At 60.0% G+C, this 57,671-nt stretch carries 40 protein-coding genes and 3 pseudogenes (2 of these 43 only partly in view); 19 read left to right on the forward strand and 24 right to left on the reverse strand.

Annotated features, from left to right (window positions below; translation table 11 throughout):
• Positions 1-1,318: the 5' portion of an MBL fold metallo-hydrolase gene (locus tag LN139_RS13850; protein ID WP_236360411.1), read on the reverse strand. 74 nt of this gene lie to the left of the window's left edge; only the first 1,318 of its 1,392 coding nucleotides appear in the window; its start codon is at positions 1,316-1,318; its stop codon lies beyond the left edge, outside the window.
• Between the two features lie 182 nt (positions 1,319-1,500).
• On the opposite strand from LN139_RS13850, the gene LN139_RS13855 reads away from it, so the two are divergent.
• Positions 1,501-1,785, forward strand: a complete 285-nt coding sequence (locus LN139_RS13855) for a hypothetical protein (RefSeq protein WP_236354354.1) — start codon at positions 1,501-1,503, stop codon at positions 1,783-1,785.
• 4 nt (positions 1,786-1,789) lie between these two features.
• Here the strand turns inward: LN139_RS13855 and LN139_RS13860 are convergent, their stop codons facing one another.
• The gene (locus LN139_RS13860) at positions 1,790-2,062 is read right to left on the reverse strand and encodes a lipopolysaccharide assembly protein LapA domain-containing protein (RefSeq protein WP_236354356.1); all 273 of its coding nucleotides are present in this window, start codon (positions 2,060-2,062) and stop codon (positions 1,790-1,792) included.
• A 28-nt stretch (positions 2,063-2,090) separates the two neighbouring features.
• Positions 2,091-2,387 (reverse strand): integration host factor subunit beta, encoded by a 297-nt coding sequence (ihfB, locus tag LN139_RS13865; protein ID WP_236354358.1) that lies wholly within the window; start codon positions 2,385-2,387, stop codon positions 2,091-2,093.
• Positions 2,388-2,638: 251 nt separating this feature from the next.
• On the opposite strand from ihfB, the gene LN139_RS13870 reads away from it, so the two are divergent.
• The 10 genes from LN139_RS13870 (at position 2,639) to LN139_RS13915 (ending at position 12,366) form a co-directional block, all read left to right on the forward strand.
• Entirely contained in the window at positions 2,639-4,207 is a 1,569-nt protein-coding gene (locus LN139_RS13870; RefSeq protein WP_236354363.1) for a glycosyltransferase family 61 protein, read from the forward strand.
• 88 nt (positions 4,208-4,295) lie between these two features.
• Positions 4,296-5,273: a phytanoyl-CoA dioxygenase family protein gene (locus LN139_RS13875; RefSeq protein ID WP_236354364.1), complete on the forward strand. Its 978-nt coding sequence runs from the start codon at positions 4,296-4,298 to the stop codon at positions 5,271-5,273.
• On the forward strand, positions 5,270-5,668 hold the full coding sequence (locus LN139_RS13880; protein WP_236354365.1) for a sugar 3,4-ketoisomerase: 399 nt from the start codon (positions 5,270-5,272) through the stop codon (positions 5,666-5,668). The genes LN139_RS13875 and LN139_RS13880 overlap by 4 nt, the downstream gene beginning before the upstream one ends.
• Complete coding sequence (locus LN139_RS13885) at positions 5,669-6,790, forward strand: CDP-glycerol glycerophosphotransferase family protein (protein ID WP_236354367.1); 1,122 nt, start codon at positions 5,669-5,671, stop codon at positions 6,788-6,790.
• Between the two features lie 4 nt (positions 6,791-6,794).
• Positions 6,795-7,322, forward strand: a complete 528-nt coding sequence (locus tag LN139_RS13890) for an adenylyl-sulfate kinase (protein ID WP_236354368.1) — start codon at positions 6,795-6,797, stop codon at positions 7,320-7,322.
• Positions 7,313-7,876, forward strand: coding sequence for a hypothetical protein (locus LN139_RS13895; protein ID WP_236354370.1), 564 nt, complete (start codon positions 7,313-7,315; stop codon positions 7,874-7,876). The genes LN139_RS13890 and LN139_RS13895 overlap by 10 nt, the downstream gene beginning before the upstream one ends.
• Complete coding sequence (locus LN139_RS13900; RefSeq protein WP_236354372.1) at positions 7,873-8,607, forward strand: formyltransferase family protein; 735 nt, start codon at positions 7,873-7,875, stop codon at positions 8,605-8,607. The genes LN139_RS13895 and LN139_RS13900 overlap by 4 nt, the downstream gene beginning before the upstream one ends.
• Positions 8,604-10,973 carry a PEP/pyruvate-binding domain-containing protein gene (locus tag LN139_RS13905; protein WP_236354373.1) on the forward strand — a complete coding sequence of 790 codons (2,370 nt, stop codon included), beginning with the start codon at positions 8,604-8,606 and terminating at the stop codon, positions 10,971-10,973. The genes LN139_RS13900 and LN139_RS13905 overlap by 4 nt, the downstream gene beginning before the upstream one ends.
• Before the next feature lie 5 nt (positions 10,974-10,978).
• Positions 10,979-11,608: a gamma-glutamyl-gamma-aminobutyrate hydrolase family protein gene (locus LN139_RS13910; RefSeq protein WP_236354374.1), complete on the forward strand. Its 630-nt coding sequence runs from the start codon at positions 10,979-10,981 to the stop codon at positions 11,606-11,608.
• A gap of 5 nt (positions 11,609-11,613) precedes the next feature.
• Positions 11,614-12,366 carry a phosphocholine cytidylyltransferase family protein gene (locus LN139_RS13915; protein WP_236354376.1) on the forward strand — a complete coding sequence of 251 codons (753 nt, stop codon included), beginning with the start codon at positions 11,614-11,616 and terminating at the stop codon, positions 12,364-12,366.
• 86 nt (positions 12,367-12,452) lie between these two features.
• Here LN139_RS13915 and rpsA read toward each other — a convergent pair whose 3' ends face one another.
• The 9 genes and pseudogenes from rpsA to dnaX form a co-directional block, all read right to left on the reverse strand.
• A complete protein-coding gene (gene rpsA / locus LN139_RS13920; RefSeq protein ID WP_236354379.1) occupies positions 12,453-14,135 on the reverse strand; it encodes a 30S ribosomal protein S1 in 1,683 nt (560 codons plus the stop codon).
• 137 nt (positions 14,136-14,272) lie between these two features.
• Positions 14,273-14,959 (reverse strand): (d)CMP kinase, encoded by a 687-nt coding sequence (cmk, locus tag LN139_RS13925; RefSeq protein ID WP_236354384.1) that lies wholly within the window; start codon positions 14,957-14,959, stop codon positions 14,273-14,275.
• A gap of 2 nt (positions 14,960-14,961) precedes the next feature.
• Positions 14,962-17,166 (reverse strand): annotated as a pseudogene (locus LN139_RS13930) (bifunctional prephenate dehydrogenase/3-phosphoshikimate 1-carboxyvinyltransferase).
• Between the two features lie 28 nt (positions 17,167-17,194).
• Positions 17,195-18,290 (reverse strand): annotated as a pseudogene (pheA, locus tag LN139_RS13935) (prephenate dehydratase).
• Entirely contained in the window at positions 18,290-19,372 is a 1,083-nt protein-coding gene (serC, locus tag LN139_RS13940; protein WP_236354390.1) for a 3-phosphoserine/phosphohydroxythreonine transaminase, read from the reverse strand. The pseudogene pheA and the gene serC overlap by 1 nt, the downstream one beginning before the upstream one ends.
• An 81-nt stretch (positions 19,373-19,453) precedes the next feature.
• Positions 19,454-22,102, reverse strand: coding sequence for a DNA gyrase subunit A (gene gyrA / locus LN139_RS13945; RefSeq protein ID WP_236354391.1), 2,649 nt, complete (start codon positions 22,100-22,102; stop codon positions 19,454-19,456).
• A gap of 255 nt (positions 22,103-22,357) precedes the next feature.
• Positions 22,358-22,960 carry a recombination mediator RecR gene (gene recR, locus LN139_RS13950; RefSeq protein ID WP_236354394.1) on the reverse strand — a complete coding sequence of 201 codons (603 nt, stop codon included), beginning with the start codon at positions 22,958-22,960 and terminating at the stop codon, positions 22,358-22,360.
• 93 nt (positions 22,961-23,053) lie between these two features.
• Positions 23,054-23,379: pseudogene (locus LN139_RS13955) on the reverse strand (YbaB/EbfC family nucleoid-associated protein).
• 27 nt (positions 23,380-23,406) lie between these two features.
• Entirely contained in the window at positions 23,407-25,482 is a 2,076-nt protein-coding gene (dnaX, locus tag LN139_RS13960; RefSeq protein ID WP_236354397.1) for a DNA polymerase III subunit gamma/tau, read from the reverse strand.
• 145 nt (positions 25,483-25,627) lie between these two features.
• On the opposite strand from dnaX, the gene LN139_RS13965 reads away from it, so the two are divergent.
• On the forward strand, positions 25,628-26,110 hold the full coding sequence (locus LN139_RS13965; protein WP_236354400.1) for an N-acetylmuramoyl-L-alanine amidase: 483 nt from the start codon (positions 25,628-25,630) through the stop codon (positions 26,108-26,110).
• Between the two features lie 3 nt (positions 26,111-26,113).
• On the opposite strand, the gene LN139_RS13970 is transcribed toward LN139_RS13965, so the two are convergent.
• The 12 genes from LN139_RS13970 to LN139_RS14025 form a co-directional block, all read right to left on the reverse strand.
• Positions 26,114-26,377 (reverse strand): hypothetical protein, encoded by a 264-nt coding sequence (locus tag LN139_RS13970; protein WP_236354401.1) that lies wholly within the window; start codon positions 26,375-26,377, stop codon positions 26,114-26,116.
• Between the two features lie 78 nt (positions 26,378-26,455).
• Positions 26,456-26,887, reverse strand: coding sequence for a hypothetical protein (locus LN139_RS13975; protein ID WP_236354403.1), 432 nt, complete (start codon positions 26,885-26,887; stop codon positions 26,456-26,458).
• Positions 26,888-27,023: 136 nt separating this feature from the next.
• Positions 27,024-27,884 (reverse strand): hypothetical protein, encoded by an 861-nt coding sequence (locus LN139_RS13980; protein ID WP_236354405.1) that lies wholly within the window; start codon positions 27,882-27,884, stop codon positions 27,024-27,026.
• Between the two features lie 26 nt (positions 27,885-27,910).
• Complete coding sequence (locus tag LN139_RS13985; protein WP_236354407.1) at positions 27,911-28,513, reverse strand: hypothetical protein; 603 nt, start codon at positions 28,511-28,513, stop codon at positions 27,911-27,913.
• A 13-nt stretch (positions 28,514-28,526) separates the two neighbouring features.
• On the reverse strand, positions 28,527-30,626 hold the full coding sequence (locus LN139_RS13990; RefSeq protein WP_236354408.1) for an autotransporter outer membrane beta-barrel domain-containing protein: 2,100 nt from the start codon (positions 30,624-30,626) through the stop codon (positions 28,527-28,529).
• A 246-nt stretch (positions 30,627-30,872) separates the two neighbouring features.
• Positions 30,873-32,636: a hypothetical protein gene (locus LN139_RS13995; protein ID WP_236354410.1), complete on the reverse strand. Its 1,764-nt coding sequence runs from the start codon at positions 32,634-32,636 to the stop codon at positions 30,873-30,875.
• Positions 32,555-36,520, reverse strand: a complete 3,966-nt coding sequence (locus tag LN139_RS14000) for a hypothetical protein (RefSeq protein ID WP_236354411.1) — start codon at positions 36,518-36,520, stop codon at positions 32,555-32,557. Before LN139_RS14000 ends, LN139_RS13995 begins: the two co-directional genes overlap by 82 nt.
• Complete coding sequence (locus LN139_RS14005) at positions 36,468-38,951, reverse strand: hypothetical protein (protein WP_236354412.1); 2,484 nt, start codon at positions 38,949-38,951, stop codon at positions 36,468-36,470. The genes LN139_RS14000 and LN139_RS14005 overlap by 53 nt, the downstream gene beginning before the upstream one ends.
• Positions 38,948-39,748: a hypothetical protein gene (locus LN139_RS14010; RefSeq protein ID WP_236354413.1), complete on the reverse strand. Its 801-nt coding sequence runs from the start codon at positions 39,746-39,748 to the stop codon at positions 38,948-38,950. Before LN139_RS14010 ends, LN139_RS14005 begins: the two co-directional genes overlap by 4 nt.
• Before the next feature lie 52 nt (positions 39,749-39,800).
• Positions 39,801-42,437, reverse strand: a complete 2,637-nt coding sequence (locus LN139_RS14015) for a hypothetical protein (protein ID WP_236354416.1) — start codon at positions 42,435-42,437, stop codon at positions 39,801-39,803.
• Between the two features lie 19 nt (positions 42,438-42,456).
• On the reverse strand, positions 42,457-42,930 hold the full coding sequence (locus tag LN139_RS14020; RefSeq protein WP_236354418.1) for a hypothetical protein: 474 nt from the start codon (positions 42,928-42,930) through the stop codon (positions 42,457-42,459).
• 82 nt (positions 42,931-43,012) lie between these two features.
• Positions 43,013-44,284, reverse strand: a complete 1,272-nt coding sequence (locus LN139_RS14025; protein WP_236354420.1) for a hypothetical protein — start codon at positions 44,282-44,284, stop codon at positions 43,013-43,015.
• 208 nt (positions 44,285-44,492) lie between these two features.
• Here LN139_RS14025 and LN139_RS14030 point away from each other — a divergent pair, with 208 nt between their 5' ends.
• From LN139_RS14030 to LN139_RS14060, 7 genes are all read left to right on the forward strand, one after another.
• Complete coding sequence (locus LN139_RS14030) at positions 44,493-45,620, forward strand: hypothetical protein (protein WP_236354421.1); 1,128 nt, start codon at positions 44,493-44,495, stop codon at positions 45,618-45,620.
• A gap of 226 nt (positions 45,621-45,846) precedes the next feature.
• Positions 45,847-47,787: a hypothetical protein gene (locus LN139_RS14035; RefSeq protein ID WP_236354422.1), complete on the forward strand. Its 1,941-nt coding sequence runs from the start codon at positions 45,847-45,849 to the stop codon at positions 47,785-47,787.
• Positions 47,788-47,806: 19 nt separating this feature from the next.
• Complete coding sequence (locus LN139_RS14040) at positions 47,807-52,786, forward strand: RHS repeat domain-containing protein (protein ID WP_236354423.1); 4,980 nt, start codon at positions 47,807-47,809, stop codon at positions 52,784-52,786.
• Positions 52,787-53,121: 335 nt separating this feature from the next.
• Positions 53,122-53,658, forward strand: coding sequence for a fimbrial protein (locus LN139_RS14045; RefSeq protein ID WP_236354425.1), 537 nt, complete (start codon positions 53,122-53,124; stop codon positions 53,656-53,658).
• 125 nt (positions 53,659-53,783) lie between these two features.
• Positions 53,784-54,446, forward strand: coding sequence for a fimbrial biogenesis chaperone (locus LN139_RS14050; protein ID WP_236354427.1), 663 nt, complete (start codon positions 53,784-53,786; stop codon positions 54,444-54,446).
• 11 nt (positions 54,447-54,457) lie between these two features.
• Entirely contained in the window at positions 54,458-56,923 is a 2,466-nt protein-coding gene (locus tag LN139_RS14055; protein ID WP_236354430.1) for a fimbria/pilus outer membrane usher protein, read from the forward strand.
• A gap of 59 nt (positions 56,924-56,982) precedes the next feature.
• Positions 56,983-57,671: the 5' portion of a fimbrial protein gene (locus LN139_RS14060; protein WP_236354433.1), read on the forward strand. 385 nt of this gene lie beyond the right edge of the window; the window shows 689 of its 1,074 coding nt (coding positions 1-689); it begins with the start codon at positions 56,983-56,985; its stop codon lies off the right edge, out of view.

Raw genomic sequence — 57,671 nt, forward strand, 5'->3', positions numbered from 1 at the left:
CACCATGCACCAGCCTCACACGCCGTAACTCCGGCCCCACCGCCTGCGCAAATGCGACCAACCCTGCCTGATCAGCGTGAGCCGAATACCCGCTGATAGTCTGCACCCGCGCCCTGACTGTAAGGCGCTCACCGTCGAGATCAACGGCTATAAACCCCTCAGCCCCTTCTGCAGCCTGGAGCAGTGCGCCCGGCGTACCCTTGGCCTGATACCCGGTAAACAGCACGTTGTGCCGAGGGTCGGGCAGCATGCGCTTGAGGTAATTGACGATACGCCCCCCACTGCACATACCGTTGCCGGCAATGACGATAGCCGGCCGTACCGTGCTGGCGAGGTAGTTGACCACGTGTACATGCTGTTCGTGGTTGTCCAGAGTAATCATCTGCGGGAACTGCAGTGCCTGGCCCTCCTGTGACTGCTCAGGCCAATACGCTTGCAAGTCACGATAGGCCTGGGTGATACGGCTGGCCAGAGGAGAATCGAGTATGACCGGCAGTTGCGGCCAATTCAGCGGGTGTGCCCCACTACCCTGCGCAACCAGGCTTTTGCACTGCAGGATCTGGCTCAGCTCAAACAGCAGCTCTTGTGCTCGCCCCAGGCTGAATGATGGGATCAGTAAGGTGCCCTGATCGGCGAGCGCCTGCTCGATCGCAACCTCTAATGCTCGCTGGCGCTCAGCACGACAGGTGTGCAAACGGTCGCCGTAGGTGCTCTCCAATACCAGCGTATCGGCAGGCCCAGGCAAGGCCGGCGGCCGCACCAGTGGTGAATCCCCCGCGCCCAGATCACCCGAGAACAGCACGCGCTTGCCTTCTCCAGGCGCCCCCAGGCCTAATTCACACTCGACCCACGCCGAGCCCAACACATGCCCCGCACGCTCAAACCGAAGCCTTGCCAGCCACAGCCCACCCTCGCTCACCTCGTGATGCGCGCCAAAACGCAGCGGCACTACACGCTCTGCCAGTAGAGCCAGAAACCGCGCCAACCGCTGCGGATCGGCGCCGTAGGCCAGCTTCCAGGCATCCTCCAGCATCAGCGGCAAAAGCCTGGCCGAGGGCTCGCTGCACAGGATAGGCCCGCTGAACCCAGCTGCGAATAGCTGAGGAATGCGGCCAACATGGTCAAGGTGAACATGAGTGATAACCAGCGCCACAACCTGGCGGGCATCGAACGCGAACGCCTCTTCAAAAGACTGTTCCGCGCCCTGGTACGAACCACAGTCAATCAGCAGGCTGCGCCCATGAGCAAGGTGCAGTTGATGGCAGGAACCAGTCACGCCCAAGTGCGCACCATGGTGGGTGATATGAGGATCTTGCATAGCCGATACACTCCGATGCGGGAGGGCTATTGAGGCGCAAATACGTCGCCTTGCACCATCGGCAACACTCTGAAATTCTTCCCGTGCAGTCATCGTCATTTTTTTGTGGTCGTAGAGCCGTAACATCACAATGCTAGCAACACGCCTAAGGCTCTCATCGCAGGTCGACAAGAAGGTATTGAATGAAACATGTTTGGCTGATGTTGTGGATCTGCACTGCCGCCGGCTGCGCGGCTACTTCAGAAACGGCGGTACACCGCGGCCATAAAGGGGTGCACATCAGTTGCTCGGGGCTGAGTTCGTCTTGGGACCGCTGTTACACAAGTGCCGCAGTGGCCTGTGGCAGCGCAGGGTATCGAGTCATTGCACGTTCCAGCCAGCACGGTGAGGACGACGACAGCGGCTTTCTTGGGATAAACCCTGCAGGCCTGACCACGCGAACGATGGTGGTCATGTGCACACAGTGACGGGCTACGCAGAGGGTGACTGGACCGCGCGCTGAGCCAGGGCAGCACGCCGAACCCTGCGGCGGCCCCGTGCGGCGATAAACCAGCCGATTGCCGGGCCGATGACCATGCCGAGCAAGAATGCGAAGATGACGACAACTGAAACGGGCCATTGCGGTGTAGCCCAGCCCAGGAAAGACACCTCGATACCTTGTTGATTCTCGAGCACGAAAAGCAAGCACGCGGCTGCGGCGACAAGGCCGAAAGTAATGCCAAACAGGCGTTTGAAATGATTCACTCGAACCTCCTCTCTGAGTATGGCCGCTTCAGACAGGGCTCTCGCCTTCCTCATTGACGCGATCGCGTAATTCCTTGCCCGGCTTGAAGTGCGGCACGAATTTACCGTCCAGCGTGACGGATTGCCCGGTCTTGGGGTTTCGCCCGACGCGGGGCGATCGATAATGCAAAGAAAAACTGCCAAAGCCACGAATTTCGATACGGTCGCCGGTTGCTAGCGACTGGGACATCTGCTCGAGCATGGTCTTGATGGCCAGCTCCACATCCTTGGAAGACAGTAGACCCTGGTGGGTAACGATACGTTCGATCAGTTCCGACTTCGTCATGGTTTTCCCTTCTTTATCAAGAAGCTAGGCACCGCAGAGAAGGTTTTAGCATGGTGATAGGTTTTTGAACAGCCCGGGGATTGACTTTTTGACCTGAAGCGGGAAAGCCGTTGAATAACGCAAGCGCAAGCCTTATTTCACCTGAGCTGCAAACGACAAACCGGCGCTACCCGGGATTGACAGTTCTCAAAGCCTCAGCACACTACCATTCGAGCCGGCAGGGGGCCGGTGATCTAGAGATCAGGTGAAGCATGCTTGCAGGGTTTGCGAAAAAGGAGCGGATTCTAATTTTCGGCGCCGGCTCAGGCGGTTCCAACTTCTACAAGCGAAACCGAGGTCGCTATCTGGTTATGGGGTTCGTGGATAATAATCCTCTGCGCCACCGCGAAATAATTTTTGGAAAACCGATTCACGCGCCATCCGAACTGGGCGGGCTTACCTATGACAAAATCATCATTGCCAGCGATTACTTCCGCGAAATTCACCCGCAGTTGATATCGTTGGGTATACCCGAAAGAAATATCGAGATCTTCAACTATCAGGTGCAGCCTGTTTTCAACACTCGGCAGCGCTTGCTGAGTACCCTCTGGCATCATGTCCACGAGTATATATGTCGGCGCAGAGGGCTTTCGCAGGATGTTGTCTTCTGGTTTGCCTACAAGGGTTGGCAAAACGCAGTTCAGCCTATCGCTCGGCGTACACTGCAATGGCTCGACAAAACATCGGAGTTCCACGTCCATACATTCCGAAACGCGCTTGCCAGTAGCGTCCAGGGGCCGATCCTGATCGACCACCGCGTAGATCCCACGCCTGTCACACTGCCAGCTGTCGAGCTTCATCGCTTCAGCCGCGGGCGCATCGGAACCGTATCGCGCTCTGTGGAGCTGCCGGACGGCCGCTTGGTCATCGAACGCGTCACTACTGCCACGCCTGCCAATGCCGACTACAGTGTGGCTCACGTCATTCACCATGGTGATAACCTGGCGCTGGTGCGAGATGGCGACACACAGCAAATCGACAAAGGTCTTCTTGTCAATGGGTGCAGCGAGACAAACTATTACCACTGGGTGGTGGAAATCCTTTCCCAGTTGCAGTTTGTCGCCGAACTGCCCGCTCAATACGACGACTACCCGATACTGATTTCACAGTACTGTGAAAAAATACCCTCGATCAAAGCACTGTTCGAAACGTTTGATATCGAGCGACCAATCGTATTTCTGAACACCCTAATACGTTATGAGGTCCGGGATCTCCTGATGATCACTGCGCCCAATAACATGATCCCCAACTTCAAGAATAGCGTCAGCAATACGGCCGACAGCAACTTTGCTCGCAGCGAGTCCGTGAAGTACTTGCGCGAGCACGGTTTGTCCTTAATAGAGGCCGACAAGGCAGCAAGCAGCCCTAAACGCGTCTTTCTTGCACGTAAAGGGTTTCTGCGGCGCTACAATCAGGACGAAGTAATCGCAGTGCTGCATGAAGCCGGTTTCATGCCGGTTTATATGGAGGACCTCGACTTCCGCGAGCAGATCAACATCATCGCCAATGCCGAAATGATCGTTGGCCCAACAGGTGCCGCCTGGACCAACATCCTGTTTGCTGCGCCAGGCGCCAAAGCTCTCTGCTGGATGGCTGAAGAATACGGGCAGCTCTCCTGCTTCTCGAATCTGGCGGGCATCGTAGGGGTGGACATGGAATTCATTACCTTCCCCAGCGGCGCCCAAGATTCTCGAGAGCTGTACTACAAAGGCTACCAATTGGACATTGCGAGCATACGCACCTGGCTGCAACAGCACCGCGCGCTGGAGAAGAGAGAGTGAAGCAAAACCGGTTTTGCAGCTCATCCCTGCGAGGAAACGGCCGATATCCTTTGCAGGCAAACTTAGGCCACCTTTGGCAGGCAATCACATGCAGAGCTGTATCAACGACCTGATGGATCATGGCGCACACCTGTTTGGCGACATTCTGGACCCTGAGCGCACACAGGCTCTGTACCGCGCCATGGTCGGCGCGCGTACCTTCGACGGCAGCCTGTTCATGAGTGAAGCCGATTATCTGGCGCAAGCCAATCATTTCAACGCCAATCCCAACTCTGAGTTTAACTTTCTCAATACCTTCAAGGACGAGCTCCGCTTCATCGAAGAGGATCCACGCCTCCGAGCTCCCTTGGAAAAATTGCTGGGTGTTGACTACGACATCATCATCAGGAAGGCAGTCTGCGGTGTACCCGATGCCTGGCTGCCCGACTGGATCCGTGAACGCATTCGCGATGTCAATGTCGCCAATCTCGGCCCATACATCAAGAAGCCCTACCGCGACATCACGTACTTCCGGGGCATTGACTTCCATCAGGACATCATCGATTGGCCACAAGGCAGGATCGAACACGACCCCTCAACCTTTCTGACGCTTTACGTGTACCTGCATGACGTCAACGAATATGACTCGCCTCTGCACTTGATACCCGGCTCCCACAAATTTGGCGCTACGCTCTTTCCTCATCGCCTCGAAGCAACGGGAAACGGCAACTGGATATACAGTGATGATTCCGGCAACCAAATGGCATGCATGGATCAGAAACTGCTCGGCGGGCCGGGCTTTGTTGGCCTCTGGCATAACTGCACGTTGCACGGCACCCGCCCGGTTGCCCACGAGTCGGAACAGTTTCGCCTGTCGCTTCGCTACCTACTCGGTAAATCGAACGACCACTCAGGCCAAACCGCTATTGATGATGTCAATCGAACAATCAACGGTGAGCTCAAGCCCAAACGCACACGTCGAGACCTGGACGACAACGGTGTGGCCCGGATGCGCGGCAACATTATCAACGCAAGCACCGCCTCGCCCAAAGGCCCGGCCAGCAGCACAAGAGAGACCAGATCGTGAAAATTCAGCTGCTACCTCTCCAGGCTCACGGGGATGACCGTGGGTCGCTGATCGCGCTGGAAGAAGAAAAAAACATCCCTTTCACCATCAAACGGGTGTACTACCTGTTCGATACAGGCCAAGGCGTGCGCCGGGGCTTTCACGCCCATAAATCGCTCAAGCAGGTTGCCATCGCCGTCCGCGGCTCATGTCGCTTTCTGCTAGACGATGGCAGGGAAAAAATCGACCTGCGCCTGGACCATCCCCAGCAGGGGCTGCTGATCGAGTCTTTCGTCTGGCGAGAGATGTATGATTTTTCGCCGGACTGCGTGCTCATGGTCCTGGCCGACAGTCTTTATGATGAGTCCGACTACGTGCGCGATTACCCGACTTTTCTCCAGATGGTCGAAGCCTGAGTGGCCCGAACCTCCTGGGACCAAGCTATCAGACCTCGCCCAAAAGGCGTTACAAGGACGATGAGTAGACATTACCCCCCCATTGGCTTCTTCCTGCACGCCGCCGAGCTGTTCAACCACTACCAACCGGTATGGCGTCTGCTAGGCGCTGATGCGTTCGATATCATTCTGCACGGCACCGATCACGAACGCCTCGAAACCCTGACAATGGCCACAGATGTCGGCTACCGCTGCGTGGAGAGCGAAACGGTCATCGAGGCAGGCCACCGCTACGACATTGTGGTTTCCAACCTGAGCATGTACGAGCACCTTGAGCAACCTATCATCCACGTTCTGGGCCACCGCCGCGTACGCTTCATGTACGCACTGGGAAAGGCCAAGCATAACTTTGCCGACTGGAACCGCCACTACGACCTGATCCTGTGCTTCGGCCCATGGCAGGCCGAGCGCATGAAGCAGTGCTGCAATGCGGTGACTTTCCAGATGGGCTACCCGCGCTACGACGCCTATTTTCGACACCCGGAACTGATCGGCAGTTGCCCGCCCAGCCTGGAAGGCGTACTGGACCCCACGAAGAAGACTCTGTTGTGGCTCCCCACGTGGATGGAACTGTCGTCGGTAACGCGCTTCGCGGATGCAATGGCCGCCCTGTGCACGGGCTACAACGTAATCGTCAAGACCCACCCCCTGTCACATGAAGCCGAACCGCATGTGCTGGAGGTGCTTGGGCAGTACCCTTTCACGGCGGTAATCACTACCGTCTATGACAACCTTGCCCTCTTTCGCTGCGCCGATTTCGTGATTGGCGACTATGGCGGCACACCATTTGGCGTACTGTACCTAGACAAGCCCTTGCTGCTGCTGAACGTTCCCGCTGCTGCTGAGGACGCGCTGACCGGGGAGGGCTCACCCGACGTGTTGCTGCGCCAGGACATCGTCAACATTGATCAGGCCCAGCGCTGGGACCTGCCAGCGCTGCTTGCCGACGATGCCCTGTGGTTAGGCCAGGCCAGCGTGCGGCAACGGCTCAGGCAAAAGTATTTCGTCAATAGCTATGGGTTTTCAGCCGAAATGGCCGTCATGGCTCTTTGCAATATCGAAACCCTGCTCAAACAAGGATAACGGGATGGTGATCTGGTTGGTCGGCCTTTCCGGCGCCGGGAAAACCACGCTGGGCCGGGCGTTGTATGCCGGCCTCAAGGCCGAGCGCCCACAGACGGTGTTCGTCGATGGCGACGAGATCCGTGCGCTGTTTCGCCATGACCAGCGCGCCGATGCGTATACGCTGGCCGGCCGCCGCGTGAATGCCGAGCGAATCCAGGCACTGTGTGGCTGGCTCGACAGCCAGGGGATCGACGTGGTGTGCTGCATCCTGTCAGTCTTTGAGGACGTCAGCGAGCAGAATCGCGAGCGCTTTTCGGCCTATCGCGAGGTGTTCGTCGACGTTCCGCTGGCCACACTCATCGACCGTGACGACAAACAGCTCTACCAATCTGCCCTTCGTGGCGAAAGGGAGCACGTGGTCGGCGTGGACATCGATTACCGCCCACCGCAAGCCCCCGACCTGACACTGCACAACACTCAGCTCGCCGAGGACATCCCTGGCTACGTCGCACAGATGCGCGCGATGATCGGATACCCACCATGCCCGTGACTTACCGCTACACCGAGGGCGACCTGCTCGAAAGCCCCCAGACCTACCGCTACGCAGCCTATGAAGGCGAAGCGTTCGTCAACGCCTGGAAGGCTTCCCGCCAGCAGGCCAGTGGTGCCTTGCCAGCACCTGAGGCACTGCCATTGGCGCAGACGGCCCAGGCCGACGTTCGAGACTGCGAGGCACTGCTCGCTCAGCTCTGCCGTGGCCTGCGACAGGCGCCACCCCATCAGGTACCGCAGGCCAGCTACTGGCTGCCTCGGCTGGTGAAGAAGTTCGAAGTCAGCAAACGCCTGCACGCAGGCTACGCGCTGGAGGTGCCACACCCGGCGCTGCCTGGCAGCAGTTATCTGGCGCTGGCGCCTTACCTGCTGCTGGCCGAGGCGATGGTTCATGGCTGGCGCGCAGAAAAGGCCGCCTGGTACCTGAGCGCGCTGCTCAAGCTCAACGACACCCTGATCTCCCAGATCCCGCGCCTGGCCGCGCCTCAACGCATGCACCTGGCCTGGCTGCTGGAGAACGAAGGGCAACTGATCGAGCAGGTACGCCCATGACCCACCCGCGCCTGGTGCTGCTGTGCGCCCATACCGCCCGCTCGGTGGCCTATCTGCAGGCCTTGGCTTCTGCAGGGCTTACGCCTGATCATGTCATCGCTTACGGCCGCTCGGCACCAGCGCCCCACATAGTGCGGCGAACAGCCTTTCACGACGTCAACGGCCTGTTTCTGCCACAGCTCGACGAAGCGTTGACCGCCTGCCTGGAGCGCCTGGGCTGGAGCCATGAGCGCTGCGCCAGCGATGCGCTGGACAGCGCCGAGTTGATAAGCTGCCTCGAGCACAGCGGCGCTGACCTTATGGTCTACTCAGGGCAAGGCGGCCAACTGGTTCCCCCTGCCCTGCTGCAACGCTACCCGGTGTTGCACGTTCACTCAGGCTGGCTGCCCGATTATCGCGGCAGCACCACGATCTACTATCAGATCCTCGAACAGCGCCAATGCTCCGCCAGCGCACTGTTACTCAACGAAACCATCGATACAGGCCCGGTGGTAGCGCGCAAAGTGTATCCATTGCCTGCGGCAGGGTTGGACATCGACTACCTTTACGACAACGCCATCCGTGCAGACCTACTGGTCGAAGTGTTGACACGCTGGCGCAATGAACCTGAAACACTCACCCCCCTGGCCGACCCATCGCTGGCCGAAGAAAAGCCGCCGTACTACATCATCCACCCGCTGCTCAAGCACCTTGCCCTGCTTGCCGTCGACCAGCAGGAAACCTGCCCATGAGCGAGCCAACGATTGCTTTCGGCACAAAGGCCGAAACGCTCCAGCGGCTCCGCCCGCTGTTGCACCGCGCCCAGATCCTCCCGCAACTGGCCTTCACCACGGGCCAATGGCGCAGCTCACCGGCGCCTGTTCGGGCCGCTGCTGCAGCCTTGGCCGAGGGCGGCGATGTGATCGTGCGCAGCAGCGCCAAGGGTGAGGACGGTGCCAATCAATCGATGGCCGGTGCGTTCACCAGTTGCCTGAATGTATCTCTGGCCACCCTGGACACAGCCATCGAACGGGTCATTGCCTCCTTTTCCGAATACCCCGGCGAAGGCCATCAGGTGCTCATCCAGCCCATGCTCTCGGGCATCCAGATGAGCGGCGTGGTGATGACCCATGACCTTGAGCACGGCGCCCCTTACTACGTGCTGAACTACGATGACGAAAGCGGCAAGACCGACACCATCACCGGCGGCGTGGGCATCCACAAGACGGTACTGATCTATCGCGATGCCCCGGCCCATCATGTGCACTCGGCGCGGGTACGCGCGGTGCTCGATGCCTGCCGCGAGCTCGAACCGCTGTGTGGTGGCGTGCCCCTTGATATCGAGTTCGCAGTGGACCACCAGCAGCAGGTCTACATCCTGCAAGTGCGCCGTATCACCCTGAGCAACACCTGGCACCCGGTCACCGAGCGCCGCGTCGCTCGACAGCTGGAGCATGTGCGCGGTTTCCTGGCCGAGCGCCTCGCTCGCCAACCCGAGCTGCACGGCCATGCCACTGTGCTGGGCGTAATGCCTGACTGGAACCCGGCCGAGATCATCGGGACTACCCCGCGCCCCCTGGCCGCCTCGCTGTATCGGCTGCTGGTGACCGACAGCGTCTGGCGCGAGGCCCGCAGCTCGATGGGCTACCGTTCACCCGAGCGGCAGCGGTTGATGATTACCTTGGGGCATCACCCCTATATCGACGTGCGCTGCAGCTTCAATTCTTTCCTGCCGGCAGGATTGGCAGCCGGCACCGGCGAGGCGCTCGTCGACGCCTGGCTGGCGCGGCTTGAAGCGAACCCGGAATACCACGACAAGGTGGAGTTCGAAATCGTACCCACCTGCCTGGACTTCACCTTCGACTGCGACTTTCAGGCGCGCTACCCGCAATTGCTCAGTGCCGAGCAACTGGCAGGCTACCGCGCGGCGCTCGACGGCTTGACGCAGCGCGCGGTAGCGGCGCAGGACGGCCCTGGTTCATTGCCGGGCGCACTGGCGCAAGTGCGTGAGCGAGAGCGTCAACAAGCCACCGGCGGCGGCTCAACCCGCCTGAGCGACATCGAACGCCTGCTGGATGCCTGCAAAGCGCAAGGTACGTATCCGTTTGCCGTGCTTGCACGCCACGCGTTCATCGCCGAAGCCCTGATGCGCTCAGCGTGCCGCCGTGGCGCACTGACACTTGAGAGGCTGCATGCGTGGAAGCAGTCCATTGAAACAGTGACGACCGAGCTGACCCGGCAATACGCCGACGTGTGCGCCGGGCAAGCGCCTCTCGGCCAATTCCTGCAGCGCTTCGGCCACCTGCGTCCCGGGACCTATGAAATCACCTCGCTGCGGTACGATGAACGCCATGACCTGTTCGCGGCACAACCGGTGCAGGCTTTCGAGCCGGCACAGGCTGCGCCAGCGTTCATCCTGAGCGCCGAAGAAACCCACGCGTTGCAATCGCTACTGGCAGAGCAAGGCTGGGCGCTGGACCCTGACGGCTTGCTGGCCTATGCCAGCCAGGCCATCCAGGCACGCGAGTACGCCAAGCTGATCTTCACTCGCGACCTGTCCGATGCACTTCAGGCGCTGGTGAATTGGGGCGGCGAGGTCGGGCTGGCGCGCGAGGACCTCTCTTTCCTGAATATCAACGAACTGCTCGACACCCTGAGCGTTCCACTGATGGACGACATCGACAGGGTGCTGCTGAACCACGCGATCCAGGCACGTACCAGTTACGAGCAAGGCCTGGTACTCAAGCTCGGGCACCTGATCAGCAGCCTTGATGACCTGGTGGTCGTTCCGCTGCATCGCAGCCTGCCCAACTACATTACCCAGCGGCAGGTCGAGGCCAGGGCCGTGCAGTTGCAACAGAATTCATCGGCCGCCCTGCCCTTGCAAGGCGCGATCGTGTGCATAGAAAACGCCGACCCCGGTTACGATTGGGTGTTCACCCGTGGGATCGCAGGGCTGGTCACACAGTACGGCGGCGCCAACTCCCACATGGCCATCCGCTGCGCCGAGTTCGGCATCCCGGCAGCCATCGGTTGCGGCGAGCAGTTGTTCAACCGCCTGGTGCGCAGCGGGCGTATCGCGCTGGACTGCCAGAACCGCACGCTGCGGCCGGTGTGACGCCCATGAAAAAAGTCGGCATCACCCTGCGCCATTGCCCCGCGAGCGGCTACGTCGAACCGCGGGATGGCCTGGCGCGGGACTGGTATCGGTTTTTCGAATCTCTTGGCCTGGAGCACAACTGGGTGCTGCTGCCGAACCTGGGCGACGATACCCCAGCCTATGCTCAGGCGCAGGGCGTGGAAGCGCTGATTCTCAGCGGCGGTGATGATATTGGCCGCGACTCTCTTCGCGACACCAGCGAGCATGCCCTGCTTGCCCATGCCATCAGCACTGCCTGGCCTGTGCTGGGGGTCTGCCGTGGCTTGCAACTGATCCAGCTGCACTTTGGCGGGGAACTGGAAGCGGCCCCGGCAGGTATTCACGCTGGCCAACGCCATTTCATCAGCCTGCTCAGTGCACAAGATGCCCTGCCCTGGCCCTGCGAACGCCAGCAGCGAAGCGTCAACTCTTATCACAGCAACCGGCTGCCAGCGCCCGCCCAGCCCTTGCAACCCTGGGCCTTCGACGAACAAGGCCATTGCGAAGCCGTTGTGCATGCCGATCTGAAAATTGCCGGTGTCATGTGGCATCCGGAGCGTGAACCTGCCACCAGCGTGCATGACTTGCAATTGTGCCGCTGGCTCTTCGAGTAAAACTCATGCAAGCGATCATCCTGGCCGCTGGCCGCGGCTCCCGGCTGGGCAGCCTCACTGCCGAGCAACCCAAACCCTTGACCGTACTGGCCGGCAAGCCACTGCTCGAATGGCAACTGGCTGCGTTGGCCAAGGCCGGGATCGGCCCGGTGCATCTGGTAAGTGGTTATTGCGCCGACGCGCTTGAGCCCTATGGCGACAGCCGTTTGCATAACCCGCAATGGGCCAACAGCAACATGGTGCGCAGCCTGCTTCAGGCTGATGCGCAGCTGGCGTCTGCGCCCACACTGATTTGTTACGGAGATATCGTCTACAGGGCGGGCATCATCCAAAGCCTTTCAACATGCCCGGCACCGATTGCGATCACCTACGACGAGCGGTGGCTCACATTGTGGGCAGAGCGCTTCGAAGACCCGCTCAGTGATGCGGAGACGTTCAGCCAGGCGAATGGCCAATTGATGAGCATCGGCGAAAAAACCACGGATCCGGCGCAGGTGCAGGGGCAGTACATGGGGCTGCTCAAATTCACTCCCCAAGGGTGGGCACAGGTTCAAACGGTTCTGAGCGAACTGAACAGTGAGCAAATCGATAAGCTGGACATGACCAGCCTACTACGCGCATTGCTTGAGCGAGGTGTGCCAGTGGAGGCCGTAGCGATTTCCGGAGGTTGGGTCGAAGTGGATAACCCGTCGGACATCGAGCTTTACGAGCGTTTGGCAAAACAGGGCGACTGGGCGCATGACTGGCGGCATGGCTAGGCCAACGACGCCTTGGGTACTTTGGAACACGCACAAAAAAGGGGCAGCCCAAGCTGCCCCTTCTTCTTGCTCAGTAAAACCCGAACTTAGTTCTGGTTTTCCATCTGAGCGCGGATCAGATCACCGATGGTGGTCGGGCCAGCGCTTTCGCTGTCGGCCTTGTTACGCAGGGTCTGAATCGCTTCTTTCTCGTCTTCGACGTCTTTCGACTTGATCGACAGGCTGATCACGCGCGACTTGCGGTCGACGCTGATGATCTTGGCCTCGACTTCGTCACCTTCCTTCAGAACGTTACGAGCGTCTTCAACGCGGTCACGGCTGATTTCGGAGGCTTTCAGAGTCGCTTCGATGTCGTCGGCCAGGGTGATGACAGCGCCCTTGGCATCGACTTCCTTCACGGTGCCACGAACGATGGCGCCTTTGTCGTTCAGCGCGACGAAGTTGGAGAACGGATCGTCTTCCAGCTGCTTCACGCCCAGCGAGATGCGCTCGCGCTCTGGGTCAACCGACAGGATGACGGTTTCCAGCTCGTCGCCCTTCTTGAAGCGGCGTACGGCTTCTTCGCCGGACTCGTTCCAGGAAATGTCGGACAGGTGAACCAGACCGTCGATGCCGCCGTCCAGGCCGATGAAGATACCGAAATCGGTGATCGACTTGATGGTGCCGGAGATCTTGTCGCCCTTGTTGAACTGGCCAGAGAAGTCTTCCCATGGGTTCGACTTGCACTGTTTGATGCCCAGGGAGATACGACGACGCTCTTCGTCGATGTCCAGAACCATGACTTCCACTTCGTCGCCAACCTGAACGACTTTCGACGGGTGGATGTTCTTGTTGGTCCAGTCCATTTCGGAAACGTGCACCAGGCCCTCGACGCCTTCTTCCAGCTCTGCGAAGCAGCCGTAGTCGGTGAGGTTGGTAACGCGCGCGTGAACACGGGTGCCTTCCGGGTAGCGAGCCTTGATAGCAACCCATGGGTCTTCGCCCAGTTGCTTCAGGCCCAGCGAAACGCGGTTGCGCTCGCGGTCGTACTTCAGGACCTTGACATCGATCTCGTCACCAACGTTGACGATTTCCGACGGATGCTTGATGCGTTTCCAAGCCATGTCGGTGATGTGCAGCAGGCCATCCACACCGCCCAGGTCGACGAATGCGCCGTAGTCGGTGAGGTTCTTGACGATACCTTTGACCTGTTGGCCTTCCTGCAGCGATTCCAGCAGCGCTTCGCGCTCTGCGCTGTTCTCGGCTTCCAGCACGGAGCGGCGGGAAACGACAACGTTGTTGCGCTTCTGGTCGAGCTTGATGACCTTGAACTCGAGCTCTTTGCCTTCCAGGTGGGTGGTGTCGCGCACTGGGCGCACGTCGACCAGCGAACCCGGCAGGAACGCACGGATACCGTTGACGTCGACGGTGAAACCACCTTTGACCTTGCCGTTGATGACGCCCTTGACCACTTCCTCGGCAGCGAAAGCTGCTTCCAGGACGATCCAGCACTCGGCGCGCTTGGCTTTTTCGCGGGACAGCTTGGTTTCGCCAAAGCCATCTTCGACAGCATCCAGCGCAACGTGAACTTCGTCACCGACCTTGATGGTCAGTTCGCCAGCTTCGTTGAAGAATTGCTCGAGCGGGATCACGCCCTCGGATTTCAGGCCGGCATGCACGGTCACCCAGTCGCCGTCGATGTCGACGACAGTACCGGAAATGATGGCGCCAGGCTGAAGGTTGAGGCTCTTCAGGCTTTCTTCAAACAGTTCTGCAAAGCTTTCGCTCATTTTTAATCCTGTAGTTGGGCCCAGTCACTGCCCATTCGCCACACTCCAGCCAGCGTGGGTTTCGTTCAGATAAAAGAAAGCCTGCGAGGGGTAGCGGCCCTAGGCCGCAACGACTGGCCCCCGCGGGCTGTCTTGCGTCATGCGAGGCCGCGGAGTTCGGCCTCGCTCATGATTCGTTCAAGCACCTGCTCGATGGACAGCTCGGTGGAGTCGAGCTGAATGGCGTCGGCAGCCGGTTTGAGCGGGGCCACCGAACGTTGCGTGTCGCGCTCATCGCGCGCGCGGATCTCATCGAGAAGACTCGCGAGATTAACATCATCGCCCTTGGCCTTCAACTGCAAGTAACGCCGGCGGGCACGCTCCTCGGCACTGGCGGTGAGGTAGATCTTCAGCGGCGCGTCGGTAAATACCACCGTGCCCATGTCGCGCCCGTCGGCCACCAGGCCCGGTGGCTCCTGAAAGGCGCGCTGGCGTTTGAGCAAGGCATCGCGCACAGCAGGCAGCGCCGCGACGATCGAAGCACCGGCACCTACCTTTTCATTGCGAATCAGCCGTGCCACATCCTCACCCTCGAGCACGATGCGCTCGGGCTGGCCGGCGCTGGCGGCGATGAACTGCACATCCAGATGTTCGGCCAGCAATACCAGCGAAGCTTCGTTGGTGAGGTCTACGCCGTGATTGCCCGCATTGAAGGCCAGCAAACGGTACAAGGCGCCGGAGTCGAGCAGCCTGAACCCAAGCTTTTCGGCCAGTTTGCCGGCCACGGTGCCTTTGCCTGAGCCGCTGGGCCCGTCGATGGTGATGACCGGTGCATGAAAGTTCACAGCTATCCCTCTTGTGCCACGTACAGGCCAGCCTGTTCGCACAGGCCGGTGAAATTCGGAAAATAGGTTTCGACGGTTTCGCAGCCGTGAATCCTGACCGGGCCACTGGCGCGCGACGCTGCGATGCAGAAGGCCATGGCGACCCGGTGATCGCCGCCGGCATCGACTTCGCCTGCCGCAAGCGCGCCGCCTTCGAGCATAAGCGTACCTGGCCCTGCCTCGCAGCGGATGCCCAATGCCGACAGGCCGGCCGCCATGGTACCCAAGCGGTCTGTGTCGCGCGCTTGCGCGGCATGGGCCCCGCTCAGGGAGGTTCGCCCTTCGGCACAGGCGGCAGCCACCAACAGGGCAGGAATCTCGTCGATGGCTCTGGTTACCAGATGCTCGGGAATCTCTATCCCACGCAACGGCGCGGCGCGCACACGCAGGTCGGCCACGGGCTCATTGCCGAACCAACGTTCGTTCAAACACTGAATATCGGCGCCCATCAAGCGCAGAATCTCGATCACACCCGTACGCGTAGGGTTTATCCCGACCGCCGGCAACGACAGTTCCGACCCTGGGGTAATACTCGCCGCGACCAGAAGGAAGGCCGCCGAGGACAGATCGCCTGGGACCTGCACCTGCGCCGCGTGCAGTTCATGCCCCGGCTCGAGTGTGCAAACACCGGGCTCCTGGCGCAGCGGATAACCGAAGGTGCGCAACATGCGTTCGGTGTGGTCACGGGTCGGCACAGCTTCGCAAACCCGGGTCGGGCCTTCGGCATAAAGCCCTGCAAGCAGCACCGCCGATTTGACCTGCGCGCTGGGCGCGGCCATGTCGAAGTCGATGCCCTGCAACGTACAGGCACCACGCAGTCGCAGTGGCGGGCGTTGCTGGTCAGCCAGCAGTACGCCGGCACCCATGCGCTGTAGCGGCTCGGCCACTCGCGCCATCGAACGGCGGCTCAAGGCCAGGTTACCGGTCAACTCGCTTGCAAAACCTTGCCCGGCCAGCAACCCGGCCAGCAAACGCATGGAAGTGCCCGAACTGCCGAGGTACAAAGCCCCGGGCGCAGCGCACAGCCCGCGCAGGCCAACGCCATGGATCAGTACACGGCCCTTTTCCGGCCCCTCGATAACCACACCCATGTCACGCAGCGCCTGCAAGGTAGCAAGCGTGTCCTCACCTTCGAACAGCCCCTCGACCACCGTAGACCCTTGGGCGATCGAGCCGAGCAGGATGGCCCGGTGGGAAATCGACTTGTCGCCTGGGAGCTTCAGCTCACCGCGAAGCATCGCGCCGGGCCGAACCACATAATCGAGCGCACGCGCTCCAGCCGGTGGCTCTACGTAGGCACGCCGCGCCAGGATCTTGCCAAAGTGCTCGCGCGCAGCACGCGCCCGTGTGAACACCCCAGCAAGTGCCGGCCATCGCCCTCGGCAACGGCATGGCGCAGGTGTTCGAGGTCATCGCGGAACACGTCCAGCTGGCGCAGCACCGCATCGCGGTTGGCCAGGAAGATGTCATGCCACATCCGCGGGTCGCTGCCGGCTATGCGGGTGAAGTCTCGAAAACCGCCAGCGGCGTAACGGAAGATCTCAAGGTTTTCGTTGCGGCGCGCCAGCGAATCCACCAGGTTGAACGCCAACAGGTGCGGCAAGTGACTGGTGGCCGCAAGGACCTCGTCGTGGCGCTCGATCGACATGTGCTCGACATCGGCACCCAGCGCGCGCCAGAGACGGTCTACAACAGCGACAGCCTCGACCTCTGTTTCAGGCAAGGGGGTCAGGATCACCTTGTGCCGATTGAACAACGCCGCATTGGCCGCCTCGACGCCGCTCCTTTCGGAACCGGCGATCGGGTGGCCCGGCACGAAGCGTGACAGCCGCTTGCGCCCAAAGACCTCGCAGGCAGCACGCGCCACATTACCCTTGGCGCTGCCGACATCGGTGATGATGGCGTCGCCCAGGTCGAGCCGGGCAAGCATCGCCAGCACCTTCTCCATGCCGATGATCGGCACCGCGAGCTGAATGACATCGGCACCCTCACAGGCTGCGGCAAGCACCGCTTCGCAACGGTCGACCACGCCCAGCTCCACCGCTTTCGCGCGAAGGTGCGTGCAGGTCTACACCGACGACTTCACGGAACAAGCCGCTCTCACGCACACCCTTGGCGAACGAGCCACCGATCAGCCCGAGACCGACTACGACCAGCCGGCCCAGCACAGGTGTTGGCACACTGCTCATGGCGCGATCAGAGCACAGCCTTGGGATCAGGACCCCAAGACCTTGACCGCGACCGCGTCGTCGCTGATCTCCTCCAGCACGCCCTTGATCAAGGGGTCATGCATATGGCCGACGAAATCGATGAAGAATACATACGTCCATTTGCCGCTGCGTGACGGCCGGGTCTCGATGCGGGTCAGGTCAACGCCATTGCGGTGAAACGGCATCAGCAAGTCATGCAGAGCGCCAGGCTTGTTGCGCATCGAGACAATGATGGAGGTTTTGTCGTCGCCGGTCGGCGGCACGGCCTGGCTGCCGATGATCAGAAACCGGGTGGAGTTGTCAGGGCGGTCTTCGATCTTCTCGGCCAGGCGTTGCAGCCCGTAAAGGCTGGCGGCCATGTCGCCGGCGATCGCAGCGCTGTTCCATTCACCCTTGACCCGGCGCGCCGCATCGGCATTGCTCGACACCGCGATGCGCTCGACGTTGGGGTAATGCGCGTCCAGCCATTTGCGACATTGCGCCAGGCTCTGAGCGTGCGAGTAGATGCGGGTGATGGCATCGGTCTTGGTGTTTTCACCCACCAGCAGGTGGTGGTGAATGCGCAGTTCCACTTCCCCGCAAATGACGATGTCATGCTCCAGGAAGCTGTCGAGGGTGTGGTTGACGGCGCCCTCGGTGGAGTTTTCAACCGGTACCACACCGAAGTTCACAGCACCCGCCACCACTTCACGCACCACCTCGTCGATTGCGGCCATGGGCTTGCTGATCACGGCGTGCCCGAAGTGTTTCATGGTCGCGGCCTGGGTGAACGTGCCTTCGGGGCCCAGGTAGGCCACCTTCAGCGGGTTTTCCAGGGCGAGGCACGAAGACATGATCTCGCGGAACAAACGGGCCATTTCCTCATTGGGCAATGGGCCTCGGTTGCGTTCCATCACTCGCTTGAGCACTTGGGCCTCGCGCTCCGGGCGGTAGAACACCGGCTGCTCACCCTCGGCGAGCGAAGCGGTCTTCACACGCGCCACTTCCTCGGCGCAGCGCGCGCGGTCGCTGATCAGTTCGATGATCTTCTCGTCGAGGCTGTCGATGCGCAGCCGCAGTGCCTGGAGCTCCTGTTCAGCCATCAACCATGCTCCTTCTCGAATTCAGCCATGTAGGTGACCAGTGCTTCGATGGCCTCCATGCCCAGGGCGTTGTAGATCGACGCGCGCATGCCGCCGACGCTGCGGTGGCCCTTGAGGTTGAGCAGGCGGCGCTCGTCGGCACCGGCGAGGAAGGCCTTGTCGAGGCGCTCGTCGGCCAGGCGGAACGGCACGTTCATCCACGAGCGGTCGGCCACAGCGATAGGGTTGGTGTAGAAACTGCTGGCGTCGATGAAGCCGTACAAGCGGTCTTTCTTGGCGCGGTTGCGCTGCTCCATCGCGACCACCCCGCCCTGCTCCTTGAGCCACTCGAACACAAGGCCCGAGAGGTACCAGGAATAGCTGGCCGGGGTGTTGTACATCGAGCCGTTCTCGGCCGCCACGGCGTAGTTGAGCATGGTTGGGCACAACGGGTGCGCCTTGCCCAGCAGGTCGTCACGAATGATTACCACCACCAGGCCACTGGGGCCGATGTTCTTCTGCGCACCGGCATAGATCATGCCGAACTTCGACACATCCAGCGGGCGAGAGAGAATGTCCGAGGACATGTCCACCACCAGCGGGGCGTCGGTTTCGGGGACCCACTGGAACTCCAGGCCGCCAATGGTCTCGTTACTTGCGTAGTGCACATAGGCTGCGCCAGGGCTGAGGTTCCATTCGCCCTGCTTGGGGATAGCCTTGAAATCGCTCGCCTTGCCACTGGCAGCCACGTTGACGGTGCCATAGCGCCGCGCCTCGTCGATGGCTTTTTTCGACCAGATACCGGTTTCGATGTAATCGGCGGTGGCGCCAGCCGGCAAGAGATTCAGCGGGATCTGAGCGAACTGCTGGCTCGCACCACCCTGGAGGAACAGCACTTTGTAACCTGCCGGCACAGACAGCAGATCACGCAGGTCCTGCTCGGCTTTCTCGGCGATCGCCACGTACTCGTCGCTACGGTGGCTCATCTCCATCACCGAAAGGCCATTGCCACGCCAGTCGAGCATCTCTGCCTGGGCGCGCTGAAGTACGGCTTCGGGAAGCGCGGCAGGGCCTGCGCAGAAGTTGAAGGCTCGGTTGCTCACATCCACTCTCGCTCTGAAAAAACGCGAATACACATGCCAAATGCCGGCAGCCCCGAATCAACGAGGCCGCCGGCCGATGATTTACTCGGGCAGGTCGCCCTCAGCTTCAGCAGCAGGTTCGTCACCGGCCACGTCCGCTTCGGAAACGAAGCCGTCTTCGCCTTCGAATGCCTCGCCCTCGATCGCCGCGAGTTCCTCCTCGGAAGGCTCCTGCACACGCTCCAGGCCCACCAGCTTCTCGTCGCTGGCCAGCTTGATCAGGGTGACGCCCTGGGTGTTGCGGCCCAGGCTCGAGACTTCGCCCACGCGGGTGCGCACCAGAGTGCCCTGGTCGGAGATCAGCATGATCTCCTCACCTTCAAGCACCTGCACGGCGCCGACCAGGCGGCCGTTACGGTCGTTGCTGACCATGGCGATCACGCCCTGGCCGCCACGGTTGTACTGCGGGAACTCGGTGATGGCGGTGCGTTTGCCATAGCCGCGCTCGGAAGCGGTGAGGATCTGGCTGCCTTCTTCCGGAATGATCATGGAGATCAGCTTCTGGCCCTCGGCCAGGCGCATCCCGCGCACACCGCGCGCGGTACGGCCCATCGGGCGCACGTCGGTTTCGTTGAAGCGAGTGACCTTGCCACCGTCGGAGAAGAGCATCACTTCACGCGAACCATCGGTGATCAAGGCGCTGATCAACACGTCGCCTTCATCCAGTTCCAGTGCGATCAAACCAACGCTGCGCTGGCGGCTGAACTGCTCGAGCGGCGTCTTCTTCACGGTACCGCCGGCGGTAGCCATGAAGATGAAGTGGCCTTCGGCGTAGCCGTCTACCGGGAGCATGGTAGTGATGTACTCACCCTCGCTCAGCGGCAGCAGGTTCACCAGCGGCCGCCCGCGGGCAGCACGGGAAGCTTCGGGGATTTCGTAGGTCTTGAGCCAGTACACCTTGCCCTTGCTGGAGAACAGCATCAGCGTGGTATGGCTGTTGGCGACCAGCAGATGCGAAATGTAGTCCTCGTCCTTCACCCCGGTTGCCGACTTGCCCTTGCCGCCGCGGCGCTGCGCCTGGTAGGTGGCCAGGGGTTGGGTCTTGGCATAGCCGCCGTGGGAGATGGTCACCACACGATCTTCTTCGGGGATCATGTCGCCGAGGGTGAGGTCGAGGCGCGCATCGATGATCTCGGTGCGGCGCACATCGCCATACTCGGCGCGGATAGCCTCCAGCTCTTCGCGGATCACTTCCATCAGGCGCTGTTCGCTGCTGAGGATGCGGATCAACTCGCCGATCTGGTTGAGAATCTCCTGGTATTCGGCCAGCAGCTTCTCGTGCTCGAGGCCGGTCAGGCGGTGCAGGCGCAGGTCGAGAATCGCCTGGGCCTGTTCCGGCGACAGGTAATACTTGCCATCACGCAGGCCGTATTGCGGGTCGAGGTTCTCTGGGCGGCACGAATCGGCGCCGGCCCGTTCGACCATCACTTCCACCGCGCTGGATTCCCAAGGGGTGCTGATCAGCGCTTCCTTGGCCTCGGACGGGGTTGGCGATGCCTTGATCAGGGCGATGACCGGATCGATGTTCGATAGCGCGACCGCCTGGCCTTCGAGGATGTGCCCGCGCTCACGCGCCTTGCGCAGCTCGAATACAGTACGGCGGGTGACCACTTCGCGGCGATGGCGCACGAAGGCTTCGAGCAGGTCCTTGAGGTTCAGCAGGCGTGGGCGGCCGTCGATCAGCGCCACGATGTTGATACCGAACACGCTCTGCAGCTGGGTTTGGGCGTAGAGGTTGTTGAGCACGACCTCCGGCACTTCGCCGCGGCGCAGCTCGATGACCACGCGCATGCCGTCCTTGTCGGACTCATCGCGCAGCTCGGTGATGCCTTCGATCTTTTTCTCTTTGACCAGCTCGGCGATCTTCTCGATCAGCCGCGCCTTGTTGAGCTGATACGGCAGCTCGGTGATCACCAGTTGCTGGCGGCCGCCTTTGTCGATGTCCTCGACGGTGGAGCGAGCACGCATGTAAATGCGCCCGCGGCCGGTGCGATACGCCTCGATGATGCCCTGGCGGCCGTTGATCAGGCCGGCGGTGGGGAAATCCGGGCCAGGGATGTACTGCATCAGATCGTCGATCGACACTTCAGGGTTATCGATCAGTGCCAGGCAGCCATCGATGACCTCGCCCAGGTTGTGCGGCGGGATGTTGGTAGCCATGCCCACCGCGATACCGCTGGAGCCGTTGACCAGCAGGTTGGGCACCTTGGTCGGCAGCACGCTCGGGATCAGCTCGGTGCCGTCGTAGTTGGGCACCCAGTCGACCGTTTCCTTGTGCAGATCGGCCAGCAGCTCGTGGGCCAGCTTGGTCATGCGCACTTCGGTGTAACGCATGGCGGCGGCGTTGTCGCCGTCGACCGAGCCGAAGTTACCCTGGCCGTCGACCAGCAGGTAACGCAGCGAGAACGGCTGAGCCATCCGCACGATGGTGTCGTACACGGCGGTGTCACCGTGGGGGTGGTATTTACCGATCACGTCACCGACCACGCGGGCCGATTTCTTGTAGGGTTTGTTCCAGTCGTTGCCCAGTTCGCTCATCGCGTAGAGCACGCGACGGTGTACCGGCTTCAAGCCATCACGTGCGTCGGGCAGTGCACGCCCGACGATCACGCTCATCGCATAGTCAAGATAGGACTGCCGCAGCTCGTCTTCGATATTGACCGGCAGGATTTCTTTGGCCAGTTCGCCCATGAGAAGCCTGATTCCTTTTTTCGGTGAAACCACGACGCAGTTTCGGATCAAGATCGCGCGCAAGGCCACTGGAACTGGCCCTACTGTAAATCGGCGGATGTTACCACAAAGCCCGCCAGCGACCTATCCCCTTCGCCCCCATGGCTTCCCATGGCAAGCGATGCTTCGTGGAGTGTGCGGCTTCTGGGAGGCTCAGGCGCCCTGCAGGCCTCGAAAACCGGGCAGGCTGGCGGCTGGCCGAAGGGGATGGGCGCGTCAGAGCGCCATGGGTTTGCGGCCGGCGAACGAATGCGCCAGCGTGCCGCCGTCAACGAGCTCGAGCTCGCCACCCAAAGGCACGCCATGGGCGATGCGCGAAACGGTGAGGCCTTTCTGAATCAGCAACTGGGCAATGTAGTGCGCCGTGGCCTCACCCTCGACAGTAGGGTTGGTCGCCAGAATCACCTCTTCGAAAGTGCCCTGCTCCTCGACCCTGGCCATCAGTTGCGGAATACCGATCGCCTCCGGCCCCAGGCCATCGAGCGGTGACAGGTGCCCCTTGAGCACGAAATAACGGCCGCGGTAGCCGGTCTGGTCCACGGCGAACACGTCCATAGGCCCCTGCACCACACACAGCAGGGTGTCGTCGCGGCGGGTGTCTGCGCACTGGGGGCAGAGCGTTTCCTCGGTCAACGTGCGGCAACGCTGGCAGTGCCCGACACCGTCCATGGCGGCGGCCAGGGCCTGGGCCAGGCGAGCGCCACCGGAGCGATCCCGCTCAAGCAAATGCATGGCCATGCGCTGGGCAGACTTCTGCCCAACGCCCGGCAATACCCGCAGAGCGTCGATCAATTGGCGAATCAGAGGGCTGAAGCTCATCGAAAAACCTGCTTGGGGTTGAAAGCTGCAAGCCTCGAGCTGCAAGTCACAACCGAACAGCTTGCAGCTTGAAGCTTTGCGCCAGGAGCTGCCTCAGAAGGGCATCTTGAACCCGGGTGGCAACTGCATGCCAGCGGTCATGCCGCCCATTTTTCCTGGCTGTGCTGCTCGATCTTGCGCACCGCATCATTCACGGCAGCGGCGATCAGGTCTTCGAGCACGTCCTTGTCTTCCTGCATCAGGCTGTCGTCCAGGCTGACGCGCTTGACGTCATGACGGCCAGTCATCACAACGCTGACCAAGCCCGCGCCGGATTGGCCGGTCACTTCGGCGTTGGCCAGTTCTTCCTGCGCCTTGGCCATTTTTTCCTGCATTTGCTGAGCCTGCTTCATCAGGCCGGCCATGCCACCTTTCATCATGGGAATCACCTCGGGTCGTTGGGCCGATCACTGCGCCGGAGTGGGCGCGGCATCGACAGGTTCAATGGTATCGGCGCGCACACTGGCACCGAACTTCTGGATCATCTGCTGGATCAACGGGTCTTCGTGGATCGAACGCTCGGCGTCGTGCTGGCGCTCGTGACGCCGGCGCGCAGCTGCCTGGGCAGGCGTTTCCTGCTCCGGGCGCTGCAACGTGATATCGATTGTGATCGCGCGGCCCAGGTGCTGGTTCAGCGCCTCGTTCAGACGGCGCTGCTGGGTAGCGTTGAACAGCGCGCCCTGGGCCGGGTCGAGATGCAACTCCCAATGATCGCCGTTCATGGCGACCAGGCTGCAGTTGGCGGCGATGCTGCCAGTAAGCCCGGAGACCGGAAGCTGCGGGAACAGCTCCAGCCATTGCAGGGCAAGCCCGGTGGCCGGCGCTACGGCCGCCAGCTCAGGCTCGGCGACAGGTGCAGGTTCTGCAGCGTGGCTGGCCAGCTCGTCCAGGTAGCCGTAGCTGACAGGCTCGGCATCGAACGCGCCGTCATAGTAATCATCGTCCGGCGGCGGAGCATCGTCGTGGCGCATGCCTGCCGGGCTGTAATCAACGTCCTGTTCGTCATCGCCGGCCTCGGCCGGCTGCTCGGGCGCAGGCGGTACCACACTGGCCGGGACCGGCGCCGGCATGGCAGGCAGCTCGGGAGGCTCGGCATGTACCTCCAGCAACGGCGATTCGCCCGGCTCAGGCAGCTCGATGGCGACTGCAGCAGGCGGGTCGTTCCACGGCAGATCGTGTTCGGCTATCGCAGGCGCGGGCGCAGGTTCTGGCTCGCTGGCCGGCATCTGCGCCGGGACCGGAACCGGAACCGGAACCGGAACCGGAACCGGAACCGAGACCGGAACCGCCTCCGCAGGTGCAGGCACTGCCACATTCGCCACCTTCGCCGGGGGCTCAGCCGTGGCCGGGCTGGCCCCCACTGCCTTTAGCATTCGAGGCGGCGGCGCGTCGGCCGTTCCGGCTGGGCGGAAGGCCAGCATGCGCAGCAGCACCATCTCGAAACCGCTGCGTGGCTCGGGCGCAAGGGGCAGGTCTCGCCGCCCCACCAGGCCCATCTGGTAGTAGAACTGCACGTCCTCCGCTGGCAGTGCGGCTGCCAGTTCCAGGACCCGCTCACGGTCGCCGTGGCCGTTGTCCACAGCCTCCGGCAGCGCCTGGGCGACCGCCACCCGATGCAACACGTTGAGTATTTCTGCAAGCACACCCGCCCAGTCCGGGCCTTGCTCGGCGAGGTGCGCAATGGCCTGCAGCAGCGCGCGGGCATCGCCTTCCAGCAACGCCTGCAACACATCGAAAACCTGGCCATGGTCGAGCGTGCCGAGCATCGCTCGCACGTCGGCGGCAAGCACTTTGCCCTCGCCGAACGCGATCGCCTGATCGGTCAGGCTCATCGCATCGCGCATCGAGCCTTCGGCAGCACGGCCCAGCAACCACAAGGCGTCGGCCTCGAAAGGTACTTGCTCCTCGGTCAGCACATGCTGCAGGTGTTCGACGACGCGCTCGGGCGGCATGTTCTTCAGCGAGAATTGCAGGCAACGCGACAGGATAGTTGCTGGAAGTTTTTGCGGGTCGGTGGTGGCGAGGATGAACTTGACGTAGGGCGGCGGCTCTTCGAGCGTCTTGAGCAGGGCGTTGAACGAGTGCGTGGAAAGCATGTGCACTTCGTCGATCAGATACACCTTGAACCGCCCGCGGCTGGGAGCGTACTGCACATTATCGAGCAGCTCGCGGGTGTCCTCTACCTTGGTGCGGCTGGCGGCATCGATCTCGATCAGGTCGACGAAGCGGCCTTCGTCGATTTCACGGCACACCGAGCACTGGCCACAGGGGGTTGAGGTGATGCCGGTTTCGCAGTTCAGGCACTTGGCGATGATGCGCGCGATGGTGGTCTTGCCCACGCCGCGAGTGCCGGTGAACAGGTAGGCATGGTGCAGGCGCTGGTTGTCCAGCGCATTGACCAATGCCTTGAGCACGTGCGCCTGGCCGACCATCTCACGGAAGGAGCGCGGGCGCCATTTGCGTGCGAGAACCTGATAACTCATCGAACCTGCCACACCGAAAACGAAGACCGCACATCCTAGCGCAGCGAGGGGTTAAAAGCATCCTGCGGGGAATGCTTCCCAGTGCCCTGGCGTGCCGCGCTGGCGTGGAATACGCCGCCTTCGCACATCGCTCCAGGAGATGCACATGGCAACTGTCACCCTCACCCGCCGCAAACACACCCGCCTGCTGGTGGTGCATTGTTCTGCCACGCATTCGGGCCAGGACATCGGCGTGCAGGAGATCACCCGCTGGCACCGCGCACGTGGCTGGTCGACCATCGGCTACCACTATGTCATTCGCCGCAACGGCACGCTCGAAACCGGCCGAGATGAAGCCAGCATCGGCGCCCACGTGGCCGGCCACAACTCGGATTCGATCGGCATCTGCCTGATAGGTGGGGTTGACACACAAAGCCAGGCACAGAACAACTTCACCAACGCGCAACTGGAGACCCTCCAGCACTTGCTCGGCCTGTTGCAAAAGCGCTACCCCGGCACGCGTATCGTCGGCCACCGCAACCTGTCACCCGACCGCAACGGCGACGGGCGGATCACACCCAACGAATGGTTCAAGGCGTGCCCGTCCTTCGACATCGACGCCTGGCTTGCACTCAACTCGCCCGGCTGAGCCTCAATCGGCCTTGCGCAGGCGCACGGTGTAGTGCGCCTGGATGCCCGCCATCTCAGGCTGGAAATGGGTGTTGGTGATGTCGTAGTGCTCTATCTCACCACCTGATGTGTGGTGTTCAAGCCGGTCGCCGGCACCTGCGTTGAGGGTCAAGACCCATATCAGGGCTTTGTTCGGCGCCAATTGGGTGCTGAACGGCCCGAAGCGGGTGCCGTCGATTCGAACGATGTAGACGGTATCCGGCGAAGGGCTGGGGGCGTGCTCCACGTGCGTTACTCCAGAACGGTTTCAGGCTTCTGCGGTAAAAGCCTGAAATATGAAGCAGTCCCGGCGTAAATGCCAGCTTCACTTGGCCAGATAGTACTGCTGGCAATCGTTCAGGTAACGCTCTTGCACGATCGAGGAGGATGACGTCGAACTGCTGCGGTAAATGTTGTCGGCAATGGCTTGAGTCATGCGCGGCATCCAGGCACGGCTGTAATGCAGCTGATCCAGTGAAACCAGAAATTCCCTGCGTGAAATGCCTGCCAGCATCTTTTCCTGAGCGAGCCCGGCGATGCCTTTGCCCCAGGCGCAACGTGCAGCAACGCTTTCATTCATCACGCCCGTCAGCGGGGACGCCTGCGACAGGGTGGTCTGCTGCGCATTGGCAGCCATGCACCACAGGCTGAACAAGCCCACTCCGATTTTATTCACCTTGGTTGATTTCCGCATGATCGCTGTCCTTAAGCTTGCCCAACTCAAAGACCAATCTATGACAAAAAAGTGCGGAATCAATTGGCCACCTTTCAGCCTCTGACAAGCGGCCGTTCCAGTTCGTTTTTCGTCATTTTCATGGCGTCACACGGGCGAGTGGATCCCTCTCGAGAGGCGCGTCATAACGGCTACCGCCGAATTTCCGCCGCGATGACGATCACGCCAGAAGTTGGAGTTCAAAGACTGGGAAGTTGGGCGAGCCCTGTGCCGGCCAGCTTTGGCCTCGGTCCCAACTCACATAGGCTCTCAACTTGATGAAACCATTTAGCGCAAACTGCTGAAGCACCGGTTTGGGGATTGTCTGACGCAATCCATTGAACACCTCGGCCTCGGTTACGGCATGCCAGTCGACCACCACATGTTCCTGTGCCTGGCCGCCGCTCTGGAAAGCACCGTAAATGGCCAGGCGCACACGCTGGTCGGTGCCGATCAGCGGCCAGCGCGAAAGCAGCAAGGTAGCGCCGCTGGCAGGCACGTTGCGCAATGACAACGAAGCGCGGCCCTGCGCCTGCGCTATCTCCGGGGCGGGCAGCCCGCCACTCAACCTGCTGACCGCCAACGAAAGCGGCACGGACGGTGTTTCACCGCCAGGCAAGACCCGGTAACTGACCGCCAGGGTCTTGCCCTGATGCGCACCTATCGATGTGCTGGGCACCTCGAAAGCCCAGGGTTTAGTGCTGGCCGGCAAGGCTGGCGATATCCAGCCGCCAGCCTCACCGGAATCCCCCCAGAGCAACTCGATGGACTCATCATCGTAGATCACAGCTTTCGCGGGCACCTGGACCTCAACCCCTGAAACCGCCTGCGCAGGGTTCAGTGTCTGGCGCGGTGAGGTTCCACTGGCAGCCGGCACGGACGGCGGAGGAAGATCTCGAGGTATTGGTGTTGCCTGCACCATCAATGCCGCCGGCCGAGAGAGCGCGCCGACATTCCCGGCGCGGTCGGTCACGTGATAATAGAGGTAGCGCTGGCCGTCGCCTCGTGCGCGGATGGCCTCCCCGCTGACGAGTTCGGTCACATTGGTGCCATTGAAATCATCAGCACTCAACACACGCTTGGCGACGAGATCCTCAGCGGGGGCAAAGCGCCGCTGGCGTGGCGCATAAGCTGGGCTGAAAGATAAGTGTACAGCGTGTCCCCCGGCAGCAATCCCGTAACCCCCCGCACTGCCGCCGGCAGTCGGTCGTCATTCGCTTCGAGATAACGCGCCGTCAGTGTTGCTGGTGAGCCCAGCTCAGGCGGTAACACCAGAGCATTGCCGTCCAAGGGTGCCTTTCGATCTATCCATAACGGCAGCATCCGTGATCTGCCGGTATCGCCGTTGTACTGCTCCAGCCGGTAGTACAACTGCTGATCTCCGTCGGGCCAGGTGCCCATATCAACCATCATGAACGCGTCGGCAACATCCACAGGGTTGGCAAACGTCTTGTGCCCCACTTCAATGTTGCTCTGGCGATACAGCCAGATCTGGTCGCTGTCGCCAGGAGGCCCCGGGGTACTCCACCAGCGCTTGAAACTCACCTTGACCGGCGCCTGAAGTGCAGCCACCGGCATCAAGCAGCGCTGGTCTCCCTCGATTGGCTCAAGCGCAGCATCTACCGTGGGTACTTCGTCAATGTCAAAGTCGTTACGGTGCTGCCGCGTCATGGCTTTCTCCTGATTACCAGTTGTAACGTGCGCCGAAGTTAGCGCCCCACGGCTGCTCGATGCGGTCACCATGGCTGTAATCGAAATCGGCGTGCAGTTGCCAGCGCTCGGCCATGCTCACCGCTACGCCCGCGCCTATTTCCCCGCGCGAGCCTGCCAGGTCGTTATCGAAACGGCTCTGGTTGACCGAAGCAGAATTGTTGCGCGCGAATTCGTGAGCCAGCGCCACACGGACATAAGGCTGCACACGCTGCCCGTGACCCAGCTCGAACGTGCGCCCCGCCGTCGTGCCGACCTTGCCCAGCAGCGAACGGGTGCGCTGGCTGCTGGCGGTCATGCCGTTATCCAGCTCGAAGTCACGCCCTCGCACTGCCAACGCCGCAAGCTGCGTGTAAGGCTCGATAAAATAGCCGCCAGCCAACGCCAGATGGCGGCCGAACTCCGCACTGGCGCCAAGGCCGACAGTGTCGTAATTACCTTTGGCCTGGGTGTTGTCGCTGAGCGTGACGTCGGCCTTGTTGCGGAACTGGTTGGCCTTGACCACGCCGTCGAAGTAATAGCCCGTCTCCTCGTCCAGCCAGGTTGTGTAGGCGCCCACATAAGCGCTGTCGACCCGCCCCGTAGTGCCCAGGCTCACATCGAGATCGGAACGGCTGTAACCGGCGAGCAGGCCGACCAACCATTGGCCGTCACCCCAGGGCGCTTTGCCATCGGCCCCCAGCGACAAGCCTTGCTGGCGCTGCGCATAGCCCATGCCACTGCCAGTGGCGACGTTGTATTTGCTGCCGTAACTGCGAAACCAACCTCCACTGGCTTCGCTGTTCAGGCGCAATTCACCCATGCGGCTGCGCAGGCTGGTGAGCTCGCCGTACCATACCGTCGGCGTGGCATTGAACAGCGCAAGCGCCGAGGCCGCGCCAGGCGTGACGGCGGTGGTCTGGCGCAGGTACCAGTCGTTGCCGTCCTGCACCAGCGTGTACTGGAATGCGCCGACGTCTACCCGCCCGTTGGCCAACGAAAAGCGCCCGCCGCCGTCGGCCGTTTCGACCAGGCGCAGGTCGTTGCCGGTGACTGCATTCTGGCCGCTGGCAGCGACTTGCAGCGTGTGGCTGCCAGTGGAGGTGCCCGTGAGGCGCAGCAGGTCGCTGGTGTCGGTGGCAAAGTCAGCATGCATATCGAAGGTGCCACTGCCTGACAGGTTACCCACCTGCAACGTATAGAAGTCACTGCCCTGCCCCAGCCGGACAGCACCTCCATTCATGCTCAGGCTGTCGAGGTTGCCGTCCTCGACCATGTTCCACTGGCCATTGCCGTTCAGGCCCAGGCTTTTCAGGTTGGTCAGCCGGCCGGTCCAGGTACCGCCGTTCTGTACCACCAAAGTGGCCTGGCTGTTGGCACCGGCCACGTAGTCACCGACGATCTGGCTGTTATCGACCGTTACATTCGCTTTGCTGTTTTCATTGACCTGAATCGCAATACCGTTACTGCCGGTCAAAGTAGTGCCATCTCGCAGAAGGATGTCGGCTCGGCCTGGAAAACTGGCGCTGAGCCCGATCTGCATGGCGGGCCCGGCCGTCCCTGTGATCGAACTGCCGATGAAGTTCAGCGTGCTGGGTACCGGAGAGGTAACGTCGTAGGCCTGCACGCCAATGGCGCCGGTGATACGGGTTTGCACAGCGTTCAGGGTGGTGCCGAACGACAGCAGGCCCACCTTGCTTGCATTGATGGAGCCTCCCTGGATAGTGACCTTGGTGCCCGTGGCAGCACGCACCCCGTCAGTGACGCTATTGACGGTGGTATTGGCCAGGTCAACCTTCCCGTACGCGTCAGTACTGACGTTATGCATAACCTCCACCGCGCTTCTGGCAGCGGCATCCTGGTTATCGATCAAACTGTCACTGATCGACGCCTCGCCTGTCACGCTAAGCGCGCTTGTGGCGTTATTGGTATCGCTGGCACTTCGGGTAATAACGCTACGGCTCAACGAAACAGTGCCGCCCGTCCCTACGTCGATCGACTGAGTTTTTGCGTCTGCACCGGTCAACGAGCCGGCACTGTAGACGTTGTAGAACGTGATGGGAGTCGAACCATTGATCACACGCGGCCCGGTCACATCTTCGGCCTGGCTTAAAGCAGGTAGCGCCGCAGCGAGTGCCAGGGATGAAAGCTGAAAATACTTTTTCTCGGATATTCTTTTTGAAATTTTAAAATGACATTTTTCAGTATTCATAACCCCTCGCAATATTTGCAATAACACTAGGATGGCGGCCAACAGCACTGGCTGCAATCCTCAGTGTGACAAATTGCGTCAAGCTATAAGATCAATCTGAAAATACAAGGCTCAGGCAAACACCTCAACTCAAGTCACAGGGCTGATCGCCCTGGTACGCCGCCACACTTTGCTCTGCCAGATCAGTCTCCCATTGTTCCCCCAGGCACTGAACTCGGCGTAAAACTTACCCACGCCGTAGTTGGTTCCTTCAGCAAAGCCAGCGGTATAAATACTGAGGACGTGCGGATCGTAGGGCAATTTCCAGATAAATCCTGTGACGGGGTGTTTATCGTCAAATGTAACCGTTGCAATAAAGGGAGCATGGGCTGGCTTATCGGTGTAACCGATAAACGGTTCCCAGTGCAGCTCCACTTCATCGCCTTTGGCTAAGTAGCGCGATAGATCCGGTGTCTGTATCTTCACATACCATTTACCAGCTGGTATCCCGTCTTCCCCTGCACTTTTAACCAGGCTGCTGCATGCCAACCATTTCCCCATGTCGCCGCCGGCGGGCGTTTTCATCACCAGCGGCGCAATGACGTTTGCCGCGACCACCGCCTTTACCGAAGGGCTTTTCCAGTAGTTTCCGGATGTTGTCGTGATCAGGTGATAGTACAAGTCGAAGATGCCATTGCCGCATGCCTCTATCTTCAACCACGGCACTTGCACGCTGATTTCCGTGCCTGGCTCGCCCGCCTTGACCGGATGCTCGACCAGCAAGAATTCTCCGAGGTAAAACTTGAGCGGCTGCCCCACTTCAATATCTTTGTGCAGCGTGACCTTCAACTGCGCCGGCTGGCCACGGTCCGCTTTTTCGATCCTGTTCGGCTTGCCGCTGGTAGAGCGTATATCTGCCGGAGTGAGTGCCTCATTGACCGGGTCTGGCCAGTCGGGGTCGGGGTCTACCGGCCCTTTGATGCTGAAGTCGACCTGAATCATGGTGCTCTGGCGCGTTCCCATCACGAAGCCACCCCGAGTGACTTCGTAAGCGACATCCGTGTCCAGTTTGCCCGTATGGTTGCCATAGTCACTGGCCAGCAATGTGTTCGGCACGGCCACTGCCAGCGGGGCATCCGGGAAGGGCCACCTTGATGGAATGAAGTCGTAGCCCGGCTGGGTCCCCCAGTACAGGCGGATTGCGTCACCCTGCTGCACATTGAGAAAGGCCGGGATGTGCACTTCAACGCCATGGTAGGCATCTTCCAGGCTCAAGAAATCATCTTGAGCGGCCTGGGCCAGCGGAACCGAAGGAGGCGCCATTCCCGTTGCCATGGCTCCCAATACAACGCCAAGGGAGTCTACATCCGACATCAAACTGATGTTCCCGGCCTTGTCGGCAAAATAAGCGGCGGCAAGATAAGTGCCGGACCCACGCTCAGTCGCAGCCTCCGTAGGAAGATCAACGGAGAACTCTGTGGCAGTCATCTCCAATGGATCCGTAATAGGCCCATACGAGATATTTCCGCTGGTCAGAAACGCCCAGAACACCTGCACCTTGTCGCCCGGCTGAAAATCAGGGTAAGGCGCTATCTTGACCTGAATCTTGTTGCCATCATCCAGGTACTCTTGCGTCACCAGCTCGGGCGACAGGATCGGCGCCGGCGGTAACTTTCTTCCGAAAGGAGGTGTGATATCAGTGATGAAGTTCAGAGCATCACTGAAAAACTCATCACCCGTAAACTGTTCTACATGCAAGCGCAGCGCTATCTTGCCCTCATGTTTCATCCAGCCAGCCGGCAAGTCGAAGTTCGGCACTGCGGTGTTTTCGTCTACAGGATAGGGCCCGCCCACAACGACCCACTTCTCATCGCCGCCTGTACCGTCGTCATAGTGGATCTGGATGGTGACCATATCCTTTCGCCTGGAGGATACGACGCGCTCCACCCGACGTGGCTCACCCTCAGCCCATCCTGCCATGCACGGGTGAGCAGCGTGCCGTCCGTGTCTGCATAGGCTTCGGCCGGGATGGTGGGTGGCGGGAGATTGGCTTTCACCGCTGCATGAGGCCATTTCCGAACAGGCCCATTGCCGTACTCGCTTTGATTGTCACGCTCGGCGATCAGGTGATCCCCTGCTCTCACAATGGCGACATGTTTGTCGCCCTCGACCAGCGTAGCCAGTTGCCCATCGCGGTAGAACCGATGCTCAGGCTCCACGCCGCCGCTGCGGCCACTGATGATGTCGGTGGGGTCGTAGTGATAAATGCTAGGCGTCTCATCGGCCAGCGCACTCACACTCACCAGGCGCCCGAGATGGTCGTACTCCAGTGAGCGCCCCGCGTCATCACTGATCAGGTTGCCGTCGGCGTCGTAGCGCAATTGAATAAGCGCAGGGTAGCCAGCCTCCACATTGTCGTTCTCGATACGGCTCAGCTGCGCGGGGTCCAGTTCGTTGTCGTAATGATAAGTGGCCAGGTTATAGCCCTCTGCGGTCACGCGAGTACGCAGTTGCTCGACCGTCACCTGCGCGTCGCGCAACTGCCGGTGAAAGTCCCGCAGCTGCTCCGTGGCCTCCAATGTCCAAGCCGTGGTGACGTAGGTGTGGTTATCCAGCGCATCGACCTCGAACAGTTGGGAGCTGATCGTTTTGCCGTAGGGGTCGATCGGGCATTCCGGCCCGGTACACTCATAGAAACTCAGGTGCCCGAAGCTGTCGTATTCGTACAGCTCCTCGCGCAGCAGCTCACCCTTTTCGGTCAGCCGGCGCTGGGTAATGCAGTCAGCGTCATCGTATTGCTGGCTCAATACGCTGGGCACCCCGTCGATATCGAAGCGCCTTTCGACCTCACGCCCCAGGCTGTCATAGGCCAGCTCCGTGCTCAGGTAAGGCTCATTCGCTTGCTGATGGTCCACGGTGTGCACCTTCAATGGCCTGCCGAGGCTGTCGTAAGTGAGGGTGCAGGTGAGTTCAGGGGTCAAGGTTTCTCGCAAGCTCCGTGGCCGCTTGCCCTCGAGCAGCTCCGGCAGCATATCCAGCACTTGCCCGACGGAGGTATCGGCCAGCCACTGGCTGGCGGATTGCCCCAAAGGTGGGCGGGTGAGCTTGCCGATCACGCTGCTGGTCAGCCGCCCGGCGCTGTCGTACAGATACTGCTGGGTGCTCTGTACCACGTCGGTGTACTGCAGCAAGCGTTTGCCGACGCTGTAGTGGTACTCCATCTGATAGTCGGCCCCATCCAGCGAGCGCTTCTCGGTCTTGAGCTGGCCGTTGGTGAAGTAGGTACGGCTCATGACCTCGACCGCTTCCTGATGACATGCCATCAACAAGGCAGTCTTGGGATCGTAGTCGTACTGTTCTTCGGCATCGCTGCCAGTGCGGCGGCGGATCGGCTCGTCCTGAAGCCGAGGCTGATATTCATACTCGATGGTGTGCAACTTGGGCGTCACCACCGAGCTTGGCCGGGTCAGGCTGTTCTCGTAGGTCATGGTGCGCTTGCGGCCGCCGGTTTCGCTGGCAACCATCCGGTCGAGCCCATCGAAGGTCTGGGTACCCAGCCTTACGCCATCCAGGTCGATGGTTTCAGGCAGGTCCTCCCCGGAATGAAACGCATACTGGCGCTCTACCCGAGCAACGCCCGCCAGTGTCCGGGCGCTGTCACGGTCGAACACATCGAACTCGAACAGCGTCGTACGGTTGCTCAAATGCCCCCAGGGCTTGGTTTCTCGTGTCTTGCGGCCAAGCCCGTCGTAGCCGTACGTGGTCTTGTCATCCACACCGTCGTCACCCTTGCGCACCACACTCACCGGCTGGCCAAACAGGTTGTTCACCGTCGTGATGACGGCAGTGGCAGGCTTATCGGCAACCACCTCCTGCCAACTACGCGTGCAAGGCAGGTGCGTGTCGCCAATCGGGTCGCTCTCGTTCACGTTGCGCACGCCGTCCGGAGTGACCTGTACCCGCTCGGCACCCCAGTCGTCGTACTCGAAATGCGCAGTCAGTGCCAACGCTTCCCACTGGCCCGGCTCCTTCGCGGTTTTGCAGTCATCGAACAGGGTTTCGCGGGCTTTCTGGCCCAGCACATCGTAATGCGCTTCGTACACCTGGGCCCCTCGCTCGGCTGGCAGCTTGCCGGGCTCGGCCCGGAAGGCGGCTCCGGGCTCTGCGCGCCATTGCTGAACGGCACGCGCGAGCCCATCGACACAGGTGGTCAGTTGTACGCCCTGGGCATCCTCCTGTACCTGCCAGGCCGGCTCACCGGCGGTGGCCAGCCCGTAGGTATAGAGCTGCGAAGTCTGATCCTCGGTCTCGGGCGCCAGCACCTGTTCTACCAGCCGCTGCAGTGCGTCATAGCGATAACGAACTTCCACATCGTTGTCGTCACGCTCCAGCAGCACTTGCCCGGTCAGCACTGAATGTTCCTGATTGACTTCACGCTGCGCTCGCTCGATGCCGCGTTGTTCATCCCCGAAACCGGTGGTCAGCGAGGTTGTCTTCAGCACGCTCCTGGGCAGCCAGGCGCTGTCTTCCAGCCGATAGCTGAAGGCCACCGTCACGGTGGGCGGTTCATCGGGGAACTCACGCGGTACGGTGTAGCTGATGCCAGTGCTGGTTGTCAGGTCGTAAGTGGTGGTGCTTTGTGCCTTGAGCCGGGCGAAGGCATCGGCTCCGTCGGCCTGCGGGTCGGCATACCAGCTTTGCGCAACCACCTGGTACGGCGTGGCTTCGTGGCCCAGCAACGCGCGCTCCTCACGTACCTGCGCCAACCAGCCAGGCTGGTTGCTCGATGGCAACACCGGGAACAACTCATGGAAAAAGTGCTGGACCCGTACCGGTGCCTCACCCTCGATCAGGACGCCCTGCGCAGGTATGACCGTGGTGCTTCTGAGCGTGCGCACAAAGCCATGGGGGTCTTTCGGGCAACGGCCTGCCTCGCCCTCGGCCGGGTAATAGGTATGCTCGGTTTTCACCCCGGCGGCATCGGTCTGCGCCAGCAGGTTGCCCCAGTCGTCGAAATCGGTCGTCACCCTCTCCAGGCGCGTGCCTGCCGGGCTGCGCCAGTGGTTCACGGAATCCTTGACCTGCTGGCAATTGCCCGGCTGGTCAGCGAAGGGTTTGTCCAGGTCAATGTTGTAGACCTTCTCCTCACGGTACATATGGCCGTTCTGTTCGGTAAGTTGCAACTCCATCAGGTGGAAGGCATTGAATACCTGCCGGATGACACGCACGGCTTTTTCGCCGTCCATCAGGTGCTGCTCCGAGCCGTATTGGTAGGTCCTGTCGGCCCTGAACACGTTATCCAGGCCATCATCGACCCAGCTCATGCCGTCCTGGCCGCCCCCGAGAAAGTTGTGGTCGACTTGCCGGCCACCGATTTCGACCTGATAGTCGTATCGAGTCACCATGGCTGGCTGGCCCTGCCCGGGCTCGACAGTGTGCTGGGTCACCCGCGGCAAGTTGGCTCGCCCCGCCTGGATCGGAAAGGCATGCCCACCATCGTCATAGCGCAGGTGCTCGACGGCGCCGGTTGGGGTAGTAGCTTGGGTAATGAATCGATAGCCGTTGCGCTGCCCGTACTCGAACGACCAGCGGGCCTGCTCGGGAACCGGCAAGATCAGGTCGCTCACCTGCTCGTTACCGTCAAGCTGCATGATGAACTCGGCCACCTCCGCCTCGCCTTGAGGGAAAAACCGCAATGTCACGGTCGACGTCGTGCGCTCGATGATCAGCAATTGCTGATCGTCCTCATCGGTCAGTGACTGCAATACCGGCCGCCCGCGAAAGGAGGTGTAGTGCAAATTCACACGCGTGCCCGGAGGGTGCTTCCTGCCGCACGGGCAATGCCATTCGGTTGGCGCCGTCGCCCATCGACTCGAGGTACTCGACCAGGCCGTTCAGGTGTATCACCCGCCACTCAGTATCGCTGTCCTGGTGAAACTTGAAATTGAGCAACTTGCGCTCGAGGATTTCAGGTGTTGCGCCAGAACCTGTCACCTTGAATCGCTCACCCGTATGCAAGTTCAGCATGTGGTTTCCGTCGGGCTCGAAACATGTCAAGTTCAGATCCCAGCCTGCACCGAACCCGGCATTCATATTGCTCATCGGGGAATAAGACAAACGCATGGGCAGCACTGGGCCGCGCAAGGCATTGGCTTTAAGGTCGGGTAACGCCAGAGAACAGGTGTACAGCCCGGTGCGTGGGTCTACTCCGCCTTGCAGGAAGCTCGAAAAGTTGAAGGCGTTCGAATGTATGCGCGTATCATCTTCGCGATGCAGATCATTGATTGACATGGGATCAACCTCGAGTTCGTTACGGCTGCCAGACTTCCAGGAAATGTTCAAACGGTGCCGGTTGCCCTGAACATCGGTCAGCACGGCCTTCAACGGATAAGGTGTGGACGTCCAGCCCCCCCCTTCCGGTTTGTTGACGAGGCCGAATCGGGCCGTGAATTTCTTGAACTGCTCGGGCGCCTCCACATCTTCTTCTTCGTCATCGAACCAGAATTTGAAAGGCCAGGTACGGTGCAGTGCGATCAATAAATGGCCCGCACTGTAGCCATCGCTGCCTGTCAGCTTTTCGGGAAGCTCAAAGTTTCGCGTACGTGCCAACCAGGCCAGCCAGGGGTCATACTTTATCTTCAGGCTTTCAGGGGTTTCATTGGCGCCGTCTGGCCAGAAGACGTAACCGGTATAACTGAAAAATATTTCCTCCATTGCCTCACTTTGCCAGCGCACCAGTGATTCTCGAGCGCAGCGTTGCAATTCGGTAGCGGCCCCATCGTTTTGTGCCTCGAAATAAAATTCCTTGAAGCGAACTTCACTGACGCTGGATACCGGCTGGTAAGACAGCACCCAATAATCAAGCGACTTCAAGCAGTGGCTGAACGGGTCTTCTCGATTGCCATCGAATATTTCACAACCTGCAGGTTCCGCCATCCCGGGCGGGCGTTGGCGTACGAGCTGGTACGAGTCCTTGACCATGGCCGGGGGCGCTATGCCAGTAATGGACACCAGCCCTTCCGCTGTCGGGTTGGAGGTGTAGGTAATGTTGGTATCACTTTTGAATCGGCCAAGAATGCGGGTGGTCGTCACACTGCCATCGCGGCCAGGCTTGACCATCAGGTAGAACTTCAACGACCGGCTTCCGTCGGCCGCCAGCTCGCTTTGAGCAACCCCGTGCCCTGCATTGCCCTTGAAATACGCGTAACCATTGCGAACCGAAGTGGTCGCCAACTCGCGCGTATCGCGCTCCTCCATCTCCGACTCGCCGGGGGCGAGCATGGGAATCTCCGCACCGTTCTCGATCACCAGCCTCAAAGACGCCATTTCACGATCGCTGAGCGGGTAGTACACCGTCTGGCCATTCTCGTTAACTGACTGGGTCGACACAGTGACGGTCACTTCAACCTGCTGCCGGCCATTGGCATAGAGTTGGTCAACGGAGGGGTCACCCGAATGCTGGTTGCACTTGAGTGTGAAAGTGGCGATGCCTTTCCAGGTAGATGCACGTTCTTGCGGCCGAGCCAGATCGATCACGCTGAAGCCTGAGCTTTTGAATCCGCTCCCCGCCACCACCGCCTGGGTTGCCGAGCGGTCGTCGGGCGCCTGGTACCTCAGCGTAAATTCATCGACCTCGCTCAGGTTGCCGACACCACCCAACACCTCAGCGCTGGATATCTCGCGGTAGCCCTCGAGCAACACCCTGCCTTGCCCGTCCAGTCGAGCCAAAGAAGGAGTAAAGCCAAGCGTATTGTTCGCCGGTACCAGCACCACCCAGGCGCTGGCAGTGCTGCCGTATTCATCGGTGGCAGTGATTTGCACTTGACGCGTCACAGCCGCCAGATCGTCGGGTATCGCATACACGGCGTTATTGCCGTCACCCTTGATCGTTCCTGGTGCGCCATCGGCTATACGCCAGGTCACGCCCTTCTGTAGCCCATAGGCTTGCAACGAAACAGAGCGCGTGGCCAACACGGCCAATGCCGGTGACGCATCTTTGGGGCTGTCGTAACCCAGCCGGCGCAGCGCCCACAGAGGGGAAATCAAAGGCTTGAGTGCAATCGGCTCAACGACCTTCGCCTCGCGGGGCTGGCCAAACACCACCCCATTGATCGACACCTCCAGCTCGAGGCAGTGGTCGATATCGACGCTTGGCTCTCCTGCGAACAACCCGAACAGCGGATCGAACCAGCGCGGCTCGTAAATCCTTGTGGATGAGGGTGCACTCACTGCAAGCAACGGCTTCGCGACAGCTGAGATATACAGCGCCGTTTTATACTGCCCGGCCCCATCTGGAGTACCGGGCAGCAGATAGGGGGCGACATCTGCATCGTGCCAGGGTTAGGTAATAACGCCGATGTCAGATAAACATTGACGCTATAGCGGCCGTCATTATCCCCCGACGCCGACAACCCAAGCCTGCCTTGGCGAGGAAGCAGGGGCGTCGGCTGCGCAGAAGGCAGTCGATGGGTAATGAGCTGCTCGGGCACCAACGACTGCATCTGCAACCATTCCAGCATCGCCTTACCGAGGGTTTCCCGCGCTTTGTCTGTACTGCCCAACGTGCTATACGCCGAGTAGCCTGCCGGCCATTGCCAGGTAATAGTTCCCTCATCGTCGACGCAAAGTTGCAGCGCGCCGACGGGTACACGCAACTCAAGAGCGTAACGGTGTGCCCTGGAAAATTCGATGCGCTCAACCAGATAACGAACACCGTTATCAGGAGCCACACGCTCATAGCGGCCGCCAACCATGTAAAAACTGAGAACGGCTTCCGACGTTTCGGCATCCATCCACAATTGAGGTTCGGAAAAATGCACGTCAGTGAATTCAACCTCTTCGCTGGCGCCCAATGCTATTTCCAATGAGTATCCCGTAACATACGAAGCCGCTACCGAGCGTTGTTGAAAGCTTTCTCTCAGCAACGCATTGAATGCCTGGAGGTCAAGTACCCACACCATGGCCCATTCCTGGCAGACATCTTCATTCTTCAGGCGCGCAATATGCTCTTTATAAGTAACAGACATGAGATGAACTCCCTATTAGGCGTCATAAGACCCAAACCGACGTGCTTGCACTTCACGGCTCGAGTTCAGGATCGGGAATATCGACCCACGGGAGTGGAATAATGCGTGCCCCATACCTGCATGTTCTGAGCGGCGGGGCGAACGTCTCATCTTCTGCCTCGCGTCTTGTTTCTATCATCTTCAGCGAAATGAAGACAAACATGGGCTTGACAGTGGGCGAATAGGTATAAGTTGCCGTAGCGCCATCAGGGCTTACAATCAACTCCCCCTCACCATGCACCGCTGTCCATACAAGATCACCGTATTCATCGGTGACCACTTCGCCGTCGTTGGTCCACACTGCCGAAAGCTGTATACGGTTCCTGTTCGAATCAATTTCCGAATGCGTGCAAATAATGGCAAATTCTTCAGGTTGAAATTGCACCCAAAAATAGGCATCGGCTGTGGTTGTCTGTTCCCTATCATGAAAGATGGCTCGCCGCAGTAGATATCCTGGTGCATGCCCGGGCGCATCAGGATCTTCTATACTCGCCTTGGCGGGCGCGGTATACGTCCATGGCCATTCAGGGTCTTCTCCGTTCGGCTCGATACTTTCCCCTACAACAGACCCAGGGGCTTCCATATATGCAGTGATGGTGTCATAGGGCTGCGAAGAGGTCACCGATAACCTTGCCAGTTTGTTGGAGTCGACACGCTGGATCAAAGGGCCGACATGAAGCCGCGTATCATATACACGTACCAGTTCCGAACTGATATATTCGCTGCTGTCACTTTTGAATTTTACCTTTGCCGACACTCGCACTGTAATGAAGCGCGTGTTTACGAGCCGTGCAGGCGGCAGGTAATAGGTTTCAATTTCTGCAGGATTGGAAAAGGAGCCCAGCTCACCTGTGTAGTCGGGCTCTGCAGATACGACACTCCAGGCCACTGTCTCAATTGCAACTTCGCCAAAGCGGCCGATCTTGAGATGCATTTTTTCGCCTATGGTAACGTGTTTGATCACGTCTCCCATGCCAGTGTCCGACTGAATGTACCTGGCAGCGCCTGACTTCCTGTAGCCGGGTTTACCCTCCCCATCCAGTTCCACAGCCTGCAACTCTACGGTTCGCGCTGGGCGCTCACCTGTGCCCCGAGCGCGCGTCAGAACCGCTGTGCTGGGGGGCGTTTCTATATAGAAGGCAGTTCGTGAAGGTGACACCTGGCCAAACATTACCGGGCTTTTAGCCAGCTCGAGCTTATCAAGGGGTACGGGGTCGTCGCTACGAAACAACAGTTGATTCAAATGCATGACATTCAAGTTTCCAACCGCCTTTTCGAGTGCGGCCAAGACTTCATCAAGGCAGATTTCCTTTATCTTTTTTTCGATAACTTCGATGATCTGGCGCTGGCCGGCCAACGCCTGCTGCGGCACAAGCAACATATCGGCGGCGGTTCTTTCATTGTCAATCTCCAACATCAACTGACTGTTCCGCAAGGTGAGGTTGTAAGTCCAGTTCATCATCCAGTTGTGTTCGACCGTGACAGATTGTCCATTGACAGTGTAGGTTCCAACAGCTTCCCGCTTGGCCCAGGTCAGGTCTATGGCTATACCGTTTCTCTTGACCAACTTGATGGTCATCCCTGATGCACCTGCCAATGGATCATCCTTCAGGGTACCTTCACCCAAGTTAAACTCAGGGGTATCGCCCGAAAGGTTCCAGTCGCTACCTTCTTCAGCCAGCCGGAACTTCTTCAATTTTCCGCTTTTGAATTTGAATGCCGCAACAGCATCGTCGTCGGACAGGGGGCTTAGCGCGTAGGCGCCCCCTTCAATCAGCGTAACGAATCCAGTCTCCAGTACCCTGCGAAGCAGATAGCCGCCGGACAATGCCAAGGTCGCGTTATGGGGGTCCGCAAGCAAGCTGCGCGCAGGTTCGGATTCCGGGTAACCGGCCCTGTCGTCTTCATGCGCTTTTATAAAAAGCATCACCGTTGAACCATCGGTGTCAGCGCTCTCCTCAGCGCTGGTCTTTTTCGTGACTCTGATTACAAATTCTTTAGGCTGAAAGAAGTGATTGGCATCCTCCCGTACTTCACCGAATACATACTCCGTTTTCACCTTTGGCAAGGTACGCAAGTAAGCATTCAACTTCTCTCCGGCTTCTTTTTCATATTTCTTGTTGGTCGTAACCGTAAAGCGTGCAGTCTGCGCCGCCTGGTTCGAGTACAGCGGCATGTAAGCTTTTGCTACGAGTTCATCACCCGTTTTCGATGCCAGGTTTACTGCATCTTCCTTGACGGGCCCGTTCATGGGGGAAATGTAACGCAGGCGGTGTACCACGTGCTGATGCTGATCAGGCTCGTTATCGTTCGTAACCTGCTTGGCGACACTCAACTGCATGCCCGAAGCCGTTCTGTGCACGAGCTTGACGATTGGAGAACTCCATTCATTGAGGTTGAATGTTATCAGCGGTGCATCGAATGTAATATTGACCAGGCGCGCGGGCAGATTATCCTCTTCTTTCACCCACTCGTTCCAAAGCGGAACGGTTTCGCCTGTGTTGAATTTTTCTATATATTCCTGTCGAAGTAACAAGTTGGTCGCTTCCCGACCGTAAATGGCTACCGCGCTGCTGCCCCATGTGTAGTCGTTCGTTCCCATCCACTCCAGAAGCTTTTCGACTTCGGTTTTTTCTTTGCTCTTTTTCATGTTCTTCTCCTTCGAGTTTTCATGCGACAAAGCGCAATGTCAACGGCGGAAAATCCAGCAATGGGCTTTGCCGATCAGAAGGTTTTTCAAAAGCCAGTTGTACGTCGAAACGCAGCTCGTGGTTCACCAGGGCTGGGCCGAAGTTGCTGTTGGCGACCTGCAGCTCCACATATCCACGTGCGATATCCACCGCAGAAACCAACTGACCCGCCTCTCCACCCTGCGTGGCCCAGAACTTCGCTACTGCTGGCTGTTCAAGAAATGTACCTGCCACCCACAAGCGCTGGCCGGCTTCCATCAGTAACCAGCGCTCCAACCTCAACGTGAGCCCTTTGCTCCTGGCAGTTGCCAGGCTGACCTCCAGGCGACTACTGGCCTGCAAGCACTGCAGCCGCTCTCGTTCGTGCGCCTCGGGTGGTTTTATCGTCAGGCGGTATATTTCCGAATCCTGGTAGGCATCGGATGAGGTGTGCACCCGGTAGAACACCTTCACCGGGCCGTGCAGCAGATTGGGGGCGACATACTCGGGGGGATTCGAAACGCCGGCGGTTCCTGCTGGTCCACGGGCTCCTCGACTATATGTTGGCCACCTGCGCAATTGCCCAGCCAATGCAGGTGAACCACCCCCTTTGCGATATTTGCGGTGGCAGGCACCCTGGCAACCACACCCTGGTCCTGGGCCACCTGGATCGCACGCAGGTACCCTTCGTCCGGGGAGCACCCTGATCACGGCTATCCCCATCGATCAGCGGAAAGGGAAGCGCAAGCCGCTGGGCCACTGTCAACACAAGCGAGGTACTGGCCAATGCCATACCCGGCCGGGCGAAAGCCCAGCTCAATGTATTCTTGCCCTGCCCCAGCGCCGCCAGCGCCTGCGCGCCAACGGTGAATTCCAGCTTCTGGCTTGTCAGCACCGAGGCATCCACCAGCTTGGCGTATGCCCAGAGTTCACTGCCGTCATCCCAATACAACAACACGGTATCGCCCGCCAACAGCCGATCCGGGACAGGGCAGCGCACGCGAACGCCGTCGGGATAATCCCCAGGCACCAGCACGTCGCCTTTTACGTCTGGGAGTTCGGGGACCATCAAGCGATTCCCCGGCAGGGGTGGCGCAAGGCTGAAACGCTGTGCAGCAGAAACACTGATTTCGCGGGTCGCGGCGTGGGTAACACGCCATGACAAGGTGCCGTGCTGGCGATTGCTTTTTTGCAGCTCGCTCCTGGGCACCTTCCACGTCAGCGGGTGGCCTATATCGGCCTGCCCAACTTTCATATCCTGTGACCAGGGGGCGATCGGCATGGAATCGTCGCCACTGCGGTAACCCTGCCAGGTCAATGTGGCCACATCGTCCTTGGCCATGGCTTGATAAGGCGGCGCATGCACATAAACGTCATTGGGCACCTGCGACAGGTCGATGACCAGGCCATGGCTGGAATGTATCTGCGCTACCGGGGGAAGGTCACCGAACAACGGTGCCCGATCCAGAAATATGATCAGCCGCAATGATTCGCCCACATTCGGGCTGGATGCAGTTACTACTTCGAACGAGTAAAACACCTCTCCGCCACGCGCCCGATCAAGCAACTCATAACCGATACTGACGAGAACCCGGCCGTTCTCGAAGTTCTGATCATCCACAAGCCGAACACTGCTCAAGTGATCCACGCTGTGCCCGTCCGCTGTCCGCCCGCGCCAGTGAATCTCGAACTCATGGCCCAGTTGTACATCCGACCAGACCAACCAGGTATCAAGGCTCTGCCCATTGAGGTCATCCACAAAGATGACCTGGCCCTGCATAAGTGGAATATCCGGCGTAGGGGCCGGAGTACCGCGTCGAGTTGCCATGGCGGCTTACCTGTAATTGGCTTGCCACTTGTTTTACCGATTGCGCAAGGCTCTGTTAACTGGCAGATCTATCAGTTGCAGCGATTGAAACATTATTTTCTGCGCCCCCTCTGCCGAACATATGCCCACCTGAAAACTCTGCCAGTTGCACCCTTGCCTCGCCTGGTGTTTTTTAAGGGCTCCTGATTCTTCCGGCCGAGAAACCAAAATGAACAATCCATTATTGACTCGTTCGAAACTGGCAAGATGTTCAGCCTTGTTCCTTTCGATCCCCCTGGCTTGCGCACTGGCGTTGCAACTGGCGGGGTGTTTTCCAGCTCGCCAGCCCGCCCGCGAAGCTCAACGCACAATGCAGGCTTCCGATTCGTTGGCGTTCTTGTTGGTAGAGCGAAAATCTACGTCAAACCCGGCAATGGATTGCCGTGGTGGTGGTAAGACCGACACGGTAGTGAATGGTACTGCTTGGGTCAACGCTTCGCTTAATCAAGGACATTCGAGTTACTACGCTATGAGTTGCACCAAACTCCTCAGTGGCAATCAAATCATCAAGCTCAGTGGAAAAGTGACCTCAGTGGTTGGCCCATCCAGGAGCGCCGTAAATTGCCCCGCCTCCAACGCTCTCATCAGCGTCGAGTTGCCAAATACCGGGCAAGTGCTTATAAAGTGCCAGGCACTGGATGGCTATAGCTTGCAGGCCGAATCGGCATCACCAGCAACACAGGGCGCCGCCCCTCTCAAGGAGAATTCCGCAGCCACTGGATGTGCAGATGGATCAGTTGCAACAGGCATTCTTGCGACAAGCGATGGCGATAGAAGGTTTGGGGGTGGTGTCAGTTGCAAGAAAGTCACTGGCGGCACTGTCACGTCTGGTGGTGGCTTGTATTTGGTCAGCAAACAGTCTGATTCCCCCACGCGAACCTGCGCTGAAGCGGTCGTATCCAACTCGGTGATGACGGCGCGCGCGCACTGGGGCGATGAAAATGATGCAACCGTTTATGGGTGCGCTCGCCAGTGGCAGAACTCGAGTGTTCTCGAGCTTGTTGGCGATATGCAGTCGAGCAGCGGGACAGAGTCAGACCATACCTTTGCCTGCAGTACTGATTACGTACTTGTGGGTATGGGGCATACCGATGACGAAAACGGAACGACTTACTATCAGTGCAGCAAGCTCAAAAATACCGTTTTCGATGTTACCAGTCGCGTATTCGAAAGCAGGACGATAGTGCACAAGGAAAACGAATCCGAGATGGACTGCTCTCCAGGCATTATTATTGCCCGCCACCATAAAGGCGATGAAACAAAAAATAGTACTGTCACCTGCGGCGACATTTTCTAGACGCTGAACACTGCCCGAACCCGTGCCGCAGAGAACTCAATGAAGCCGTTGAATGATTCTTGACCTCGGCGGCTACATTGCTCGGCCACTCGGTGCTCACACGGCAACTTTGCAAATGCGTACAACGCATGAGCAACCGTCTTTCAACGATCTCGCCACTGAACTGAGTGCTTGATCGAAAAGCGGGCTCACACACACTACGCCGACGCCTGGGGGAAACAGCACCATGAAACACTGCCTTGCCTGCATCCTGTGGACAGTGGCCGCAATGGCAAATGTGCACGCGGCCGAGATGGGCTCCATTACGGTATATGACGAGTTCAACAACGGCCATATATTGGCTCCGAACCCCGCCCCGGGTTGGGTTCAGGAATACACGACCTACACGGATCCCCCGGCCCAGGGAACAAGGCCTATCCGGGCCATACGCTTCAAGAACCTGCCCTCCGCTACCACAGTATTCATGAGCAGTGACCGTAACTGCGCCCGCAATGCCAACGTTGATTTCTGGATAGAGCTAAGAACCACCAGCGACACCGACTGGCCTCTTTCAGACAGTCCTGCCGCGATGGAAGTGCTGATGAATTACCCTAAAGGCAGTGTGTTGAACAAAGGGTTATTGGTATCCGATACCTATCGCAAGGCGGGTAACAACAACCTGGACAAACTGGCCTGTGTCAGGATTTCCACATCACGCCTGCCCGGCGGCAATGTTCCATCGGTGAAGGCTGCGTTGGTCCCGAAATCGTTGCCTTACTCTCTGGGCTCTTCTGATACCTGTGCTAACCAGTACAACGCTCCCGTGGTAGGCGACTATGCATTGACCGCCAATTATCATTCATACAGGCAAACAATCCGCTGCGGGAACTTTCCTGGCTTGACGGTGCAGCCCTCGCCCTCCACCGACTGGAAATCATGGCAAAACGTCGATTTTCAATGTCCAGCCCAACAGGCGCTGGTAGGCCTTCAAATCAGGCATGAAGCATTCACCCCCTCTAACAATGCTGATTTCAAAGCAACTTGCAGTTCACTCTACGACACAAAGCACCGCCCGCTGATGCTCATCAATGACGAAGCTTTCGAAATAACCGGTACATCGGAGTCGCATGATTTCACCTGTCAAACTTCTCAAGTAGTCGTTGGCGTCAAGGCACGTAAGGGCGGAGATTTCCCAAGTGTCGGCTACCGCTGCGCGACGCTGCTCACCTATCCGGATTCACTCCCTTCTCCCGCAAACGATACTACCGGCAACCCTCTGCAAGAGAACAACGGAAGCGTCACGGTCATTGCGCCAGACAACACTCGGGGCTATGCCTTCGCACTCCCGCAAGCAGGGCGCACCGTTCAGTACGAGCTGCGCGGCTACCAGGCCGGCCTGCCCTACGATGAGAACCCCGACACCCGCAAGATCGGCAAGATCATCCTCCAGGGCATCCCGTCGGCCAGCAAGGTCACGGTGACCTCCAACCCAACCTGCGACACCGAAGACACCAACAGCGCCTACTCCTTCACGTTACGCAGCACCGCCGACGGTGCCAGTACCGGGGAAATGAATATCGAGGATTTTTTCGCTGCCAGCGAAGGCAGCCCTATCGAAAATCGCTTGATGCTGGAGAGCAAGCGCGGCACGCCGAACGAAACCGATCTCCCCTGCATCCGCCTGTCGGTCTCCAGAAAACCGGGCGATACGGTGCCGGCTACGAATGTGCCGCTGTCGACATGGTTCGTGACAGGCGACCTCTCGGAATCCGGCCATGACTTCACCTGCAGTGCCACGCAGATGCTGTCCGGCCGCATGCATGAAGGTGATGAAAACGGCAGCACACGGTACCAGTGCAGCGGCAACGGCAGTATCGAGGTCTCCGAGACACGAAACTTTGAAAACTTCAATGAAAAGACCGGCACCTGGTTCGACTGCCCGCAAGACACGGTGATGGTCGGGCGAGCGCACACCGGTGACACCGAATCTGGAAAAACCACCTACCGCTGCGCAACGGTGACGTACCAGAAGCGCCCCACAATCGTCGAGCTCTCAGGCAACTGGCAGAAGGTATCGGAACGCAAGCACGACTTTTCTTGCCCTGCTGGCGAAGCACTCGTCGGCCGCCGGCACAAAGGCGATGAGAACGGGGATACCTACTACCGCTGCGGCCGGTTGAAATTCTGAACCCCTGGAGGGCCTGACCATGAGTTCGCTTACCAACGTCCAATCCAATGCCCATAACTACTGCGACTACCTCAACGCCGGGGTAGACCCGCGCACAGGGCAGTTCACTGCGGTCATCACATTCCCTGAGTTTTTCAGCGCGAACATGGCGGGCCCGACCTTGCCCCTGGCGCTCAGCTTCAATGCGGCAGACAAGGAAAACCACGGCTTCGGCATTGGCTGGAGCATCAACCTCACCCGCTACAACCCCGATAACAACCGCCTGCTCAGTACTCAGGCCGGTGAAACCTTCCGTGTCGACCAATCGAGCGAAGGCGATGTGCCGGCCAGGCTCAATGAACAGAAACTGGACACCTTTCATTTCCATGCCCCAGACCTCACCAGAGGCCCGTTCACGGTGATCCATCGCTCGGGGCTGATCGAGCACCTGCGCCTGTTCACTACCCTGAGCGGCAATGTTGCACTGCCCGAGCGCATTGAGAACGCCCAGGGCCATACCCTGAAAGCCAGCTACACCGCCGATCAGACTGTGCGCACGCCACAGCTCAACCGGCTGGAAGACGCAAGCGGCAACGTTCTGCTGACCATCGACTACCGCGTTGACGGTGCACTGCTGCGCCTGGCGCCACAGGAAGATGGCAGCGAACACCTGAGCATGGACTTCCAGACCAGGGACAGACGCCTGGACCGTGTCAGCGTGGTCGGCGTCGACAACGCGCAATGGGCGTTCGGCTACACCACCAAGCGCGGTTACCTGTGCATCGAACAGGTTCGGACGCCGGAAGGCACGGTCGACCGCGTCAGATACGACGACGCGGGGCACCTGTTTCCCGGCAGGCCGGCGGAACCTGCGTTGCCCCGGGTGACCGAACATGAGCTTGATCCCGGTTTGGGCATGCCAGCGACCACTACCTTCTGGAGCTACTCGACCCAGAACTACCTGGGTTACGGCAGCCAGGGCGTTGCCTGGGAGAACGATGGCAGCGATCAGTTGTACAAACAGACCCAACCCGATTTCAGATATTCCACCACCGCTGATCAAACCTTGCCTGGCACCACCGATGAACAGCGCCAGGTATTGCGCAGCACCACCCGAACCTACGATCGCTTTCACCAGAGAGTGGAACAGCGCACCGAACAGAACGGTTGTGTCATCACCGACGCGGTGGCCTACCACACAGAGCCGAACAAGCCCTTCAAGGATCAGCCGCCCTACTTTCAGATGCCCAGCGTTCAGGAAAAAATCTGGCGGCACGCCGGGGGCCAGCAGATACAGCAGGAGCGCTTCGAGTACGACACGCATGGCAATCTGACGTGGGAGCAGTCTGCAGATGGCCACGTGACCGAGTACAGCTATTACCCCATCGATGGCGAAGGCCTGGATTGCCCCGCCGAGCCCAACGGCTTTCCCAACAAGCTCAAGGCCGTCATACAACGGCCGGCGGCAGGCCACGCTGAAGGTGCGCCCGTACGCAAAACCGTCTATCGCTACCAGTGGGTGCCGCCGCTGGATGGCGACGGCATCACCGCCATGGGCTCTTTGATGGAATGTGAGCGGCACGTTCAGACATTGGGGCCGGGCGACCAAGTCGAGCAGGCGCTCGGTGGTGAGTTGACCCATTACCACATCGTACCCAGCGACCCGCTGCTGCACGGCCGTATCGTCCGTAAGCAGCAACAGCACAACGGGTTTGTACACACGACCGATTTCGAATACGCACTGGGCAACCAACGCAAGGGCCTGGGCGCGCGTACGTTGATCACTACCCAGCGACGGTTTGGCCATGACGGCAAGGGCAGCCGCCTGCACAGCCCGATCGAAACCTGGGCCGAACTCAGTACCCTGACCGGGCAAACCCTGGCCAGTGGCGACGAGGACGGTGTGGTCACGCGGTTCGAATACGACGGCCTCAACCGCTTGATGCACGCACATATCGAGGGTGATTACCCTGCAACCCGCAGTTACCGCTATCGCTTCATGGGGCCAGACAACAACGGCAGCGGCAACGAGACGGTCAGTATCGACGTCAACGGTGTCGAAATCGTAACGCTCGAAGACGGCCTGGGCAGAATGGTCAAACGCTTGCGCAGCCTGGAGGACGGCAGCTACGTGTTGCTTGAGCGCCAAGCCTGGAACACCTTGAACCAATGCACCGAGCACGCCGAATACGACGACTTCCCCGGTGCACCCTATGAGCTGCTGAGCCGTTTCGTTTACGACGATTGGGGCAACCTGTATCGAAGCACCGCCCCGGACGGCGTGGTCACGGTCACCGAGGTGTCGCATACGCCTCTCGCACCCGCGGTGTCATCACTGACCAGCTGGCAAGAGCACCCGCAGCGGCCAGGCGAATGCTGGAACAAGTTCCATCGGCAGGCCAACCTGTTCGGTAAAACCGATTTCGAGCAACGCTATACCTTCGAAGGTGGCACCGAGCAGGTAGCCGGCAAGACCAGCTACCGCTATGACGGCGATGGCCGTTGCGTCGAAGAACAACAGCAGTTGCGCGACCTTGGCAAAGGCGCAGGCCTGCTGGCCAAGCGCACAACCACCTACAGCTACGACGCCTGCGACCGTATCGTGACCACGCAGCGCCCTGACCACTCCGTGATACGCAGCCGATTCGACCCGTCAACGCCTCTTGCGCAGGTCGTTTGCGTAGAAGTGGGCCAGGGCGGGCGGTTCGTCACCGCCGGCCAGCAGCGATTCGACAGCCTGGGCCGTTTGACCTCACGCGCCCATGGCGATCTGGCCGAAACCTTCACCTACCGTGATGGAAGCAACCGCATCGACACCCGCACGCTGGCCAGCGGCGAGGTGCTGACGTATTCGTACGAGCCATCATTGGCGCAAACGGCCACGCAGGTCGCAACCTCCTCCGGCGCATCCACGCAGCACTATCGATACCATCCCGGAACCGGCCAGGTGATCGAGGGCGAAGAGTCTGGCAGCAGCCTGAATCCGCACAGCACGGCGTTCGAGTATGACCGCCTTGGCCAGCTGAAAAAGAGCGTGCTGAAACGGCCCGGCCAGCCCGACCATGCGACGCGCCTGAACAACAGCCGGCTGGGGCGCAGGCTTGAGCGTGCCGATGACAGTGCCGTGCCCACGCAGCACACCTACGACGCCTGCGGCCGCATTGCCACCGTCACCCAGGGGCCAGTGTGTACCCGGCACCTCTACAACATTCGTGGCCAGCTGGAACAAACCGTCACCGATAGCCCGGAGGGAACCCTCACCTGCACCTTTGCCTACGATGATCTTGGCCGCGAAACCCAGCGCACGATCCAGCTTCCGGGCCAGCCAGAATATGTTGTCGGCCAGTGTTTCAGCGACGATGACATGCCTTTGCAGCGCACCTATCACAGGGGCGGGCAGTTGTGCCTGGAAGAGCGCTTCCAGTACGACCTGCTCGGCCGCCTGAGCTGGTGCGCCTACACAGGCGAACCGGCGTGGCTACCCAAAGGCCGCTATGGCCAACCGCTGCTGGACGAAGCGATGGAGTTCGACGAACTTGGCAACCTGACGCGGGTGAACAGCACTTATGGCGACGCCCAGCCCTACGTCGACACGATTTATGAATACCACCCCGACAACCTCTCGCAAGTGCGGCAGGTCACGTATTTCACTGAAGACCCCAGATACCAGCCCAGCCCGGTGTTCACCTACGACGCCAACGGCTGCATGACCAGCGATGGCGAACGGCTGCTGCGCTACGACACCCTCGGCCGCCTGGTGAGCATCCATGACCGCAGTGGCGCCACCTTACGCCAGTACCGCTACGACCCTCACAATGAATTGGTAGCCACGATCGACGCGGCAGGTGAGGAGACGGTTCACTTTCACGATGGCCTGCAACTGCACCACCGCAACAGCAACGGCGAGCGCACACAGCTGATGTATGCCGCCAACGGCAATGCCGTGGCGCAGCACAGCGACAAACAGCACCGGTTATTGGCCACCTCCCCGCAAGGCAGCGTTCATGCCGCCCCCGGCAACTCTTCGGCCCAGTGGGTGAGCTACGACGCCTGGGGCAACCCTGGCGATGCGTTGCAAACAGCACTGGGCTTCAATGGCGAGGCGCTCGACCCGGAGCTCCACGGCTACCTGCTCGGCAAGGGCTACCGCGCCTACCTGCCATGGCTGCGACGCTTCAACGCCCCGGACTCGGCAAGCCCTTTCGAAGGTGGCGGCCTGAATCCCTATGCCTACGCGTCGGGCAACCCGGTGGCCTATCAGGACCCTACCGGCCACTACACCAGCAAGATGGCCGGGCCACAGCGCATCGCCGAGCCTGAGCCGGCACCGAAGATCACGTTCTGGCAGCGCTGGAGCAGTGTCGTGATCGCTGCAGCGCTGACGGTGGCGTCCCTGGCTTACACCGCGTATTCGTTCGGGCTGGGCGCGCCGTTGCTGGTGAGTACCATCACCTCGGCTGCAAGCCTTACATGGAGCACGTTGGCGGCGATGGAGATCGTGAAGGATAACCTGCTGATTGGAATCATGTTCATGGTGGTTGATCTGGGGTCAGGGGCTTTGGCTGGGAAGTTGGCTGGGAAAGGTGCGAAGTTCGCTGCAGAGATAGTGGAAGACGTCCCTACTATCATACCAAGGGCTAAAATCGCTCCTTGGGGCCGCCGTTCCTTACCATCAATCGATTATTCCCGGAACACATCGTTTTCTGAGTCTATTGGCTCTGGCTATGCAGCATCAATTTCTTCAAGCAGTTCAGTTTCCTCAGTGCATTCATTGAGAACCAACTCAAGTAGTTCGAATATCCAGAACATGGATCTTTTTGAACCCTTGAGGAGGAATTCAACGCCTCCACCCCCCCTCGACAATACTCCTTCGATAATTTATAAGTTTAATCCCCAGCGTGCAGTGAAAAAACACTCACCGGTCATAATCCGCAGAACAAAAGGGGGGCCAATGTCTAATGAAAGCGCGCGAACCAGATATGAAGAAACAAAATTTTCCAATTCAGAGACCTGGGATTAGCTGAACCACATTGGGATATGGCACTCAATCAAATCAAGATTGCACGCCTGAAGTTGACTGGTTCAAACCAGAAAAATTCAAGCCTAACAACCCGGAGCTAATGCATGATTGACCCAGCATTGAGAGACATCCAAATCACCTATTGATAGTAATGCCCCACTCTCTCGGTTTGCTCGAAGCACACCGGGAAATTTCTTCCCGTCAGAAGAAGCCTTTCACGGTACTGCCGGTACCCCTTTACCAGACATTTCCCAATATCAAACATCGAAAAACCTACGTAAGTTTCGCCCCCAGCCGCTGCCCACGCAGCGGCTATGACTTACAGGAGTTTTTCGATGAAACGCTTTTCCCTCGGTTTTGCGCTGATGGCAATCAGCGGCATGGCCATGGCCAACACCGGCACCATCCAGTTCAAAGGCAAGATCACCGATGCTACCTGCCCGATCGAGGTCGTCGACCCGATCAGCGGTGGCAACGGCTCGATCATCAACCTGGGCACTTACACCAAGGACTTCTTCACGGCCGCAAAAGACAGAACCCGCCCGGTTTCTTTCCAGTTGCTGATCAAGGACGGCGCAGCCTGTGGTTTCGCGGCCGGTGACGAAGTCACCGTCACCTATTCGGGCCTGGACGGCAGCGACAGCGAGTTCTACCTGATCAAGCCGGGTGCCGATGCGGCTAAAAACATCGCTATTGCCTTGCAAGACAACACCCGCAAAGACGTGCCGCCAGACACCCCCTCTTCCGCCTACAAGGTCAATGAAACCGGTGAAAGCCGCCTGAATTTCACCGCCGCCATGGTAGCTACCACCAACGCCGTCACAGCCGGTGCAGTGGATGCCGACGTGCAATTCGTCGTCAACCTGCCTTGATGCCATGCCTCGCCGAGCGCGATGCCCGGCGAGGCTCTGCCTGCGGAGCCGTTCATGTCCCTGTCTCTGTTCAACGCTGCCTGCACACGCAGGTGGCCACTTTTTGCGCCCTTGCAATGGGCTGCATGGCGAGCACCAGCCACGCTGCGCTCGTGTTGAGTGCCACCCGCATCGTCCATGAGGGCGACCAGCGAAGCACCAGCGTGATGATTCGCAACCCCTCACAGCACACCTATGCAGCACAAACCTGGGTCAACACTGCGGCGGACGATACCACCACTGCGGTGCCGTTCATGCCCTCACCCGGGCTGTTCCGCCTGGACCCGGGCAAAGACCAACTGGTGCGCATCAACAGCCTGCCGCACACCTTGCCCGACGACCGGGAGTCGCTGTTTTTCTTCAACCTGCAGGAAATCCCCCAGGCCAAGCCTGGCGACGATACCTCGAACGTACTGAGCATCGCGCTGCGTACCCGCATCAAGCTTTTCCATCGCCCCAAGGCGCTGAAGGGCGAGCCGCAGAAGCGTATAGGCGAGCTTGCCTGGCAGTGGCTGCCGGCAACCGGAGAGGTGCGCGTCACCAACCCCACGCCCTATCACTTCACCTTCCGCCAGGTACTCACCGCTCAAGGCGAGCGCCTGCAGCCAGGCATGGTCGAGCCCTTTGCCGACCTGCGCCTGCGCCTGCCGGAAGGAGCCAGCGCGCCGCTGCACGTGCGCTTCAGCACCATCAACGACTACGGCGGTACCGGCGAGCTGCACACAGCTTCGGTCACAACTGAGCAGTGAGCCTGACTACCATGCCTATATCCCAGAAAGCCAAGGCTCGCACACGCCTGTGTACGCTGCTGGCCATGACCGGCCCCAGCGTGTTCGCTGCACATGCCGCGCACGCCGAGCCGGCTCGCTTCAACCCTGCGTTTCTCTACCAGGGCAGCGCGGGCCAGGCAGCGTTGGCCGCGCTCGAACAGCACACCACCCTCGCCCCCGGAGCACACACCGTTCGGGTCAGCCTCAACCTGCAGGATCACGGCGCTCATGAGCTGGAGTTCAGCCAGGCCGCTGACGGCCAACTCCAGCCTTGCCTTCCGGCCCAGTGGCTCGCCAGCCTGGGGTTGCGCCTGAGTACATTGCAAGATCCGGCACTGGCCCACGCCGCCTGCCTGGACCTGCCGCAAGCGATTGCCGATGCCAGCGTGGTGCTCGACAGCCAGGCCATGTCATTGGCTATTTCCATCCCACAGATCGCCATGCAGAGCCAGGCCAGCGGGCAGGTAGCTCCCTCACGCTGGGATGAGGGTATCAATGCGGCCTTCGTCAATTACCAGGTGTCGGCGCAGCGCAGTGCCAGCGCAAGCGCACACCAGAGCAGCGAAGATGCTGTGTTCAATGCCGGTGCCAACCTCGGTGCCTGGCGCCTGCGCAGTGGCTACAGCATGCGCAGCGACCAGCAAGGCCGCCGCTGGCAGCGCAACTACACCTACGCCCAGCGGGACGTACCGGGCCTGAACGCCAACCTCACCGTGGGAGAAAGCAACACCGGCGGTGATGTGTTCACTTCCCAGCCGATACTGGGTGCGGTGCTGGCCAGCGATTTCGCCATGCTCAGCGATAACCAGCAGGCCTATGCCCCGGTGATTCGCGGAGTTGCCCTGAGCCGGGCGAAGATAGACGTGCGCCAGAACGGCTACACGGTTTACACCGGCTACGTCAGCGCCGGTGCCTTCGAGCTCGATGACCTGGCGGTCTATGGCAATGGCGAGCTGGAGGTCACCCTCACCGAAGCCGACGGCCAGGTACGGCGTTTCACTCAGCCGTATGCCTCGCTGGGCAACCTTTTGCGAGAGGGGGTGTGGCGCTACGAGGCATCGGTGGGCCGCTATGCACCGGCCCGCGCTGAGCTGGACCGGCCAATGCTGGCCCAGGCAAGCCTTGCACGTGGGCTGGGCTGGAAGAGCACCGCTTATGGGGGCTTGCGCCAGGCCAGCTTCTATCGAGCAGCGACCCTGGGCGCCGCCCGTGACCTGGGAACGCTGGGCGCACTGTCGGCGGACATCACCGTCTCCGAAAGCCAGCCACAAACCGGCCCGGCTCGCCGAGGCGAGAGCTATGCCATCCGCTACGGCAAACACTTCGCCAGCCGTACCTATCTGCGTTTCGCCGGCTATCGCTATTCGACCGAAGGCTATCGGGACTTTGGCGAAGCCGTATACGAACACAGCCGCAATGTGGCGTTTCTGGGCAACCGCCGCAGCCGCTTCGAACTGTCCATGAGCCAGCCGATCGGGAGAAACACCAGCAGCTCCCTTACGTTGTCGCAGGAAGACTATTGGGGCAGCCAGCCCAGCAGGCGGCAAGTCCAGTTCAATATCAGCACCTACTGGCGCAAGGTGCAGTACAGCGCCTACGCCACGCAATCAGTGGCCCAGGCCCCGGGTTATGAATGGGACAGCCGGCAGATCGGCCTGTCGGTATCGATGCCGCTGGAGTTCGGCAACTGGTCCAGCGCCAGCTTCGATGCCGTCAGCAGCCAGGGCAACTGGTCGCAACGGGCCTCGCTGAGCACAGCGGATACCGAACGCGGCCTTAATTACAGCGCAAGCGTGGCGCGTTCGACCGAAGGCCACAACAGCCTCGGCGCCAGCGTGGCCTATCAGGGCCAGAATGGCAGTTACAGCCTGGGCTACAACGCAGGGCCCGGCTATCAGAACCTCAACGGCAGCGCAGCCGGTTCGCTGTTGCTGCACGAGGATGGTTTTTTGCTCAGCCCCATGGCAGGCGACACCATGGCCCTGGTACACGTGCCAGGCATCGAGGGCGTTACGGTCCAGAACGCCGGCCGGCAGCGCACCAGTGCCGACGGCTACAGCCTGGTGCCCTACATGCGCCCGTACCGCAGCAACAGCGTCACACTGGACACACACGAGCTTGGGCCGGAGGTAGAGCTGGACAACGGTACGGTGCAGGTCGTGCCGCGGCGCGGCGCGATCGTTCGAGCGAAATTCGCAGCACGCAAGGTCAACCGCCTGATCCTGCGCCTGCTGGCTGCCGACGGCAGGCCCCTGCCCTTCGGTGCTCAAGTGACAGATGCCAATGGCGCGGTGCTGGGCATGGTTGGCCAAGGCGGCCAACTGCTGCTGGCGACGTCGCTCGAGCCGCAAGTGCTGCACGTGACCCTGGATGAGGGCCGCTGCGGCGTTGAATTGGCCCCCCAGCTGTGGCCCGAGGAAAACGGCTTCAGGCAGCGCACACTCACCTGCCTGTGAACACAGTGTACAAGCGGCCTGCAAAGGGCCGCCCCCTCATCAAACGAGACTCTCCTGCAATGAAAGCAATCCCGCTCACTCTCGCGCTCGCGGCGCTGGCACCGCAACTGGCTTACGCCGTTGATGGCTGCTTCTGGAATCACAAAAATGGCCTGTCGGATGGGCCGCTGATCTTCAAGCAGAATTTCGGTACGGTCTACGTGCCGCGCGATGCACCGCTGGGCGCGATCATCGGCACCGCTCAGATACAGAGTTTCGATCGGCAGATAGGCAGCAACGCCATGCTCGCCTGCTTCAACGAGCTCGATCAGCGGCCGTTGATACTCCAGGCCAGCGCGGCTATGGGGCTGGCTGCGCCCCCATCGAACCTTCCTCCCCCTATCGCGCCAGACCGCCTATTGAAGACCAACATCGACGGGGTAGCTGCCCAGTTCGAATACCTGAATCCCTTCAATCAGGCCAGGGCCATTCGAACGCTCGACGGCCGCCCGCCCATGCCGCCGTTCCAGGCCCAGCTGCTACTGAATCCATTCCAATGGGAGTACTCGAGCAGCACCAGCCTGTTGACACTGATCAAGACCGATACCCTCCAACCGGGCCCGAACCTGATCGACACCAAGCTGTTCAGCGGCACCATGACGGATATCCCTGGCGAAGCGATGAGCTACTCCATCACCGGCACAGTGATCCAGGCCCAATGTGAGCTGGGCGCCAGCGTGCCTAGCTCGGTAGAATTAGGCGAATGGAG

Source organism: Pseudomonas sp. KNUC1026 (assembly GCF_021650705.1).
Lineage (GTDB): Bacteria > Pseudomonadota > Gammaproteobacteria > Pseudomonadales > Pseudomonadaceae > Aquipseudomonas.

Coding starts and splice junctions, on each gene's coding strand:
- LN139_RS14010 (WP_236354413.1), bottom strand. CDS start 39,748: ATGTCTGTTACTTATAAAGAGCATATTGCGCGCCTGAAGAATGAAGAT.
- LN139_RS13910 (WP_236354374.1), top strand. CDS start 10,979: ATGAAAAAAGTCGGCATCACCCTGCGCCATTGCCCCGCGAGCGGCTAC.
- rpsA (WP_236354379.1), bottom strand. CDS start 14,135: ATGAGCGAAAGCTTTGCAGAACTGTTTGAAGAAAGCCTGAAGAGCCTC.
- LN139_RS14030 (WP_236354421.1), top strand. CDS start 44,493: ATGAACAATCCATTATTGACTCGTTCGAAACTGGCAAGATGTTCAGCC.
- LN139_RS14035 (WP_236354422.1), top strand. CDS start 45,847: ATGAAACACTGCCTTGCCTGCATCCTGTGGACAGTGGCCGCAATGGCA.
- LN139_RS14055 (WP_236354430.1), top strand. CDS start 54,458: ATGCCTATATCCCAGAAAGCCAAGGCTCGCACACGCCTGTGTACGCTG.
- LN139_RS13900 (WP_236354372.1), top strand. CDS start 7,873: ATGACCCACCCGCGCCTGGTGCTGCTGTGCGCCCATACCGCCCGCTCG.
- LN139_RS13915 (WP_236354376.1), top strand. CDS start 11,614: ATGCAAGCGATCATCCTGGCCGCTGGCCGCGGCTCCCGGCTGGGCAGC.
- LN139_RS14045 (WP_236354425.1), top strand. CDS start 53,122: ATGAAACGCTTTTCCCTCGGTTTTGCGCTGATGGCAATCAGCGGCATG.
- LN139_RS14040 (WP_236354423.1), top strand. CDS start 47,807: ATGAGTTCGCTTACCAACGTCCAATCCAATGCCCATAACTACTGCGAC.
- ihfB (WP_236354358.1), bottom strand. CDS start 2,387: ATGACGAAGTCGGAACTGATCGAACGTATCGTTACCCACCAGGGTCTA.
- LN139_RS14050 (WP_236354427.1), top strand. CDS start 53,784: ATGGCGAGCACCAGCCACGCTGCGCTCGTGTTGAGTGCCACCCGCATC.
- recR (WP_236354394.1), bottom strand. CDS start 22,960: ATGAGCTTCAGCCCTCTGATTCGCCAATTGATCGACGCTCTGCGGGTA.
- LN139_RS13995 (WP_236354410.1), bottom strand. CDS start 32,636: ATGGTCACCATCCAGATCCACTATGACGACGGTACAGGCGGCGATGAG.
- LN139_RS13875 (WP_236354364.1), top strand. CDS start 4,296: ATGCAGAGCTGTATCAACGACCTGATGGATCATGGCGCACACCTGTTT.
- LN139_RS13870 (WP_236354363.1), top strand. CDS start 2,639: ATGCTTGCAGGGTTTGCGAAAAAGGAGCGGATTCTAATTTTCGGCGCC.
- LN139_RS13965 (WP_236354400.1), top strand. CDS start 25,628: ATGGCAACTGTCACCCTCACCCGCCGCAAACACACCCGCCTGCTGGTG.
- gyrA (WP_236354391.1), bottom strand. CDS start 22,102: ATGGGCGAACTGGCCAAAGAAATCCTGCCGGTCAATATCGAAGACGAG.
- dnaX (WP_236354397.1), bottom strand. CDS start 25,482: ATGAGTTATCAGGTTCTCGCACGCAAATGGCGCCCGCGCTCCTTCCGT.
- LN139_RS13905 (WP_236354373.1), top strand. CDS start 8,604: ATGAGCGAGCCAACGATTGCTTTCGGCACAAAGGCCGAAACGCTCCAG.
- LN139_RS14015 (WP_236354416.1), bottom strand. CDS start 42,437: ATGAAAAAGAGCAAAGAAAAAACCGAAGTCGAAAAGCTTCTGGAGTGG.
- LN139_RS13985 (WP_236354407.1), bottom strand. CDS start 28,513: ATGACGCGGCAGCACCGTAACGACTTTGACATTGACGAAGTACCCACG.
- LN139_RS13890 (WP_236354368.1), top strand. CDS start 6,795: ATGGTGATCTGGTTGGTCGGCCTTTCCGGCGCCGGGAAAACCACGCTG.
- LN139_RS13895 (WP_236354370.1), top strand. CDS start 7,313: ATGCCCGTGACTTACCGCTACACCGAGGGCGACCTGCTCGAAAGCCCC.
- LN139_RS13855 (WP_236354354.1), top strand. CDS start 1,501: ATGAAACATGTTTGGCTGATGTTGTGGATCTGCACTGCCGCCGGCTGC.
- LN139_RS14025 (WP_236354420.1), bottom strand. CDS start 44,284: ATGGCAACTCGACGCGGTACTCCGGCCCCTACGCCGGATATTCCACTT.